Origin of the sequence: Massilia aurea (genome assembly GCF_014200505.1) — a bacterium.
Lineage (GTDB): Bacteria > Pseudomonadota > Gammaproteobacteria > Burkholderiales > Burkholderiaceae_D > Telluria > Telluria aurea_B.
The window spans coordinates 287137-343984 of the sequence record NZ_JACHBX010000006.1; the positions used below are offsets into that span (position 1 = coordinate 287137).

Here is a 56848-nt window from a genome sequence, read left to right on the forward strand (position 1 = left end):
TTCTTCGGGTGATAGAGAATCTTCCATGGCAGTCAGGCTTAGCACAGGCGATCTTTTAGGTGAAAGAGTCTTATTCTGATTCACGAGCCCAGCTGTGCCAATGTGACGTTAATTTATTTTTTCGAAAGAAAGAAAATTTCCGCGAATCGGATTAATGATCAAAACTCGATATTGGTGGTTTTGGATTCATATATTCTTTATCAATTTTTATACCGTTTTTTTCTAGCCGCTCTTCCAAGGAACGTCGGCGCTCGGCAGAATTCTTTAATTCGTCGATAAGAAGTGATTCCCACGACTCAGTCGCGTTGGAGTCGACATATTCCTTAAAATATGCGACGTCTGATTTGACTGTGTATCGTACGACGTAACTGGCGAATGCTTGAGCCTCAATTTCTTCTGAAGTTCTAGAAAAACTTACTTCAAGAAATATTTTTCCCTTGTTAAATTCCCAAGAGGTAAGGTTATCGATGTTCATCCATTCGCTGATCGATAGGTCGTAACTCGAATCCAGTGATGTTGGATTCTTTGTTTCTAGAAGATAATTCAGCATATCTTTACCTCTCAATCGGGGTGCGGTAAAAGGAATTAACGTGGACCATCCTGAACTTTTAATTTTTTTAAGGATTGAGAGAAACTTTGTCCTCGCATCTTCGTGAGAAATCTGGTTAGAATCCGTAATTTTTGAAATAATGGTTAGTCGATAGATTCCTGGATTCTTTTCGCCATTATCCTCAGTGCCGACCATGCCTAGTACGTCATCGAACACGAGGCTACTGTCACTCATATCAAGCTTAATTTTCCCTTTTTCGGTAGCTCTCCAATTGACTTGATAAAAAGTGAGTCCGGCAGGTTGGCGCTCGACTTTGACAGCGCCGGGATATTGATTTTTCAAATCGATTCCTGGCTGGCCTATTCTGATCGTAAATGTATTGTTTCCATCAGCTATCCTTTCTTTTGAAATTCTTCTTTCGCAACTACACAGCGCAAAGAAAAATACAGCAGCAAGTATTATTCGTTTCATGTTGTTTAGACAAGAGGTTGGCAAAGTTCGAGGTTAACTTGACTTTTTCCTACGACCTTCGTAACGGGCTAACTATCTTGGAAATTCTTTCTGCCTGCGATGATATTAATCGTACATTCTCGAATCTGGTCTTGGCCTATATGAGGTGATCGGAATTTTCTGCGCATAGTAAAAGCCAGTTCATCCTGCTCGAAAAAAATCGAAAATTCTGGTTCATCTTTATGGATGAATTGCAGGCGTGCTACCACGCAATATCTGCGATCTATAAAACTGCCTGGTAAGTGACGCATGGCGGGACACTTTGACTGGCTAATCGTTGGCCTGTGGGACCCTGCCGGTATTCTTCAATAGGTTACCCGGTTGAGCGTGTCGATGACTGTCACGTTGACTATGCCGTGATCGTGTGTGAGGCATTTAGGGATCGCGATTTTTCTGAAATATGATCATCTTCTCACCTTGGCCGATGTGACATCACCCTTGCTAGTCCTTCCAGCTCTCTTCAAATGTCATCAGATCCGCGGTGCCGTGTTCGACAATAAATGGCGAAGATGTTTTGGGAGAATCGGTCGTGCCACCACCGCTATTATTGCATTCAAGGCGCGTTATCACATCTCCGTTGAGCGCTACAGACAGTCCGGGGGCACCGCGTGTGGGCGAATATACGGTGTATCTATAATGTCCCTTTTTGAACCAGAGAACATCTTCGGAATTGTTTGCATAAACAATTTCACCGCGATGAAACTTTTGTGTCGGTAGTTGAGTGTTGGCAGAATAACTCAACTCGACTTTGGACTTCTTGCCGAAGCGATAGTCCATATGGCCTTGCTTGTGACTGTTGGAAGAACAGACTGAAACAATTTTTTTGTTTTTCAATTCGCATGAAAAGATGATATTTTCATCCGATGCGCACAGAGTTGACTCTGCAGCTTGTGTTAAGGGTGCTATCGAAAAAAAACCAAGTAAAATTTTGATCGCTATGGCGCGCACGAAAAATTCATCACTTGGATGCCGGACAAGTAAGTTCATCATAGTTCAAAATGCTTATTGATTGCGGGCATTTCACTTTCCTCGATAATAAACGTAATGCTGTGTATTGCAGGATGCGTCGCAAGCGGATCACACTTGGCCCACAATTTTTATTCTGCACTTTGCAGCCAACGGCAGGCACTACGGAAGTCATAGAATTTAAATTGGTCGTGCCGTCGACCATCTTAAAATCTTGGCTTATCCGTACCCGAGTATGGATCATAATCAATTTCTACAAAGGCTGCTGAATTGCTACGGTGGGCTGCGTTTTTATCGCGACCCGAGCGATGACCTTATCGTTAAATTCTATGCAGTATGCATTGCTGTTATCAAAGTTGCTGTCGGCCTTGTCCATTTGATACCTCTCGGCGCTCCTATCAGTGCAACGGGCGCATCAAGTTCCTCATTGGCTCCGCAGCATCCTCATCGCGCGAGCGATTAGGCGTCTTGAACGTGTTCTGTCTACCCGCACCACCAAGCTTGCCTTTCGGCTAGGGCCCCATGTTCGTGATCAAATCAACCTGCGCCTGCAGCGCCTCTCTGCTCGCCAAGGTCTCTTGCGATGCTGCCGCTTGGAGTAGGGCGGCTTCCATCGCGTGCACCACGTAACAACCCGATTGACTCGCTACTGTGTAGTTCGGTAGACGTCACGTTACCCCCTTACTGCGCACGTGCCGTTGGGACATCAGCACAGTGCCACTACGAACGATATTCCCCACACCAGTTGGTAACCTGAACCCGTGCTGCGGTGAATGTCTCTCTGTACCGAGCTCTCTGACTACTGCACCACATATCCAAGGTCGGACTGCAGTCCTGCGCTGCTGGCCGCCAGGCGCGAGCGCCACCACCCCCGGTATCATCAAGGTCTCGGTGCTTAAATCCCCCGCAGTCACAGTTGCTTTTGTACATCACGGAAATCACGTTGGCATGGTCGATGGCGTTTTGGGTGCTAGCAGAGCAGGGCGGGTGCATCAGACGCCGTTCATAACTGCACCATGACCAGCGGACAATCCTTATCGCGTTCGATAAAATTGAGCTGGACTGAAGATGTATGACATGAACTTCGAACCCCAGTTCTGCTCCGCCAGCGCTTCGAACACCGCCACCCACGTTCCGTACACATCTTTGCCACGCGCTTTGCTTTCCTCATTGGTTCCGTGCATTAGTCCGCCCGATATGACGTCAGCCCCGCGCTGCCAGGCGAACCAAAAGCGCGTCATAGTGCTTGTAGCGTTGGCCGTCTACGCTAATCAGGCCGCAGTGGCCGATTGCGGTTCAAGCGAAGCCCAGGCAAAGCGTACAACAGGCTCGCGCGGCTTGATCGCAACTACTTAGCATGCTTTCCCCAACCGATTACGGTACGTCCTCGGCTCGAGCGTGTGTTCCCGACTTTCATCAAGCCGGAGTTTCGCCGGTCTGTCCGTGCTCGTGGCGCTAGTCGAGGTTAGCTTTCCACGGCACATACCAGCTTATTCGGTTGGAATACCAATTCCTCCATCCAACAAGCTGATATTCCACTTATTCATATTTTCGTATTCAAACTCAATCTTATAGTCAAAATTTTTATGGACCGTGATTAGCAAAAGGCCTGGCGACTTTTCCATTTCTTGCATCAGTTCCAAACAGATATCATTCATTGAAACAAAAAATTCATCTTGATCTAGTGCGCTTACAATAAAAACATCGCCAGGCACGGTGTATGAAGAACATGACTCGAGTTGATAGTCTTCAACAAAGAATCTATAAAAAGCGCTCTCGAACTGAGGCTCTAGTTTTCTTATTGCGTTAACTAGGTTACTCGCAAGTTGAATGATCAGGTCTGTTTCTCTATCCTTCATTCTTCAGCCTCTTTGATATATTAATAACCCTAATTAGCGAGATGCAAACTTCGTTAATTTTCCAAGCCAGACCAGGATTGACAATGCCCCCGTGTCCACATCCGCAGCAGCAAGCAGCCATTTTGAGTTTGAGGTCCTTGCTGGCCTCCGCTAGCATTCAGGTGGAAGCGATGAATTTTTTGCTGATGTTGGTCCGATTCATGATGCCTGCCAACTTTCTTGCGAGGCACACAAATCAAAAATAACGTCGGTACGCCCGCTATAAGGTTGCGCCGGAGCTGTACATCGGACACCGGCTATTCAATAAAAGCAGGGATCGGCGCATCCATATAGGTTTCGTCGATTTCTACGCCCTGCGCCCGCAGTTCGGATTCTTTTGCTTTACGCATAGCCGGCAAATACTCTAACTGCAACGGCAACGCACTTTTCCAATAATCTTTCTGCTTTGGTGTTACATAGTTGCGGAAGTGCTCATTCTCGCTTTGCAACGTATAAGTTATCAGGTAGGAGCCTGGCTTATGCGGGTCGAGCAATGTAGGTTCGCGAGTAAAAGAAATAGTAAGGTAGGCATGATTTACGTAAAACTGCCATTGCATATCGCTAGGAATCTTCATCCACTCGACAAACGTTGGTTCGCAATCTGCATCAAGACTGCTTGCTGGAGATTCGGATAGAGCAAAATCTAGCATCGCCTTCCCACGCAGGCGCGGATCTCCCTCATTAATGAAAATTTTCCAGCCAGCCTTGCGAATACGTTGCAAAGCGGAGATGAACAATTTGCGGGCGTCGTCATGACCTATCAGGTCCGTATCTCCAATGCTCGCGTACACGTTGAATTCGATTAGCCCTTCATCTGGCGATCGACGATTGTCTACCGCATTGGCACTTAATACGTGTTCTACTGAAAATGTGTTTTCCCCATGCTTAAAGGTAACCATACCAAGATTTTCATTCCCCCACTTCACTTTATAAAAATTGACACCTGGGGGGCGAGTGAGAACTTTAATAATATCCTTATTTGTATTGGTAAATTCCTTGGGAGATTCGTTGAGCGTCAAGTTGACATTTGATACCATAGGCTTTACTGCCTCAGTTGATGGCACGCAGCCTGATCATGAGGCTGCAAGCAGGAATAAGGTAATGACTATTTTCATGTTACGTCAAAATGGTTGGTGTTACTTGCATCGGTCCGGCTATAGTTGTGCATCAGCTTGACTGAAAGTGACCACGAATAGCGGCATTTATCCCTTTCGGTTGCCAGCGAGTCATCTGGTAAGCAGCAGATGAGATTGCAAGCGGCGAACGTGGATCAATCAAGCGTGCTATTTCAAAAAAATTAACCTATTGCGATGTCAATCTTCGCGCAGATGCTCTATTTCAAGCGGAACGGGTTCTATGTCTGCCATAATAATTTGGTGCAAAAGTCCTATGCGTTTTCGAATAGATAATGCGCGAATTGCGAAGATGGGAGAAAATTCGAGCCCTTCTATTTCTGTATGATTTACAATCACAGGCGTGTTGTAATAGACATCTTTCGGGCTATCAGATGACAAGTGCCATTGCCCATCAAATCGAATTCTGACTATTTCACCGATATACCTTGCAAACGCTGCAATCCAACCGTCAGTTTCTTCCTCAGTACAGTCTTCAATAATGCTCAAGAATACTTTCTCAATGTTTTCTAAGGAATTCATTGTCAGATCTATTGAAAAACCTCTCTTATTTGACTCGTTCTCCACGGCCTCGAGTTGGTCATCCATCAAGATTAAAAAATGTTCAAAGTTATCTCTGTCGTTGGTGGTTATCATAATTTAATTAGCTTAAGAGTCATGTTTTAGCACACAGTTAATGCCGACTTTCTCAATGCCATCTAGATAAAAAAGTTCAAACTCCGTTTTTCATAAGCGACAAGGCTGTGTGTCGCCCCCGGCTTTGGTGTCGTGGCACCGCGCCGCGTTGTCGTCGTAAATCGACAGCAAGGCGTCTCACCGATGTACAGGTCGGACATCTAGTCGGCCACGGGCAGCACGGCAGGCCGCCATCCGCGCGGAGCCAAGTGGCATCGCTCCTGTCGCGACTCTTCGCGTCATGATAGTGAATATTTGAGGTGAACATAAAATTTTAAACTTGTCATTTCATCCATTCGAACTAATTGAGTAAAATTGCTCGTGGTCCGATGTGAGACCTAATCCGGCGCTTCAGATACGCTGATTAGCGGTAGCTGGTATATTTTCGTTAGTTGAGGAAGATCTGCCACTAATATGAAGGCCAATGCAGTCGTTGTATTGATACTTTTGGGATTTTTCACCAATAAAAATTTCAACTAAAACGCTCACCTCTGCTGTAATATCGACAGGGTTTTGTTGAAAAATTAAAATTTCAGAACTGGGAATTGTAGCGTCAAAAATAACTGACTCGCCAGGATAAATCATTTTGAATTTTTTCAGTAAATCGTAGGGAGCAAGGTTTATTCTTTGATTTCGCGACTCGTTGTTGGTTTCGTTTATCAATTTTATTTTTGGGCCACGTCGAATAATATATTCCAAAGGGAACCCGACAACGTCTGGTCCAATATTTTTAATAGTAATATCGATTTTAATATTATCTCCAGTATATATGCAGTCGACATTGTTTCGGCACGTTGCTGAAATTTTTAGATTTCGATTATCCATAGCAGTCGCTGGGGTCTGGAACAGAAAAAATGTGGCTAGCATGAAACAGGTTTTTATAAGATATCGCATGTGATCGTCCTACGATTTTTCTTTCTTAATGTATTTTGCATCTTCATCGGCACTGGTTCCGTCCCATTGGCGAATGGGGGGCGATTGTGCAAACCGCGGTACTGGATGCAGCACAAGTTGGCAGGCTCAACTTCAAAGTGAGCATCTACTGAAATGCGTCTATCCGCTGAGCTAGCTGCACCCCGTGGAGATCATGGAAGAGCGTGGCGTGTCGGCCGATCATTCGTCGATCAATCGGTGGCCAATTCGTGTCCTGCCGCTCATGGAGACAATGGACCGGATACACAAGCACCGGGTGCACGTCGTATAGGTAGAACTCGTTGCTCATATAGACGCGGTTGCGGAGATACTCGAAAGGTTTACACACCTTGCGAAATACCACGTGGCCATTGGACGCCTCAAGCACACGTACGCTGTAGCTGGGACAAATGTTGCCCTTCGAGCCCGCGCTGTTGGCTAATTTAAAAACATGCCTGGTGCCAGGCACGGTGAAGATGATGTGGCCATCGTTTGGCTGAAGTTGCATATCGAACTTGATCGCTCTGACCAGCGACATGACCAAGGTATCCGCTTCTTCCGCAGCGGCATCCGACTGCATGACTACATGCGACCAGCGCTTCTTGTCCTCGCTGCTGGAGCGAGCCTGTTCAACGACCGCCCGACCCTCGCGTTCGGCGACGTCGCCTGGATACTGAGCCGCGGCCTCGATATTCTTGACTTGTTGCTTCGCGAATGCTGCGGAGGAGCTTGGTGCCAAGCCTTCAGCCTGCGAATAACCGGACACTAAGGTCAGGGAAAGAACTGGAAGGGCCAACAGGGCGATTCTGGTTGTTTTCATGCGTTGTGCAGTTCGAAATAAAAGGCAGCATCGCCGAGAGCAGATAATTGCAAAGAAATTTTGGTTCTGACCCAAGTATTGCGGGCGAATGAAACATTACCACGGTTGCGAGCCATTTCCACGTATAGGACCAGACTTTGTCCAAATTCTGAGGAAACCGCCGCTGAGGGATCGAGAAGTGTACCAATGTTTGTAACCCGATTCAGACAATTTTGAAATGGAGGTTGTCAATCGCAGGTTATACCAAGGCACCCGGTACGCAAACGTTGGTTCTGAAAAATCGATGTTTTCTTTTCCTGCCCGAAAGTTATCACCATTCGACGAGATTTCTTGTCTTGACGTTTTTGAACAGTCATTCGATTAAAAGGTTTCCCTGATTTGAAAGGATTTTCTTCCGGCGCCCTGAATGCCCCCAATACGTGAACCAAAATCCTCATCATGATGATATCTTTTGATTTCGTCTTAATGGTCAAAAGGGGAGAGTTCTGACATGGTCACATCAGAACATACTGAGATATCAATCTCATCATTCCCGATTATTTTTCGGCTCATTGAATCTATATGATTTTTCTTCTATTGGAATCTCTTCATCTAAATACCTTTCATCTGACCACAAAAGTCGCCACGTTGTATCAAAGTCGATGTTGTCAGTCTCTGTTTCCACGGTAATTCTCGGCGCCTGTGATCCGCCATGTAAATAATTCATAGCGCCAACTGGGTTGAACGGAGGGATGGGTGGGACTACTCTATTAAAGATCCTGGTCAGCGGTGTCTTTTTTTCATCAACTGGTTCCCAAATTCCGCTGGATGGAATTATGTCACCTGTTTTGATAAATATATTATCTGATGGGTCCGGGGGGGCAGGCAGATTTTCTGGAAAATGCAGCAGAGCCAGTTCGTTTCTCAGCCAGTCGCCGTATAGGGTGAGTCCAGGTTCATCCAGATAGCGTGGCTCTAGAACATGCTGAGCGCACTCTTGCCAAGCTTGACATGCTGAGGTCAAAGTCTCACAAAATTCTATCCAGAATGGTGTATGATTTTCGTCAATTATATTTTCGCCCTGTTCTATGCGAGTTGTCATTTCTGCCCAGTGGAAGAGAATGCGGCGTGCCATCGCAAATTTTCCGTTTGCATCGAATTTAAAAACGCGCTTATCACCCTTGCTCAACTTGATAACTCCGTCTTCGCAGTGACTTAATCCTTTCAATATCAGTAAATAATCCGAGGTCGGGATTGCTGTTTTACCGGCCCATCCATTTTCATCTGCCACACGCAAGCTTTTTTCTGCCGAAACAGTCCATACTCTATAGAACTCAAAAATTCGACGCCAAGCAGTTGCTGAACTCACTTTTTTCAGCCAGAAGAAGATCTGCGCTCGCTCTGTATCAGTTGGCAGCATAATCATACTTCTGTCTATCGTAGTTTTCATAGATTGATTGTAACTTTTCTATTGTTGATGGTCGTTATTCCCGACCCCTTACACTCGTTGTTTGTCAGTTGGTGAGTTTAAACTCGTTAGTCAAGACATTATTCTGAGCTGAGCCCAGGATTTTTCAAGTGCTTTTAAACGAATAGCTTTGCTCTTCTTGTGGTACTGTGCCATCGCCGTAACGATCGTCTCGCCAGATCAATCGCCACATTGTATTTAAGTCGATACTTTCGTCTTTTGTTGAGACTGTCATCTGTGGTGTTTTCGAGCCACCATGCAAATAGTTCATAGTCCCGATGATCGTGAACGGCGGTTGAGGGATTTTGTTTTTAACAAATAACGTCAGAAGAGAAATTTTCATTGGTTCCGCGTCTATAGGCTCCCAGATTCCTGAATACGGTGTAATCTCATTAGATCTCACGAAAACAGAATCAATAGGATCCGGCACAAATTCTAATTTATTTGTGACAGAAATGTCTGCTAATTCATCTTGAAGCCAGGAATTATACGTTGTTGGCGCTGGATCCTCGAGATATCGGGTTTCCAGAATTGGCATTGAACATTCTCTCCAGGCGGCAGAAAGACTCTCCATTCTTTGGCAGAATTCTCGCCAGAGTGGTGTGTATTCCTCATTAATGTTGTTATCTCCTGTTTCTACTCGATGTTTGATCTCTACCCAGTGTTTTAGAATACGTGAAGCCATTTCAAACTCACCATTGGCATCGAATTTGAAGACACGCTTATTGCCCTTGCCTAACTGAATAACTCCTTGTTCACAGTGCGCCAGACCCCGGATAATTAATCCAAGTTCGCTTTCCGGTAGAGAAGTCTTCTCTGCCAAACCGCGTCCATTAGCTGCACGGACACTTTGCTCCACGATTTCTGCCCATGATTTATAAAATTTAAAGATTCTTTGCCACGCGGTTAGAGAACTGGTTTTCTTCAACCAAAAATATATCTGGCGTCGCTCATCTTCCGATGGTAATAGAAGTTCGGACGTACTTGTTTGGTCTCTCATGGAAATATTCTTGTCTTTCAATTTTCTTTAATCGCCTGTTCTCGACTGCCAACAGCAGCGGTTTGCACAGTTGTCGTGCCAGCTGGGTTGGGGTATTCAGCGCATCTTGCCCATCTAATCACGGTGGAGATGAAAATCTTTGAAATCGGTGCTCAATCTTTTTTTTAACTATCATGAACGGAGATGACGCTCGACATCGTCGACCGTTTATCACTGCTAAAAACGTCGATCAGTTGATTAATTTTGCAGCGTGCCAGAGTCTATAACCTTTCGTAGTAGGTTGGTTGGAACATGCATTTTTTTCGTGTAATAAGGACGTGCCAGATAAACTGTTGTTCGGTAAAGGCAGGGAATAGTGTCCTGCTTTGAGATAATACCTGCAACTTCTTCATTGGTGAGCATAACATCGCTATCTAACTCATTTTTCGGTGATCGCCAGAACAGTAAAGCAGACTTGAAAATAAATTGATTTCCGCTTGAGATTTCGTTGTTCATTACTCGCCCATTCGAAAAAACTTCCAGCCGGTGTTCGAAATCGAAATTTTCGTCACCGTTCAGCGAGCAAATCAGCTCGCTCAAAACTTGACGCTGGGTACGATTTTCTGAGAATAATGTGTTTAAATTGACGTCAGAAGAAAACTCTATTTCTATACGATTTCCATTTCCTTCGATTGCAGTAAATTTTAAGTTGGCTTGACGCGGCTGACCGGTGCAACCCAAAAGAAGAGATATTGCAAGTAAAATAGTTAATTTATTCACTTTGTCAGGTCTAAGATATTTTTCTGTACCAATTCTAGTGCAGAATTTTTTCAGATATCGTAATTCTAAAAATTATCCGGCATCAGGATGATTAACGTCACCGGCGCAGTTTATTTGCCGGCCACTCCTGATTTGCCACTATTTACCGAAGTCTGCCATGAAGTCGACATCACGCTGCTACCATGCTGCGCGCGCGCTGTCGCCGCCATCAACACACCTTCGCCACCGCGAACAAGAGGCCACGCATCAGTGCGCAATTCAAAACCGGTACCGCTATACCCGCTGCGCCGCGTTGCGCCGCGTTGCGCCGAGCCGGCCGCCTGCTGCACTAGACACCCAAGATTGCGATGCATGCCTGCGCTGCTGGTCGCCAACTGCATGCGCTATTGCCTGACCGCATTATCGAGTACCCACCGGTTGGATCCAGCGCTGTCAAAGTTATTACTGTGCATGCCGAAGATCACCTCGGCATGATTGATCTCGGTGTCGACGGCAGCTGGGAAGGGCGGCGCGTGAGACCTCATAATAGCGTTAACGTCATACTTGGCGCTAATGAACAATGCAGACATTGATCAGTCCACTTCGAAATTTTTTATTTCCCGATTAAGTGCACCCTCAATCGACTTGATTTTTGAGAGTTGATATTTTTTTGTCGATTTTGGAATAAAGAGCTTGTCCGGCCCGTCTGGAAAGTCTTCTCCAGTGGAGGAAAATTGATAGCGCGAAACAGAAATTATCGCTTTCTTCACATCGAGTTCAGCAATGATGAGATAGATTTCGTTTCCTCGTGCAAAAACTGTTGCATCGCGCAGCGTCGTTTCTCCACGGCTGGCTGAGGTCCATGCTGTTGTAGAATCGACTGCACTTTCTATTATTGGAACCTGAAGCCAAGTAGGGTCATTCTCTTCCTTAAAATAAAAAGATATGCTGCGGCGATAACTTGTTGTGTCTTGATACGTTCCTGTAACCATAAACAATTTTCCGGATTTGGTATCCCAGGTATGCAGTCCCTGTTGCGTCGTAAATACTGGGGCGGTAGCTTTAGTTACGCTTGTTGATGTCGCTGTTGCCTTCGCCGATGTGATGCTTATCGCTGCCGCGAAAAAAAAATTAAATAGGAATAAAAGGGAAGGTTGGTTGAAGCAGGGATGAAAAAACATCGATGTTCCTTTCCATCAGACATGGTAATGAATTTTGCTCGGAAAGCACGAGACAGGTGGGTCATCGAAACGGAGTTAGCGCAATGGATCTCTTACATATATTGAGGCCAAGCAACGCGATGTTCATCTTTTTATAGGGATATGTGTATCTAAAAGGCACGTTATTTTTCTTCCAGATGATCTATATCCACTGCTTTCGGTTCGACTTGTGACATGACTGCGCCTCGTAAAAGGCCTGTTTTTTTTCGAAGCGAGAAAGCGTGTATAACACCAAGTGCTGGAAATTCCAATTCCTCTATATTCGTGTGCCCGACTACTACAGGAGTATTGAAATTAATATTTTTTTTGTCGTCTAGAGGTAGGTGCCATTTCCCTCCAAAAGTCTCTATTACAATTTCCCCCAAGTACCTTCCAAAGGTTACGCTCAATCCGTTTTTTTCCTCTCTACTTGAATTAGTTGTGAGCATTTCAAAGAACTCTTCAAGCTTTTCGAGGGAGCTCATATCGCGCGTGAGAGTGAAGCCTAGGGACTCTGCCTTTTCCTCCAGCGCCTCTAGTTGATTTTCCATGACGAAAATAAAGCGGTCGAATTGTTCTCGTTCGGCTGCGAAATCCATATAAGCTCCTGTTAGTTCCTGAATGGGATTTGTGGCCCTGATTTGAATCTAATTCATGCTTTTACTAGCGCTTCCGAATGTGGCTTAGATGCGCCTTTTTCAAGGAGGTGTTCTACAAGCCATCCAAGTTTCGTTAGCGCACCATCTTTTTTGATAGCGATAAATTTTCTTTTGTTAGACTAAATGCCGCAGTTTTTAGTTGACCTGCATACTTATCTTATTTTTTTATGCCGATTTGTCGATTGCTAAATGGGGGTTTTAAGGTTCCTTCCGATGCCTCCATAGATACTCGGTAGTCCATCTTTGGTTGCGTCCCATGTTGATAGTTTCGCATAGTTGTATCATATTGTCTGCTCCAGCTATCGTGGTCTTTTTTCACCTCGGCGCTGATATTTTTCCCATCGATCTAATTTTTGCTCGGGTGTTCCCGGTGTTAAATTTTTGGGCTTTAGAGGCAGACCACAGTTCTCGTAATCTCGATCTTTCTTCGCTGACTGTTTTCCCAGCTTTATAGCCGAATTTCTTGGTAGACCTGTCTCCAACACCGCACCTGCGGATCGTCGGCCAGCAGTTCGCCGATCAGGTCGCGCGTATCCTTGTCCTGGAAGATATAGCTGTCGCGCCGCAGCCCGAGCAGAGCCAGCGCCGGTTGCAGATGCAGGCGATAGCGCGCCAGGCCGCCATTGGCACCGAGCCAGACGGCGTCGGTGCGCAGGCCGTGCCAGGCCCGGCGGCTGCCGTCGGGTTGCAGCAAGGCAATCGTCAGCTCTTCACCGATAAAGTCGGCCAGATTCAGATCGGTCGACGTCGATAATGCATCGACGTCAAAACTGAACAGTTCGTGGACCGCCTCGCGCCCCGTGAATCGCTCGGCCACCGTGCTAAGCGCCGCACCCCAATAGTCACCCCGTGCAATCGGGATGCCGGCGCCAACAATGTCCGAGGCCGTGCTCGGATCGATGATGCCAGCGACATCCGCAGCAGCACCTACCATTTCCAGTTTGAGGTCCTTGTCGGCCGTTGCGAGCGCCGTCGTGGCGTCGGTCAGTTTTTTGCCAATACTTGTCAGATCCGTTATGCCAGCCTGCTTTTTTGCGCAGCGGGTAACTCAAAGAGCGCGTCCATGCGCTTGTTTGTGGGCGTCAGCCCCGGCTTTGTTGTCATGACGCCGCTTGGCGCTGCCGGCATAAATCGAACGCGACGGCATCTCGCCGATATCCAGGCTGGTCAACTGCTCGGCTGCGGGCGCCATCAGCTGCGCCGGATCCCAGCTGCTGATGGAAACGGCATTTGCCGCTACGCGCCGCAGGGCAGCCAACCGGTCGATCGCGTCATCGGTATCGCTGGTGCGCACGGCATGAAAGCGCAGGTATGGTACGGTGACCTCTCTAGTCCCGTCTTTGTTCAGGTCGGTGAATGTGACATTGGGCATGAAGAAATCGCCATCGACGTCCAAACCTGGGCAGTCGCTTACGTCGCGAATTACCCATTCTTCTTTCCATTGAGCCTTTGTTACACGCAGGTAGTATGCGGCAACCAAATCAATACGCTCGATCCGACCGGACTGCGGGGCAACTAGTGAAGAGCTCGCCTTGCGAGTAAGCACCAAGATATGCTCGCCATTGCGGTCGGAAATTTGGTGGGCACCGGCCAGGACTCCATTTGTCCGGATATTCTCAGCGGCTAACCGTTTCGCATGGACGGTCGAGGGCTTGCTCACAACATGCTCGGCCTTACATGCTTGGATGGCGGGAGCAAGCAGGATGCAAATTCCCAATCCAGTACTGATGCTCTGCTTCCAGACGAGCGCCTGCAGGTGCGCGCTGCCGCGTTCGCGCAGGTCTTTGAGACAGATGAAGAAATTTTCGCCGGCCAGTTGGTCGCTTTCCGTGGCTATTCGGTAAGGTTAGGAATCGGAGGATCTTGATAGGTTTCATCGATTTTTATGCCTCGTGCACGCAACTCTGATTCTTTTTTTGTACGCATTGCAGGCAAATATTCCAAATGTGATAGCAATGCGCTTTTCCACTGCGCTTTCTGCTTCGGTGTTATATAACTACGGTAGTGTTCATTTTCGCTCTCAATCGTGTACGAGATAAGATATGAGCCTGGTCTTTGCGGATCGAGTAATGTCGGTTCGCGAGTGAATGAGATAGTTAGGTATACGTGATTTGCGTAGAAATGCCATGGCCTATTGCTAGGTATATTCATCCACTCGGCAAACGTCGGTTCATAGTCTGCGTCCATACTGCTTACGGGAGATTCGGACAAGACGAAATCCAACATCGCCTTCCCGCGCAATCGTGGATCTCCCTCATTAATGAAAATATTCCAGCCGGTTTTTCGAACATTCTTCAGGATTAATATAAATTCCTTTCGAGCTTGGTCGTGGTCTATTAGGTCTGTTGGTGTGAGGCCAGAATTTATATGAAATTTTGTCAATCCTTCTTCAGACGGGGATGAATTATTCATAGCTGTTATACTAATTACATTGCCTACAGACAGCGTATTATCCTTGTGCTCAAAGATGGCAGTGCCTGATTTTTTTTGGTCCCAACGCGCCGTATAATATTTTACTCCGGGAGGTCAATTCACAATTTTGATTAGATCTTTGTTTCTTTCAACGTATTCGGTCGCAGCTTCGTTAATTTTTAAAATAACTTTTGAATCCATAGTTACCGCTTCCTCATTTGATTCTCGGCAGCCTGATAACAATACTAGTGCCGCTGTTATTAATAGGATATTTTTCATGCTGCGTTAAATCGGTTGATAATATCGGTAAGGATATGGTTCATACGAGGAATCGACCCATCCTGAAATAGTTTTGAGTTGATTTTCCATATAGTACTTTTTATTTTGCATAAGATCGTGAAACTGAATGGCCGCAGTATTGATCCAGTCCATCCGGCTTGTATAACTTTCAAGAATTGTCGTATTTTTTGCTATAGATTTGAGTTCCGCCTCCTTTGTATCACAAGCGCTATTAAACACCAATTCCAAATCTGGACTTGCCCAATTCGCATACCAAGCACGTTGGCGACCAACCCATGCAGAAAAATCTGGATCGTCGTAAATCAGCGGCTGGAGAATTACACCTTGCTTATGTTGTGCGATATCAAGCAGATGTAGCAACTGTTGCGCTGCACCGGCATGATTGATCCCGGTGTCGACGCCAGCCGAGAAGGGCGGTGTATCCGATCCGGTATACAACTGCGCGACAATCAGCGGCCGGTCCATGTCGCCTTCAATGAAATCGACCAGCACTTCGGTACCGATGCGCGGCGTGAACTGCGATCCCCAGTTCGGTCCGGCCAGCGCCTCGGCCACGCGCACACAGGTACCGGATACATCGTTGCCCGGCGCATTGCCGTTCTCGTCCGTGTCATGCGTCAACCCGCCCGAGATGGCACCGACCCCGCGCTGCCAGGCAAACTGAATGCGCACCTGGTGCTCGCGCGTGGTCGTATTGATCGTCTCAGGCAACCCGACCACGATGGCCGTCTGCGGCCCGAGCGACGCCCCCGCAAAGCGCGCAGCCGCCGCGCGCGGCACGATCGCAACCGCTTCGCGCACGCAGCCAAAGCGATTACGGTAGGTGCCGGGTTCGAGCGCCTCATCGGAAAACTGCAGCAGGGTTGCCGCGCCGGCTTCGGCCAGCCCGGTCAGGCGCGACAGGGCCTCACCCAGTGCCGGCTCGAGATTATTGCGCGCCTCGTGCTTGACCCACAGTGTCTTGAAGCTGTTGTCGCCGTCCGCATAGCCGTCGTGCTGGGTCAATGTAAAACCGTGTCCGGCCGCCATGCGGCGTACGGCGCCGGCGCCTTCGAACTGTTTGTTGTCCAGCTCCAGCGCCTGCAGCATGACGCGGCTGTGGGCGTCGGCGAAGGCCTTGTTGTCATGACGGCGCTCGGCGCTGCCGTCATAAATGGACAGCGACGGCATCTCGCCGATATCCAGGCTGGTCAGCAGATCGGCCGCGGGTGCCATCAGCTGCGCCGGATCCCAGCTGCTGATGGAGACGGCGTTGGCCGCCACGCGTCGCTGCGCGGCGGACCGGTCGATCGCGTCATCGGTGTCGCTGGCGCGCACGCCATGAAAGCGCAACGTGTCGCCGCCCGGCGTAGCGGGCAGGGCGGCTTGGCTGTCGAAGAACACGATGCGGTGCCGCGCTTGCGCCGCGCCGCCCTCGGCCGGTTCGTCACCTTCCTGATCATGCTCGAAACGCCAGCTGAGACCCTCGGCCGCCAGTACGCGCTGCAGAAATTCCAGGTCGCTTTCGCGGTATTGGGTCCAGATCGCTGCACGGCCAATACGTTTAACTCATCAAATAAGTCAGTTACACCGGCCTCCAGAGTATGAGAAGTCGAGATTCTCAGCTGTTTCCATGATCGTGACCACTTCTGAAATAGCAAGCTAATCTGCAAAAACAGGCTCTGATATCACAATTTTTTGCTTTCCCTGCTGGAATGTAAATATCATACGGTCCGATTTTTCATCATATCGCGTATGCAGGGTTGTTTGATTGGGAGGATTGCCTATTGTCGCTGGAATTTGTTCGGTAGAAAATGCTTCAGCAACAACTGGCGCACTAAATGGCGACCCGTCTGCCGGGTTAGCGGTTTTTCGGGACATGGCTAGCATTAGCGACGTCCATTTCGACTTATCGCTTAGCGGTTGGGCTGCGTATAGATAAGCATATCCTCTGATATTTCCCATATGGGATCCAAATTCTTCATCTTGACCGTATTTTTTTATTTCTTGCTTAAGATCTAGAGGTGATATGTCTTTCACTTGGTAACAACATACCGAGACGTACGGCTTATCAGTTCCCACCATTCCAGTAAATACGGTCGGTTCATTAAGTTTTTTATTAGAAAAGATATAGATTGGACGTGCTATCACTTTGTATTCTTTTCCCATTACTGGAATTTGTTCCAACAAGCCCACAGCCGGGACGTCCGATGCAGAGCAGCTAACCGAAAGTATTGAAAAAAAAGCGATAGTGAAAATATTCTTCATATATTGTTACCTACCATTAATTGACCAGTGCATATTTTCTTTAGGAAAGTAAATAACTCCGTATGTTCTGCCTATAGCGGCAAGGTCTGAGAACGCACCGATTTTTATAATTTCCCCTTGCGCATTTTTCACCGATTTTCCGATATAGTTAGTCAAAGTCATGTCGATTGCATCTCCCTGCGTATGGTTCGACCTTCCAGGCCGTGCAACTTTCTGTTTCGCAGAGTTCCATCTAATACCATAGCCTGCACACATCTGCTGCGCGGCGGTTTTCGCTTTTGCGTAGTCAGGATTGCCATTTTTATCACGATGCAGCCAGTCGATATCTACACCGGGGAATGGATCCGCTTGTTCAGGTGGCGTGCCTTTTGCGATCTTAAATGCCCAATACATGAGATATGCCCGTTTGACTGGACGCAGTATCGAACTGATTCTGATGCCAATATTGGCTTCCTTCAAGGCGGCGACGAACTGCACTACTTTGGGTTTAAAGTCGGTACTGAGAGCATTTAAAGTATTGTCCCCCATAAAGCGCTTGCACCAATGTGACCCGCTTGCTTCCTTATTGGAGGTGCTTACTACTGTGATGGGATGATTTTTGTCTGTGCGCTGTTGATCTATGCTAACCGCTGCTGGTTTTGGGTGCTGAGTCGTTAATGCTGGGGGAACCCTTCCTGATGATTTTTGCGCATGGCGTGGTGGCAGAGGAGGAGGGGTTGGCGATTTCGTGACGAGAGCAGGCGGTTTAGTTGCACCATGCAGTGATGCGATGGCTTGCTTTGCTGGCACTCGCAAATGTTGGCGTTCGAAAATCTTGTTAGCGTCTTTGATCCGATTAGCTGCGACCAATGCTTCGATAGTGATGCCGTGATGACTAGCGATTGTTCCAAGCGTTTCCCCGCTTTTGACAATGTGGATTTTCTGCGCCGGTTTGTTTTCGCTTTGATGCACGTCAGCATTGCCACTGGCAGCAAAATACGGTGCAATAAATGTGAAGATACTACCTTTAGCCGAATCAGATATGTCACCAATTTTTTCATGTAAATCGCTAAAAATAAGTGAGATCCTATCGGCGAATAGGTTGGGATAAATCGGCGGCAAGATGCCACTAGCATCACTCTGCATCGTTACTGGCTTGGATGCGCCTTCGATTTTAACCGCTTGTGAGGCCATTGGTTGCTTGAGCTTATCCTGGATCGTTACAGACTTCGGTTTGCCTAAGGGAATGATTTTTCCAGGTATCCACCCCTCATGCTTAGCCATAGCATTGGACAATCTTTTAAATTGCGCTTCATCGAGATCATTCAAAACAGTATTACTTTCAACACCAGTAGAAGTGGCAACTGTGTCGATATAGCCATCGGTGTCATTTTCGTTCCGAGGGGCATAACGTTCGATCATCTGTGCAATCGTTCTATCGCCATATACTTCCTTGAGAAGTCTAATGCGCTCGGCGTCACCAGTAGCACGGTCCGGAAAGATAAGGAAGAGGCTTTTTACATTCGACGTGCGTTGCGCTAGGCCGATACTTGTGCTGATGATTCGTTTGCCTGGCCGTGCCAGGTTGCCAGGATTGTTGGTGCGCCATGCAAATGATCCGCCAATATATAGCGTCTCTTCACCATTCTCTTCAAAATAATGAACTGTTTTTTCAGGTCGGTAATACGTCGCTCTTACGAACATAGGTCACTCGTCAAGGCTTGAAAAACTCATGTTCTAGCGCTTCTTGCGCATTGACATATTGTTTTTTGGTCTTCATCGCGCCGTCGTTGGCGAACATTGGTACTTCGTCATTTCCATTAAATACGAAAACTTTGAAATCGAACGCCGTTTTTGCCGATCCTGCCGTGTCGGCAACCGGACCGATTTTCGTTGCTTGGACAGCATACAGTCGATTTCCGTTGCGATAGAAGGCAATAGCCTGGGTGTTTGCATCGGCGGTTTCGTAATTGCGAAGGTAATAGGCTTCGCCCTTAGCCGCTGGTAAAGTCACATGCAACCACGGCTCGTCATTCTTTTCTGGCTGTAGGTATACGGTGAAGGTGTCAAAATCGCTGGCACTCAGTGTTGCAACTTGGGCACGAATTATCTGAAAGACAGAGGCTCCAACCTTCACCTCGTTCGGTCCGTAGGCAAGTTTCACTTCAGCTCGCTGCGGTGGCTGTTTGAAGGTAGTTGCACCAAGTGGCACACTGTAGCCCGCGCATGCCAAGATCACAATTAAAATAATACGACAAATCTGCATTAAACCTCTCCTTCCTTGATGGCTTGTAATATGTCTTTGTCAGTGAATACGAGCTGGTCGAGCAGGTATCTGGCGAACGATTCGTCGTTCGCTATCGGAGTCACGATGTCGCCGGGTGTTTCGTCAAATTCGTCGTACTGCGCTGTATCATAGCTGGATTCCTGCTGCTCATGCACCTGTAACCGGTCCTCGATTTCATGATCATTTTTCTCGTCCTGCCCGTGCTCATCGGTATGGCCGCAGCCACAAACGCCATCGTCCGTATCGTCATGTTCTATCTTTTGCCATTCGCCTGTTTCACCGAGAAGCAATTTATAATCGGTTAAAGCGTTTGGAAAAATCCGCTCCGTGGCGCCATGTGAATCCAGTGTTCCTTGCGCGATAAGAGCCCCGGAGTTGTCCAGGAATTTGTAAGGTAACGACATGCCTCCCGCGCCCGCAATTGCATCTTGCAATTGGCGATCAATAATGACGCGCGCGCTGATTGGTTCTTTTGGCAACTCAGTGGGTAATGGCAGCGGCTGTAATGATAGGGGGCTATTGCTACCACCCTCAAAAATATGTTGTCCCCCTTTGACCGTGAAGTTGCCAGGACAAGCGAACGTAATGTTTCCACCTTCTAGCGTGACTGAGGATTGCCCAGCTTGTACGACGATTTTTTCGTGGGCTTCGATTTTGATAGCATCGTTAACGGACACAACCGTAATTGAATTGTCTGCCAAAATCTCGAGCTGGTCGTTATGCGCCTGCAGCGACACCGGCCCATTTGCCGCAACGGCTTGAATCCCGCCATCATGCGTAAACAACCCGGTCGCATTCGCCGACACTGACGCTACCGTGTACGCCGCCGCCATATGCAAATCCGCCTGCGTCGTCCACTGCAACTGCCCACCCGCAAACACCACGGTCGATGCCGGTGTCGCCCAATTGATGCTGCTTGGTGCCTCCATCAAAACAAGAGGCGCACCAAATTTTTCGACCGGCGCATCCGCATCTGCATCACGCGAACCAGCCGTCGCCTTCAGCGCATCCTGCCCACCGACGCCGCTGCCGAACTTGCCTTTCTGCTTCGGATCGACCTGCTCGATCATCTCAACCTGCGCCTGCAGCGCTTCTTTGCTCGACAACGCCTTTTGCCCGGTCGCCGCATTGAGCAGGGTGGTTCCCAGTTCGCCTGCACTGCGCAGCAAGCCGATCGCTTCACTACTATCCAGCTGCGTCGACGTCACACTGCTGCCTTGCTGCGCGCGCGCTGTCGCCGACATCAGCACACCTTCGCCGCCACGAACAACCGCCCACGCATCAGTGCGCAATTCAAACCCGGTCCCGCGATACGCGCCGCGCTGCGCCGAGCCGGCCGCCTGCTGCACCAGATACCCGAGATTGAGCTGCGTCCCCGCGCTGCTGGTCGCCAACCGCGTGCGCAACTGCCCGCTCGTATCGTCGAGCACCCACTGGTTGAATCCGCCGCCGTCGAAGTTATTGCTGTGCATGCCGGAAATCACACCGGCATGATTGATCCCGGTGTCGACGCCAGCCGAGAAGGGCGGTGTATCCGATCCGGTATATAACTGCGCGACAACCAGGGGGCGGTCCATGTCGCCTTCAATGAAATCGACCAGTACTTCGGTACCGATGCGCGGCGTGAACTGCGATCCCCAGTTCGGTCCGGCCAGCGCCTCGGCCACGCGCACCCAGGTACCGGATGCATCGTTGCCCGGCGCATTGCCTTTCTCGTCCGTGTCATGCGTCAACCCGCCTGAAATCGCGCCAACCCCGCGCTGCCAGGCAAACTGAATGCGCACCTGGTGCTCGCGCGTGGTCGTATTGATCGTTTCCGGCAACCCGACCACGATGGCCGTCTGCGGTCCGAGCGAGGCCCCGGCGAAGCGTGCAGCCGCCGCGCGCGGCACGATCGCAACCGCTTCGCGCACGCAGCCAAAGCGATTACGGTAGGTGCCGGGTTCGAGCGCCTCATCGGAAAACTGCAGTAGGGTTGCCGCGCCGGCTTCGGCCAGCCCGGTCAGGCGCGACAGGGCTTCACCCAGTGCCGGCTTCAGATTGTTGCGCGCCTCGTGCTTGACCCACAGTGTCTTGAAGCTGTTGTCGCCGTCCGCATAGCCGTCGTGCTGGGTCAATGTAAAACCGTGTCCGGCCGCCATGCGGCGTACGGCGCCTGCGCCTTCGAATTGTTTGTTGTCCAGCTCCAGCGCCTGCAGCATGACGCGGCTGTGGGCGTCGGCGAAGGCCTTGTTGTCATGACGGCGCTCGGCGCTGCCGTCATAAATGGACAGCGACGGCATCTCGCCGATATCCAGGCTGGTCAGCTGCTCGGCCGCGGGTGCCATCAGCTGCGCCGGATCCCAGCTGCTGATCGAAACGGCGTTGGCCGCCACGCGTCGCTGCGCGGCGAAACGGTCGATCGCGTCGTCGGTATCGCTGGCGCGCACGCCGTGAAAGCGCAACGTGTCGCCGCCCGGCGTAGCGGGCAGGGCGGCTTGGCTGTCGAAGAACACGATGCGGTGCCGCGCGTGCGCCGCGCCGCCCTCGGCCGGTTCGTCGCCTTCCTGATCATGCTCGAAACGCCAGCTGAGGCCCTCGGCCGCCAGTACGCGCTGCAGAAATCCCAGATCGCTTTCGCGGTACTGGGTCCAGATCGGCCGCACGGCCAGGGCCTGCGCCACATCGAACGAATGGCGCACCTGCGGATAGTCGGCCAGCAGTTCGCCGATCAGGTCGCGTGCATCCTTGTCCTGGAAGATATAGCTGTCGCGCCGCAGCCCGAGCAGGGCCAGCGCCGGTTGCAGATGCAGCCGATAGCGCGCCAGGCCGCCATCGGCGCCGAGCCAGGAGGCGTCGGTGCACAGGCCGTGCCAGGCGCGGCGGCTGCCATCCGGTTGCAGCAAGGTGATCGTCAGTTCTTCACCGATGAAGCTCGTCAGGTCGAGATCGGTCGACTTCGATAACGCATCGACATCAAAGCTGAACAGTTCATTGACCGCTTCGCGTCCCGTGAACCGCTCGGCCACCAGCGCCTGCGGCAACGCGGAATCCTGTGACGACGCGATCGTGATCAGGCGTGCATGCTGGCTCAGCTTGACGCCAAACAGCGCATCGATCAGCGATGCGCCTGCCAGGTCGGACGGGGAGTTCACGGCAGCGTGATGGTCAGGTTAGCCTGCTTGGGCGCCAGTTTGACAACGTCGTTGTAGGCGCTCAAGGTCGTTTCGGTCGTGCTGCCCAGCGTGCCGCGCAGGGCCATGTAGCCCAGCGCGCAGATCAGTGCGAACACCGAGCACAGCACCCACAGCGGCACGTCATTGCGCAGCTTGTGGATGATCTGGTCGGGGCGCTCGGCACGCGGCGCGAAGCCTCCCGTGCGGCCTTTCATATGGGCGATCTCGTCGCCCAGGCGCGAGGTCAGGTAATTGAGCTTTTCTTCGCCCTCGATCATGTAGCGGCCCTGGAATCCCAGCAGCAGGCACATGTGAAATACCTCGAGCGCCTGCAGGTGCGCGCTGCCACGGGCGCGCAGACCTTCCAGGCGGATGAAGAAATTCTCGCCGGCCAGTTGGTCACCGAACAGCACCAGTTGCAATGGGCGGCGGGCCCAGTCGTCCCGGATGGCAAATGGCGAGCGCAGGATGATTTCATCGACCGCGGCGCAGAAAGCGTACTTGGCGTTGTCGATGTCGTCCGGCGTCGCGTTTTGTTTCTTGGCACCGCGCGTGAAGTCGTCGAGGAACTGGGTGAGCTTGTTGCGGAAGTCGGCGTCCGACTGCGGGCCATGGCCATTCTTGAGCATGAACAACGCGTAGAACCCGTCGTACATCAGGTCCATCAGCGTGTGTTCGGTACCGGGGCCGGCGGCGACGTTGGGTGAGAACGATGGCTGGCCGCCGGGGATAAGGGATGGTGCGCTGGTTGTCATAACAAGGTCTTCATGAGGTAACGGCGACGAGGTCGAGCTTCAGGTCGCGCAGGCCGGATGGGACATAGATCGAAATCGATTGCGCCTGCAGCATGCGGTCATACATCTGACCTTTGGCATCCAGGGCAAAGTAATAGGTGTCCGGGCGCACCGGTACGGCCGCCGGTACTTGCGGCGCATGCGCCAGGCGCACGCCAGGCATGGCCGAGAGGACGAATTTTTCCACGTCGTCGGGCGCGCCGACCTTGAAGCGCAGCGGCACGATGTCCACCAGTTCCAGGCCGGGCAGGTCGGCCGAGACGCCCAGGTAGAAGCTGGTCTGGGCATCGATCTTGCCCGAGTCGAGCATCCCGTGGTGGTACGACGGCTTGACCTCGTTCAGGGCGATCGCGAAGTACTTCGACGAGATCACGGTATCGAGCAGCTCTCGGATGATCGCGTGCAGGCGCGCAAAGCCCGGGCCCGGGTTGACGTGCTCGTACGGCGGCAGGTCGCTCAGCGACAGGCCTTTCGAGAACGTCATCAGGGCGCCGGCAAGGCTCAGCAGCGCCTCGTACAGGCGCTCGGGATGCAGCGTCGGATGATGGAAATAATGGCTCAGTGACGCGTGCGCCGAGCTGGCCGTGTGCAGCAGCCAGAACGACGACATGTCGCCGGAGCGGAATTCAATGACGTTCTTGCTAGGCTCGCGGTGGTGCCCATACAGCGCGTCGACCTTCGCCTGCAGCGCATCGAGCAGGCGGCGCAGCTGCAGGAACATCAGCGGCGCGCTGCGAATCGACAGGCTCGGCGGGATGAAAGTCGGGTCCTGCTCGAAGCCGCCCGTGGACAGGCGGCGCAGGCGCAGGAGCGGAATGCTCACGTATGAATCGCGCGGCTCGGCTTCCGAGATCAGGCGCAGCGATTTTTTCAGGTACGCCAGTTGCGCGCTCGCGGCCTGCGTGTACAGATCGGGCGTGTCGGCGTTGTGCTGCGCGAAGCGCGCTGCGTTGCTGGGCTGGCCGTCGGGCGCAAAATTGGCGCCAAAATGTTTGAAGGCGGGCAGGGCGGCGTAGAACGTCAGCTCCTGCTGGTTGCGCGGAATGGCCGCCAGATCGATCTCGGGCGGCAGGTCGTCGCTACCCGGCGCGGCGTAGATTTCGCCGTCCGGAAAGAACACCGTCAGTTCCAGCAAGCGCAGCGTGTCGTTCTGCAGCGCGTCGCGATCGACCTGCAAGCCGTTCACACCCCAGCAGTACGGATGCAGCGCCCGGACGCTGTCATGCAGGCGCGCTTCGTGGTAGCGATCCTGCTGCTGAAAGTGCTGGGGACGCAGAAAAAGCCCTTCGCCCCAAAGAAGTTTTCCAGAATTACTCATCGCACATCCTATAGACACAAAACCAATGCTCGGTTACAACTGACAAGACAATAACATTGAATATCAGGAATTTGCTATTCCGCTTCGTACCGTGCTGCACCTCCTTTACCTACGGTGCATAAGTGCTGTTCCATTTCCTGTTGTGAGCGCCATTTCCATAATTTATGGTATTTTTTTGGAAATGACAGTAGAGCAATTGTTCGATACAACTTGCATTAACCCTTTTTTTTGAGGACCGCATGACATCATCCGTACGCCTTCGCCGCCTGTTGGGCAGCGCCCTTTGTGTCATGGCACTGGGTGCCTGCAGCACCGCGCCAGTCAAGCCAGTCAAGCCATCACTGGCCGACGTGATGGGCAAGGCCGCCGCCGCTGATTCGGCCGGCCAGAAGGAAGCCGCCATCGCCTTGTGGCGCGAAGCCGCCACTGCTTACCCCACTGACAAGACGCCATGGACCCGCATGGCGCAAACGCGTTATGAAGCCGGCCGTTATGGCGAAGCCATCGTCAACGCCGAGGAAGTCCTGGTGCGCGATCCCAACGACCAGGTTGCCAACAGCATCATCGCGGTCAGCGGACTGCGCCTCTCGACGCGCGCGCTGGCTGACCTGAGCCGTCAGAACAATCTGTCCGGTTCGCTGCGCACCGAGTCGCAGGATCTGGCCAAGCTGCTGCGCGAAAGCCTGGGCGAGCAAATCATCGTTCCGCCAGTCCAGCGTGCCCGCGCTGCCGCGCCTGCCACCCGCACGCCGACGCGCAAAGGCGCCAAGCCTGCCTCGGATGCGAGTGCCAATCCCTTCGATGGATTGAAATAATTCAGCTCTGGTCTGAATCCATCGGCGCCGCCAACGCGCCGCCGTTTATGTGAAATGGGGAACGTCATGTCAAAAAAAGAAAGTGTTCAGAAGCGCCTGCAAAAAGTGCGTCCACCGCGGGTCCAGATGACGTACGAAGTCGACATCGGTGATGCGACCGAGAACAAGGAACTGCCGTTCGTGATGGGTGTCGTGGGTGACTTCGGCGGCCAGTCCGAGATCGAGCAGAAGCGCCTCAAGGAACGCAAGTTCGTCAATATCGACCGCGACAATTTCGATGAAGTCATGAAGGGTGTCGAGCCGCGCGCGGCGTACCGCGTGTCCGATGAACTGGGTGACGGCACGGGCCAGTTCTCGGTCGACCTCAAGTTCAAGTCGATGGCCGACTTCCGCCCGGAAGCCGTGGTCGAGCAGGTCGAGCCGCTGCGTAAACTGCTCGAGGCGCGCACCAAGCTGGCCGACCTCCGCAACAAGATGGCCGGCAACGACAAGCTGGAAGACATCCTCAGCGACGTGCTGAGCAGTACCGAAAAGCTGGCCGAACTGGGCCAGCAAACCCCTGCCAAGAAAGACTGAACCATGTCTCTCCAAACCTCGTCCCAGGCCGCCGGCGCGGCCACCACCGAACTCGCGCTGCTCGACCAGATCGTCGAGCAGAGCAAGGTGGCCAAGTCCAGCACCGAGCATGCGCGCGCCAAGGACATCATTTCCGAGCTGGTGTCCCAGGTCATGGAAGGCACCGTCGTGGTGTCGAACAACCTGGCGGCCACGATTGATGCCCGTGTGGCCGAACTCGACGCGATGATTTCGCGCCAACTGAGCGCCATCATGCACGCGCCCGAATTCCAGAAGCTGGAGGGCAGCTGGACCGGCCTGAACTACCTGGTCAAGAACACGTCCACGGGCCAGAACCTCAAGATCAAGATGCTCAACGCGACCAAGAAAGAACTGGTCAAGGATTTCCAGAGCGCGCTCGAATTCGATCAGTCGACGATGTTCAAGAAGGTCTACGAAGAAGAATTCGGCACCTTCGGTGGCGCGCCGTTCGGTGCACTGCTGGGCGATTATGAAATTACCCGCCAGCCCGAAGACATGTACTTCATCGAGCAGATGTCGCACGTGGCTGCCGCCTCGCATGCGCCGTTCATCTCGTCCGCCTCGCCCGAGCTGTTTGGCCTGGAAACCTACAACGACCTGGGCAAGCCGCGCGACCTGTCGAAGGTATTCGACACCGTCGAATATGCCAAATGGAAGTCGTTCCGCGAGTCGGAAGACGCCCGCTACGTCGGCCTGACGCTGCCGCGCTTCCTGGGCCGCCTGCCGTTTCATCCGGCCGATGGCGCCACCGTGGAAGGCTTCAATTTTGTCGAAGATGTCGACGGCACCGACCACGAAAAATACCTGTGGTGCAATGCCTCGTACGCATTCGGCGCGCGCCTGACGACGGCCTTTGACGACTTCGGCTGGTGCGCGGCGATCCGCGGCGTCGAAGGCGGCGGCCTGGTCGAACACCTGCCGACCCACACCTTCAAGACCGATGAAGGCGAAGTCGCCCTGAAGTGCCCGACCGAAATCGCCATCACCGACCGCCGCGAAAAAGAGCTCAGCGACCTGGGCTTCATCTCGCTCGTGCACTGCAAGAACACTGATTATGCGGCGTTCTTCGGTGCCCAGTCGGCGCAGAAGGCCAAGAAGTACAACAGCGACGCGGCCAATGCCAATGCCGTGCTGTCGGCCCAGCTGCAATACATTTTCGCCGTCTCGCGCATTGCCCACTATATGAAGGCGATGATGCGCGACAAAATCGGCAGCTTTGCATCGGCTGCCAATGTTGAAGATTTTCTGAATCGCTGGCTGACCCAGTACGTCCTCCTGGACGACAACGCCAGCCAGGAACAGAAAGCGCAGTTTCCACTGCGTGAAGCATCGGTGCAGGTATCCGAGGTACCCGGCCGTCCCGGCGTGTACCGCGCGGTGTCGTTCCTGCGCCCGCATTTCCAGCTCGATGAGCTGTCCGTGTCACTCCGCCTGGTTGCGGAGCTGCCGCAATCGACCAAATCTTAATCACGAACATTCTGCGAAGGAACTAGCATGGCTATTGACGTATACCTGCAAATTGACGGCATCAAAGGCGAATCCACCGACACCTCCCACAAGGACTGGATCGAATGCCGCTCCGTCCAGTGGGAAGTGCTGCAGCCGAAATCGGCGACGGCATCGACCGGCGGCGGCCACACGGCCGAGCGTACCGAGCACAAGGACATCGTGATCGCCAAACTGGCCGATCTGGCGACCCCGCTGCTGCTGCAAAATTGCTCGTCGGGTAAAACGATCCCGAAAGCCAAGATCGAATTCCTGCGCGCTGACGGCCAGGGCGAGCGCATCAAGTATTTCGAGATCGAACTCGAAAACGTCTTGATCAGCAATGTGTCGCCACGCGTCGAAGCCGGCGACATCCTGTCGGAAAACCTGTCGCTGAAATACTCGAAGGTGAAGTGGAAGTACACCCAGCAAAAAGTGGGCGGCGGTTCGGGCGGCAATACCTCGGGCGGTTGGGATCTGTCGGCCAACAAAACGGCTTGATGATCCGGTAGTGCACTTTCGGCGCACCCGCGCGGCAAGCTTGCCGTTCGGGTGCGCCGTGCAGTTGATGTATTTGCCATACCCACGCTATCCAGGAGCCACATGAAGGGTTTTTCGCCGGGACTGTTTGACCGTTTGATGGAGGGCAGCACGCGCAGCGCACCGCAGGGCGCGCCGGCAGCCGTCACCCGCCTGTCGATCGAGGAACTGAAGGACAGTGTCGCCCGCGACCTGGAAGCATTATTGAATACCCGCGCCGCCATCGGCGACGACCGCATCCGTGCATTTCCGGAATGCGCGCGCTCGATCATGACCTATGGGCTCAAGGATTTTGCCGGCCTGAGCCTGTCGAGCAGCGACGACCGCGCCTACATCTGCGCCTGCATCGAAAAGACGATCGGCCGCCACGAACCACGGCTGCGCAATGTGCGCGCTGCGCTGGTGGTGCAGGAGGGCGCGATCAATCGCCTCAATTTCGCCATCACGGCGCTGCTCGTGCTGCATGCCGAGCAGGAACCGGTCAATTTCGACGCCGTATTGCAGCCATCGAGCCTGCATTACACGATCAGCAAGGCGCGCCGCCTGGCGCAAGGAACCTGAAGTGGAAGAACTGTTACCGTATTACGAACGTGAGCTGGGATTCCTGCGCCGCTATTCGCGTGAATTTTCCGAGCGCTATCCGAAGATCGCCGGGAACCTGCTGATGGGCGGCGAGGTCTGCGAAGACCCGCACATCGAGCGCATGATCCAGTCGTTCGCGCTGCTCAATTCGCGCGTGGCCAAACGCCTCGACGACGATTATCCCGAACTGACCGAAGCACTGTTCGAAGTGCTTTATCCGCACTACCTGCGGCCGTTTCCGTCGTGCTCGATCGCGCGCATGGATTTCAGCGCGAGCGCCGCGCAGCTCACCACTGCCAGCACGATGGCGCGCGGCACCGAGCTCGATACCCGCGCCGTCAAGGGCGTGGCCTGCACCTTCCGCACGGCCTATCCCGTTACCATCGCGCCGCTGGCGCTGAGCCACGCAGCATTCCACCCGATTCTCGACGCACCGGAAGCCGTGATGCTGCCGCCCGGCGTGAGCGCGAGCATCGCCATCGGCATCGAGACCACCGCGGCCCAGGTCACGCTCGGGCAACTGGGCGTGGGCGCGCTGCGCGTGTTCATCGATGGCGAGCCATCGTTCTGCGCCGCGCTGCGTGACACGCTGTTCATGCGCACCGTGAAAGCCTGGGTCGAGCCGGATGGCAGCGGGCGCTGGACGCCGCTGGGCGCGATTCCGCTGGCGCCTGCCGGCTTTCGCGAAGACGAATCGCTGATTCCGTTCTCGGCGCGCTCGCATCCGGCCTATCGGCTGCTGACCGAATACTTCTGCTTCCCCGAGAAATTCAACTTTTTCGACATCGATCTGGCCGCCATCGTGGCGGCGCTGCCGGCCGGCTGCAAGCGCTTCACGCTGCATCTGGGCCTGTCGGGCCTGCGCACCGATTCCAATACGGCGCGCATGCTGGGCACGATGTCGACCAATAACCTGCTGCTCGGCTGCACGCCGGTGGTGAACCTGTTCCGCCAGCGCGGCGAGCCGATTCGCCTGACACACGCGAGCGCCAGTTACCCGGTGCTGCCCGAAGCACGCCGCGCGTATGCGTACGAGGTGCAATCGATCGATTCGGTCAAGCTCGTGCGCCAGACGCCGCAGGGCGAGTCGGTGACCGAGTTCCGCCCGTTCTACTCGCTGCGCCACGGCGAATCACCGAGCAAGCATGGCCACTACTGGGTCATGCGGCGCGACGAACTGGTGGCGCTGAAAAGCCCTGGGTACGAAACCGAGATTTCCATTGTCGACATCGACTTTGACCCCGCCGCCATCGAGACCGACACGCTGAGCCTGGAGCTGACCTGCACCAACCGCGACATCCCGGCGTCACTGAGCTACGGCCTGCCGGGCGGGGACCTGTTTTTGGAAGGCGGATCGAGCGTGCGCAGCATCGCATTCCTGCGGCGGCCGACGCCGGCGCAGCGCTTCGAGCGCGGGCGCGGCGCGCACTGGCGCCTGGTGTCGCACCTGGCGCTGAACCACCTGTCGCTGGCCGGCGCCGGCGTTGACGCGTTCCGCGAAATGCTGACGCTGTACGATTTGCCGCGCTCGGCGATCTCGCAGCGCCAGATCCGCGGCATCGCCGCCATCGATTCAAAAGCCGCCAACGCCTGGTTGCCGGGTAATCCGTTCGCCAGCCTGGTGCGCGGCATCGAAGTACGCCTGACGATCGACGAAGAAGCCTTCATTGGCAGCGGCATTCACGCGTTTGCCCACGTCATCGAATGCTTCTTCGGCCTGTATGTGCACGCCAACAGCTTCGTGCAGCTGGCGATCGTTTCCAAGAAAACCGGAGAAGACATTTGGCGATGCGCACCCCGCAGCGGCGATTTGAACCTAGTGTAATCGAGCGCCTGTTCGAGCAACCGTACCGCTTCCAGTTCTTTCAGGCGGTGCGGATGCTCGAGCTGTGGCTCAAGAAGAATGGCCTGCCGCGTGAAGGCGCGGTGGCCAGCTTTTTACGCTTTCAGAATTCACTGTCGCTCAACTTCCCGGCCAGCCAGCTCGAAGCGATGGACACCGAGCCGCGCGCGCTGGCCAAGGACAGCGCTGCGCTGGGCGAGGCGCTCCGGCGCGGCGAGCTGAAATACATCCGCATCACGCCCGCATTCATGGGCTTTCTTGGCACCGCCGGTGCGTTGCCCGCCCATTACACCGAACGCGTGGCGGCGCATGCGCTGTACGAACGCGATGACGGCCCACGGGCATTTCTCGATACCTTCTCGAACCGTACGCTGGCGCTGTTCTACGAAGCCTGGCGCAAATACCGGCTCGAGCTGCAGTACGAAATTGACGGCAAGGACCGCTTCCTGCCGCTGCTGCTGTCAATGGCCGGCCTGGGCAACCACGCGCTGCGCCACCGCCTGTCCGATGGCGGCGAGGGCGTGCTGGACGAATCGGTTGGCTACTTCGCCGCCGCGATGCGTCACCGGCCTGCTTCGGCTGCCATGATCGGCAAGGTCTTGAGCGACTATTTCGGCGAGCCAATCAACGTCACGCAATTCATCGGCGCCTGGTATGACGTCCCGCCGACACAGCAAACGACGCTGGGCGGCACCAACGCGCAGCTGGGCATGAGCGCATTGGTCGGCGGGCGCGTCTGGCAGCGCGACCTGCGCATGCGCCTGACCGTCGGGCCGCTCGACCGCGCCGGCTTCGATGCCTTCTTGCCCGGCGGCCTGGCCGCGCGGGCGCTGGCGAAGATGCTCACCATGTTCACCGGCCTGACCCTGGAGTACGAAGTGCACATCGTGCTGCGCGCGCCGGACGTCGATGGCGTCACGCTCAGCGAAGAACGCCATGGCGGGCGCCTGGGCTGGGACAGTTTTCTCTGCACTGCGCCGGAAACGCGCGACCGCGACGACCTGCGCTACGAAATGGCAACCGTCTAGACACACACCGATTCATTCACCCTCAACCACACCATCACATTACAGAAGGACTCGCGCGCAATGAGCATCAACCTGAAGACGCTGATCGGCAAGCTCAATGACACCAGCCGCACTGCCGCCACACGCGCCGCCAGCATCTGCGTGGGCCTAGGCCAGTTCGAGGTGGACCTCGAACACGTGTTCCTGGCGCTGCTCGAGCAGCCGCGCAGCGATCTGGCTGTCATCGCGCGCAAGAGCGGCATCAGCCTGCCGATGCTCGAGGCCGACCTGCACGCCGAAGTCGCGCGCCTGAAAAGCGGTAACACGCGCACGCCGGTCTTCTCGGCGCGCCTGCCGAAATTGTTCGAAAACGCCTGGCTGATTGCCTCGCTCGACGTGCGCGCTGGCCGCGAGAGCAGCATCCGCAGCGGCCACCTGCTGCAGGCGCTGCTGACCGACAGCGAACTGGCGCAGCTGGCCTACCGCAGCTCGGCGCTGTTCAACAAATTCAACGTCGATGAACTCAAGCACAAATTCGACGCGATGACCGAGGGCTCGCAGGAAGCGGTGGGCCCGGCGGCGGACGGCGAAGAGGATGCTGCTGCTGGCACCGACCCGGTCGGCGAACTCGAAGGCCAGGGCGCCGGCAAGACCCCGGCGCTGGACCAGTTCACGACCAACCTGACCGCGCGGGCACGCGATGGCAAGGTCGATCCGGTGATCGGCCGCGACATGGAAATCCGCCAGGCAGTCGACATCCTGATGCGCCGGCGCCAGAACAACCCGATCCTCACGGGCGAAGCGGGCGTTGGTAAAACCGCCGTCGTCGAAGGCCTGGCACTGCGCATCGTCGAAGGTGACGTGCCCGATGTGCTCAAGGGCGTCGAGATCCACACGCTCGACATGGGCCTGCTGCAGGCCGGTGCCAGCGTGAAGGGCGAGTTCGAAAATCGTTTGAAGAACGTGATCGACGAAGTCAAAAAGAGTCCGCACGCGATCATCCTGTTCATCGACGAAGCGCACACGATGATCGGCGCCGGTGGTACGGCCGGCCAGAACGACGCCGCCAATCTGCTCAAACCCGCGCTGGCGCGGGGCGAACTGCGCACGATCGCCGCGACCACCTGGGGTGAATACAAGAAGTATTTTGAAAAAGACCCGGCACTGGCAAGGCGCTTCCAGGTGATCAAGGTGGAAGAGCCGAGCGAGGAACTGGCCTGCGCCATGCTGCGCGCGATGGCGCCGCTGATGGAAAAGCACTTCAATGTGCGCGTCTATGATGAGGCGATCACGGAAGCGGTGCGCCTGTCGCACCGTTATATCAGCGGTCGCCAGCTGCCCGACAAGGCAATCAGCGTGCTCGATACCGCCTGCGCCAAGGTGGCGCTGGGCCAGAACGCGACGCCCGCGCTGCTCGACAACCTGGCCAAGCGCCTGGACCGGATCGATGCCGAGATCGCGTCGCTGGCACGCGAAGAAAGCGGCGGCGCGAGTCATACCGCGCGCCTGGCCGAATTGCGCGCAGCGCGCGGCGCGGCCAGCGACGAACACGGCACGCTCGCAGCGCGCTGGGAAATCGAAAAAGGACTGACCGAGAAAATCCAGGCTGCCCGCGGGGAGCTGGAAGCGGGCGCAAAAGAGGGCGGCAACCCGGGCGGCAAACCGGGCGACGCCGCCGGCGTGCAAGCCCTGATGACCGAGCTGCGCGCACTGCAGGGCGAGACACCGATGGTACCGGTGCAGGTCGACGGCCACGTGGTGGCCGAGATTGTCGCCGGCTGGACCGGTATCCCGCTTGGCAAGATGGTCAAGGATGAAATCAAGACCGTCCTCAAATTGAAAGACCTGCTGGAAGAGCGGGTGCTGGGCCAGTCGCATGCAATCGAAGCCGTGGCGCAGCGCGTGCGTACGTCGCGCGCCAACCTGGACGATCCGGACAAGCCGAAGGGCGTGTTCCTGTTCGTTGGCCCGTCCGGTATCGGCAAGACCGAGACGGCGCTGGCGTTGGCTGACGTGCTGTACGGCGGCGAGCGCAAGCTGGTCACGATCAATATGAGCGAGTACCAGGAAGCGCACAGCGTGTCGGGCCTGAAAGGCTCGCCGCCAGGTTACGTGGGGTATGGCGAAGGGGGCGTGCTGACCGAAGCGGTGCGGCGCAACCCGTACAGCGTCGTGCTGCTCGACGAAGTCGAGAAGGCCCACCCGGACGTACTCGAACTGTTCTTCCAGGTGTTCGACAAGGGGGTGATGGACGACGCCGAGGGCCGCGAAATCGACTTCCGTAACACGATCATCATCCTGACTTCGAACGTTGCCTCGGGCACGATGATGGCGGCGTGCCTGAACAAGACCGTCGAAGAACTGCCAAGTCCTGAAGAATTGGAACAGCAGATCCGAGGGCAACTGATGAAGGCCTTCAAGCCGGCCTTCCTGGGCCGCCTGAAGGTGGTGCCGTACTACCCGATCCCGGACGATGTCTTGGTGCGCATCATCGAGCTGAAACTGGCAAAGATCGCGCGCCGCATCGCCGTCAATCACAAGGCCGAGCTGACCTGGGATGCGGCGCTCGTCGAAGCGGTGCTGGCACGCTGCACCGAAGTCGATTCGGGCGCGCGCAATGTCGACAATATCCTGAACGGCAGCCTGCTGCCGGAGGTTGCCGAATCGGTCCTGGCGAATATGGCCGAGGGAAAGACGATCTCGAAGATCAAGGTGGGCGCGGATAAGAAGGGGCAGTTCAAGTACAGCGTGAAGTAAGCACGCAAGCAAATAAGTAAGTAAGTAAGTAAGCAAGCAAGCAAGCGGGCCGGCGGTCAAGCCGGTCCAACTCGACCGGTCGGAATTTCCATGACGTTGAGTTTATGAAGAATGCATTCAACTCCTCGACGGCGGTGCTGGCAAGCGCCGTCCAGACGGCCCTTGGCGGCATGTTCGGCCAGCAAGGGCGGATCATGACGCTATCGACAGTGGCGGGTCCGGAAGCGCTGCTGGCCGAAAGCCTGCGCGCAACCGAGGGACTGAGCGAAGGCTTTGGGCTCGACGTATCGGCGCTGTCGCTCGATGCGGCAATTCCGCTTAAAACACTGATCGGGCAGCCGGCGCTGGTCGAACTGGGCGCCGCCCGTTTCGGCGCCCCGCGCGCCTTTCACGGCCACGTCACGGTCGCCGAGCAGGTGGGCTATATGGAATTTTATAAAAAACGACGACAGCAATTTCTTACCGAGTCCGCCTATGCAAGCACTATAAATTTCTACATGAAAACTGCTTGCCCTGGATATCTTGAGGAAATAGCGTCCAGCACTTTGGACCCAAGTGACCGGTGGAGGAACTCATACGCCTACGCAGACACGCAGTTTATGATCTTCATGTTGAAGTATACGGCTGGTCAATCGCTTGAGGAATTGCGGAAAGAACTTAATCTTGTTGTTGAGGCATATGAGTTGACTAGTAAGTATGTGCAGGAACACGCCGAAAATTCAGATTTTCCTCCGTTAAGATTTGTCGAAATAGATGAGTATGAGCGGGTTCTGCAAATGATATCATTTTGTTTTTTACTGCATAGACAGGATTTGCTGCCGAGGCTCGCAGCCATATTTGATCCATCATCGGCAGGCATCGATACATTATATGAGGATCTTCTTGCGTTTGGAATGGAAGATAGATTTGAAATAAATAGGTGGTGCCACAATATTCCATATCGAGACCTTGTCAACTGTCTTTATCGCGATAAAGAAAAATATTGTATTGAAGATCTAAAAAAATATTTAAAAGTTTGGTACACAAGTTTCTCAGTGGCGCCTTGGTACGATAGCCATCTTGATATTTCGAATGACTTCTGCGGTGGTTACTTCGGCTACTGGTCAATAGAGGCCGCTGCCATAGCATATTTACTTGGTGTCGATGACAGCAGTCTGCGAGAATGCATAGTGTACCCGAGCGATCTTGTTGATTTCGCTAGACAATTTGATCTTGAAAAATTGCAGACGGAATCGAACTCGACGATATAATAAGCAAACGGTCGCGAGTCCTTGATACCAATTGATGGATGCGAAACGATCAGCGAAAACAGGGGGAATGCATGGAATTTTCGTTGACAGTGGTTCGATTGATCCAATCTGGCGTGCAGAAATACAAAGACACTACCAGATGTGAAGTCGCCATCACCTTGGTTGCTAATCCCGGCGCGCCTTTCACGGCCACGAGGCGCCGGCAGGCGGGTTCGGACAGCAACTTCGCGCGTTATCGCCTGATCATCGAGCCATGGTTCCGCTTTCTGGGATCGGTCCACGATAGACAGCTTTTACAGAAAGTGACGGTTTGCGACATCCTTGACGCCGGCACTGGCTTGCATTGAGCACACCTGTAGGAAGTACGATCGAACACGATTAAGAGGGGTAGGGGAGTGAACGAAAATAACAACTTCGACGAGACACGACGACAACCCTATCTTACCTACACGGCATACCAGAACACGATTAACCACTTCGAACAAGATCATGCCATTCTGGCTCAAAAACTCATTGAGTGCGGCAGCGACACGTTAGCCCGAACACAGGTTTTAGGAGGCATTGCTTTTGCTAATTTTTTTACCTTTCAACTTCGTTACACCGCTGGCGTCGATCTCGATACTTTAAAGACCGGCTTGTCAAAAGTCATCGCAGGATTTAAAAATTACGTAGATGAGTGCAATTCGTTAGATGATGAAAATTATTATAGCCCCTTCGTGCTGGATGATTCGATTGATACCTACGTCGAATACCTGAATTTGATTTGTTTCTGTATTCTTCTGCACCGTGAGGATTTACTGCCAGAAGTTCATGGATTGATCTCCGGCACTCAATATGACGGTGATGATGCCGTCATTGAAGAGTTGTTCACATTCTTTCTGGAAAGTCGACCTGAACTAGACCGTTGGATTTGGGAGAAGCCTTATAGACTTCTCCTCGATGCCATAGATGGCGAAGCCTCTGAGGACCGCGCCAATGGCATGAGGAAATATGTAGAACAGTGGTATGGAAGTATGAGGGATAAAGCATTTTTTTGGGGAAAGCACGAAAAGATAAAAGATTCGTTCTCTCCTTATTTTGGTTATTGGGCGTTGTGCGCAGGCGCCTTTACATATCTTCTTGACATTGATGATTCATCGTATCGGAACGAGATGGTCTATCCAAGGGATTTGGTTGACTACGCCCGATCTGAAAAGTGAAATTTTAGCCGCGTAAGAAATGATAAAATCCGTCACGTACTCAGTAACCAACCTTGTCCAACTGATCGTGCTTGGACTCATTCGGAAAAGGAAAAATTAGTGACAAGTGCTGAAAAAAGCTTCAATGCTAGTCGACGACAACCTTGGATATCAGAGATTTCTTATAAAAGTACATTGGCTAGTTTCGACGAAGATTACAAGATTATGCAAGAAAAACTTCTGGAAAGCGTGGATGACCCGTTTGAGAGAAGTCTGGATCTGCGAGTAATTGCGAATCATCGCTGGTTTGCGTTTCTATTGAAATATACTGCAGGGGTAGAGCTGCAGACTTTAGCCGAAGAGTTGTCCAGCGTTGTGTTGGCTTATGAAGAATACTCCGATGAAGTGGAGAACATTCCACAAGCCAAATATTTTTCACCATTCCCACTGAACGATGTTATTGACGAATACGTCGATTTTTTGAACTTGCTCAGTGCATGTGTTCTCTTGCATCGGGAAGATCTGGTGCCTAGAGTTCATAATCTGATTGTGGGCACGGAATTTGATGAAAACGATGCTGTGATTGAAGAAGCGCTCAAATTCTTTTTATCAAATCGGCCAGTGTTGGATCACTGGACGTGGGAAAAGCCTTACAGACTTCTGCTCGATGCAATAGATCAAGAACATCAAGAGATGCAGTCATTCTGCATGAAGAGGTATGTTGAAAACTGGTACTCTGAAATGAAGAAAAAAGCGCATTTTTGGGGTAAGCACGAGATGATCAGCGATGATTTCTCACCATATTCGGGCTATTGGGCAATGTGCTCGGCAGCCTTTACTTATCTCTACAAAATTGACGACAGTTCTTACAGGGACGACATTATCTATCCAAAAGACATGGTTGATTTTGCCCGAAGTATGCCGCCAAATTCCACTTTCACTGGAGATGGCATTGCAACTTCGTAAGGTTTGGTTGGACATGCAATCTTCCAGAGGTGGAGTTTGGTTTGGCCAGGCTAAGTCTAGTTCAAGGGCGAAAGGATAAACCAGGTGATTTTCACTAAGAGCTTCATTGGTCAGCCGCGTCAGCAGTATGTTAATCAAACTTCCTGTGAAAATACGCTGAAAAGGTTGGGCGACGATAACCATCTGCTGTCGCAAAAAATGAAACATCACGCAAATGATGCAGCTGCGGTTAGCGCGTTTTCAGGCGCTGTGGCGTCGAATATTTGGTTTGCTTTCCAATTAAAATTTACTGCCGGTGCAGAGCTTATATCCCTGGCCGCAGAATTGTCAGAAGTAGTTTACGCTTACGAACGATATGTTGAAGAAATTGAAAAGCTATCTGATGAAGCATATTTCGCACCGTTTCCAATGGAGGAAATAGTTGATGAATATGTTGATTACTTAAACTTGATCTGCTTCTCGATCTTGCTTCATAGACAAGATCTTCTGCCTAGAATATATGGACTGATCAAAGATACAGATTATGATGGAGACGACAGGGTTGTCGAAGAACTGCTGAAATTCTTTCTTCGCGATCGACCTGAAGCGGATCGCTGTCGTTGGGAGGTTCCTTACAGACTGCTTCTGGATTGTCTTGATCATCCAGATGCGAATGGGCGCGCAGTAGGTATGAGAAAATATGTTAAAAGTTGGTATCATGGCATGACGCGAAAAGCATACTTTTGCGGCAAGCACGAGCAAATTAACGACACGTTTTCTCCGTACTCTGGATATTGGGCCACGTGCGCGGCAGCCTTCACCTATCTCTACAATATTGACGATGCGTTATACAGAGAAGAACTTGTATATCCAAAAGATCTGGTAGACTTTGCGCGAAGCATGCCGGGTGGTCTTGTTATTGCCCAAGATTGATCATTATCTAAAAAATAAAAAATGCTCTTTGGATAAAAAAGATTGTTCAATGATCGTGGCGCTGCGTTATAAAAGCAATCTCTGGAGCGATTTTGAAACAGACTGCATATGAAGTAGTCGAGGGAATCGTGGAGGATCTGGAGGTCTTCGACGCTGATGTGAACTATTTACGGGTGAAACAAGAATCGCATACCGAAAGCATGGTTTCAGCTCTGCAAGTCGTCATGGCATCTTCTGAAGATGAAGATAGTGCGAAGGCCGCGAGTAACGCAGGCGATCCGGTAGAGGCATTTTCGATGCGCATAGGGGGGCTTGCAGTCCAAGGCAGTTTTTTTTGGAAGACAACATTTAAAAATGGTGATTCCATCAAAGTGATTGGCTTGAAAGGCAATGGTGTTTTCAATGCGATTGCAGTGGCACTTCCGGAAAAACGAATTGTTTGGATGCAGCCTCACTGCGAGAGAGGTGTTTCAGCGCAGAGACGCTATATTCTGAGAAATTCAATCATCTTCGTTATCGTAATATTTTTAATTTCAACCTTTCTGTTTACGGAACCGACGATGCAACTCTGGTTCTATATGCTGGGGGCTTCCTTGTCGAGCGCGATAATATTAATCGCGACGGTTGGAATGAGTTGGGGGGATTTCATGACCTTTGCACATCGCATGACTAGAGTAGCATCTGCGCTTGAAATCGATTTTCCGGAAAATGTTGACCTTTCAAAATCGACGAAAGCCAGAATCAACGACGGATTGCCTGAGTTGCCCATGGGCGTTTATTACTATTGAAGATCGGGTAGTATTTGGCAGCCCCTGGCTTCCCGCAGCGCAGTAATGTTGGGTAACGACGTGCAACGTTACGGCGCTCGATAAATGCTGGCTAGTCCCGCAACAAATAAGGCTTTAAGCGATGATGAAAACCAAGCAATATACTCAGTCGATCCTGTGTGGACTGGCCTTAACGGGCGTGAGCGTTTGCCAAGCTGCCGGCACCTACAAAACCTTCACAGATGAAATCAACTGCGGCAAGGCCAAACTGTCCATACAGTCAACATGCGCCAGAGGCGACGACGATATGTCGCTGAATGTCTGCAAGCCGCAGAAAATGACAATGTCTAGTGCTGGCGCCGTACGCAGCGCGGCCTTGCCTGAGTTGAACCAAGGTGACATCAAGTCGATAAAAGAAGAAGAAGGTTCAGTTAGCGAATTGTACGTCATCAGAATGGGTTGCGCGCAGGTAGCGAATGCCAACTACGCGATTCTGTATTACTCCGTCGGCGGTGGCACTGCGCCGTATTCCGAATTTTGGACTGCATACGATGAGAGCGGAAAGTTATTGGATTCTAAAAACTTTCCACTGCATGGAAATGCATTGGAAAAAATGTATAAGAAAATGAAAAAAGTAAATTCGATCATGCCGGAGTAAAACGCAACACTGCTGTCTGTTGGATAATGCTCTTAAATGGTGATGCAACCTTTTTGAAAGAACGCCATCATGAAGGGGCTAGGAGGATTTAATTCAAACCAGAAATCACGGCTTGCTGCGCCGTGCTGATCTGGCCGATCAACGCCGACGGTTCATAAATGTAACCTTTTTTAAAAATGAATAAAATATTCTGTCTTTTGGCAAGTTTAGTATGCGCAAGTTGCTACGCTCAAGCTGACAAGAAAGCCGAGCAGTTTCAAAAGGTTTTTGACGTTATCAGTTCTGAGACAGTGTTTTCCACGCCATCCTCGGGCGTCTTGCGGCAGTTGCAGGGCATGTGCATGCCGAGTACCGACACCGGTAATGACCTGCTGAAAAAGGGCAATGTCGCATGTAATAAAAGTGTTGGCGTGGTCAAATTTTCAATGGCAAACACAGGCGCCGATCCAGTCACCATGATACAGAGCAGTTTTATGGGCGTCGATAAATGTCAGTACATGATTAGCATCCTGACTAGGCACTATGGCAAGCCCGAATTCAAACAAGGCATCTGCGAAATGCAATGGAAGGTAAAAGCGAAACGCGGCGGCCCGCTGCGTTATGCCGATATTGAAGCTGATCACAAGACCAACATGGTTTATTTCGACCTGTACGAAGAGCAGGGTGCTCCCTGATCGCATTCAAATTGCGACTGAAGTGATTTGTTGTGATCGGGGCGTTGAGTATCGAAGCACGCGTAGTCATGGATTAGGTCGTGAAAGCAGGGTTAACGTTCAGAAAATATAGTAAATCACCTAATCAGTAGATGCCCTAACGATTACCGATGGATCGCATTTTGATAGATATCGATAAAGTGAACCCGAAGTTTGCCAGGCCGAATACCTTTTGCGCGAACACTGCGTTTCTTCCTTTTGCATTGTCGACGTGCAGCATGTTCTTGGCGGTTGGTGCAGCACCTCATGTTGAAGTGTTCAGAAATCCGCTTTTCCTCGTATGTTTTGTTATATGCATACTATCTGTATTTCTGTTCATCATTCCTCGAATTTTTAAATGGGACTGGAAAGCGGAGTATTTCGGTGTTTCTGTGATTTATCTGGGAAGCGTTGCATTGCTTGGTGCAATTCCTTGGGGAAGTATTCTTCTCTACAGTAAACTGCCCATAGTTTTAAGAGTAGTTGGATTTCTGTTGTATCTTTTCATTCTAATCGGCTGGGCCTGGCGATTCGTAGTGGTTTACAGGTCAATTTCTGGCAATGCTATAAACAGGCAGCGTATCTACGTGGAATCTAATGCGCTGATCTACTACCGACAGAAGACAGATGTAAGAATTTTAGAAAAGGAAATCCGCTTTCGTCAATTTCCTAATGCGCTTTTTGTCATCATCTTTATGTTTGGCGCCGTTTTGATGATTCCCTACGCGACATATCTGAAGTCGACAGTTGGTCTGCCTTTTACCCATCTATTCCTTGCTATTGCTGCTATACCTACCGATATGATGGCCATAGGGTTGGTAACACGCGGTTTCATAGTGTATTACGTTTATCCTTGGATGATATTTAAAGCGTCAGGCAAGAGAGTTTTCGTGGATTTAGTTTCCAGGTAACTTCTCGCATTCTCGTGATTACATTATTGGGATGACATGACTTTGGAGCGGTGTTCAAATGTCAGACCTGACTGTTGAACCCGCTCCGGTCCTCAATAAAGAAAATATGAAGATATTCTTTAATTCACTGTTTTGGATTGCTGTTTGGTTGATGATCGGTCCAACGGTGTCAGCAAGTGACCTGTTCATTTCCGGGAGGAATGAAATCTTCGACAATCCGTTTGTCGCAACGGGATTCAATACGACCAGCAATGTTTTGACTGGATCGATTTCAGTTTCCAGAACTGCTTCAGGTGAAACGAATGAGTGCCGCATCTTGTTTTCCAGCAACACGAAAGACCAAAAAACACTGCAAGTACGCTATTTTGTTGTCGGTGCTGAGGACGGTGTCAGTAAATTCTCGGACATTGACAAGGCATCAGTCGTGCACGATGAAAAAAACATAAAAATAAAGTTAGACAGAAAGAAGCTGGAGGGTGGATGTGAGTGGATATTGTCGTTTGTTGGTGAGCCATCCGTCACGCAGCAAGGTGATAATGTTTTCTTCGTAATTCCCGAACGTACACCTGGCGCTTGGCGTAGTGTCCATACTATCAAATCAAAACGTGCTGCTTTTTACAAAGCTCCGGGTGGAAGTCCTGTTGAAGGGACATATCTGGTGCCCGGCGATACGATCTACGCCTACGAAGAACAATCTGACTGGTTGTACGTAAAATATCAGGGCAGGAAAAAACTGACTGTTGGATGGATGAAAAAAGCGGACACAGTCCCGTTCTAACGCCATGCCACAAATCCCGTACGATCAACAATTCAGCGTTCTTCGCTCGTTCTGACAGAGCGGAACATTCGCCAATTCAGCCTCCATTACATAAAGACTTATGGTTCGTATTTTCCATCACTCCACAGTGAGCGACTTCATCGAAATCGATGTTGCCAGCGGCAGTTGGCAGCCGTTGCCAGATGATCCCGACGACGCTTCCGTTGTCGGATGCGCCTCGATCATGCAGCGTGCGAATGCCTCGGTGCGTGGCAGCTATACCGTTGAGAATGGTCGCAGATACTGCCTGTTCTGGACCGACAAACATGAACTGGTGTTCATGACACCTGACAGCCACTATATTCGTCTGTTCAGGCGCGAAGCCAACGGCGCGCTGACCAATCTGGCGCCGCAACTGCACGTGCAGTTGGAACCCGCCACCGACGGTGACGGCCGCGACATGCCGGGCATGAGCAGGTTCACTCTGCACGATCCGGAAGGCGGCAGCACGCATGAGGTGATATATGACGCGGCCGCGTATGTCCGGCAGTTCGGCATGGCCAGCATGATGAGCTTCATCCCGGACGAGGATCTGGGGGACTGGGATTTCTTTGTCGGGGCCAGGCAGGGCTTGGACGAACTGAAGGCACTTGCCCACGCAGATAGGGTCGCAGGTGAACATCGATGAATCGATACAGGTTCGCGTTCGCGTTGCTGACGATATTGTGGTGGCAGCACCATGCGCTGGCACGCGACAGTGTCAGCGTCGATCAATTCCTCAGGCAGCAAGGTTGGCAACGCCACGACACCCATTCGCTGCCCAGGTCGCCGGTGGCCGACGTCATCCCCCTCATGTTCTACAACAAAGGCAATACCGTCCCGAGCTGTGGCCTGCTCACGTTGACCCAAAGCGGCAAGGCACCGGTATTCATCGAACTGGTTGGTTCTGAGCCAGGCGTCGGCTTTCCACAATGCCTCAACATCGCCGCGATGAACGTCTTCAGGCTTCAGAACAAGGACTATGTCGCGATCGACTACCTGTCGCGCGAAACGCGTGAGGATGTCGATCGGCGCTTCCATTACCTCGTGCGTCGGGCCACAGGAGAATTCGTCACGGACAAGGTGCTCACTGATGCAGCGCCGGTCATACCGGTTCGTGAAAAAGGGACAGCGCCACGACCAGCGCACGCGATGGACGGGCGCCGGTTTGCACGCATCACGCAGCTGGGCATGTCGCAACCGGCATGGCGGCTTCTTGAGCGCGATTTCATCTCGGATGACAGCTCATCGTTTGCCACGTTCCAGGACAGGAAGGGACAACGGTGCCAATTCCTGACGGAAGCGGGTGGGGCGCCTCTGATCACACCGTCGACTGTATTCGCGCCAGGCGCAAGGTGCGACAGCATACTGGCGTCGAGCCGTTATGCGACAAGCGGAAAAGTGTACTACCTGGCGATGTTCGAAATAAAGGACCGTCGACAGCGCGTCGCGGTGACGTCGGTCTCGCCCGATGGCGTCATCGCAGCAGAGACGCGACTGGCCGATTTTATCAACGGCAACGGTGCGACGAGCAGCATCAACACTGCGAAGGCGTCACTGGTGAACGCCTTGCAACAAGCGCGATAACAGGGATGGCAGTGGCCGCGCTGCCGATTCAATCGTTACGCGGCTGCACCCCCAGCAATTCCTCGATATGCGCCATGGTCGCGCTATCCTTGACCACCGACTTGAGCCAGTCATGCAGATTCTGCTCGCCCGCATCGGCAGCCTTGTCCGCGTAGTACGACACGGGGCTGTGTGGCTCCGTGTGCCGGAAGAACTGCGCCACCGCGCGTAGTTGCGCCAGCGCCTGCGCGCGGGTCTGGACCGGCCCGGGCGGACCAGCCGGCGCCACTGGCGTGGCCATGCCACCCGCTTGGGCCACAGCGCCAACGGGCGCATCCGCCAACGCCGCAGCATCGGCGTCGCCCGGCACCGATGCAGCAGCACCGCCAGCTGCAGGCATCATCCGCTGCAGATCGACCACCGCATTGCGCGCCGCCGAGAAACCCGGGCTATCCGGACCCAGCCGCTCGTCGGCGACGGCTTCCAGCTCCGTCAACGCATCCAGGCACAACTGACTATCCGCGGCAAACGCCGCGACGAACGCCGCCGAGTTGTTGCGCCGCGCCGCTTCCAGGTCGGCCAGCTTGGGTCCGGTCACCGCGCCGCCATTGCTGGCCGCCGCTGCCGCCTTGCGCGCGGTTTCGAAGTCGATCGTCGAATAACTGCCTTGCCGGCCATCGGTCACCGGTACCTCGCGCAGGAGTGTTGGCATACGTGCGAGGATCCAGCTCAGGTTGCCGATGCGCTGGTCATGGTCATCGCCATCCGACTCTGGATACAGGCCCACGTCCCAGTAGTCCTGGCACAGGCCGGCCAGCGTGCGCAGTGCTTCACCCAGGCCACGCAAGCCGTCGGTCTTGACGGCCGCCTCGGCCAGCCACACCGCCAGGCGCAAGTCCTTGCTCGTGTCCTTCAGCAGGGTGGCGCAGCGGCGCACGACGAATGGCCAGTCGGCTTCTTTCAGGTCGGTGATCCATTCGCCCTGGGCGAGCGACGGGTCGTCGAAGCGGCGCGCCTGCGAGATGGCGTCGAGCTCCGGCGAAAACGACAGGTCTTCGCCACTGGGCGATTCGGGGCTGATCGGTTCGAGTAGTTGTTCTGCTGTAAACGTCATGGATGACCCTGTAAATTATTGCGCGATACGGAATTCGATGCGGCGGTTGCGTGCGCGTCCATCGGGCGTCGCGTTGTTGGCCACTGGCCGGTCCGAGCCCTGGCCCAGCGTCGTGAACATATCGGCGGCCATCCCCTTGCCGGTGAAGTAAGTCTTGACCGCGTCGGCGCGCGCCTGGCTCAGGCTCTGGTTCGCCGCTTTCAGGCCCTGGTTGTCGGTGTGGCCGATGATCTCGATCTTGCGGCCCTGCAGCTTCTGGATGGCGACGGCCATCTGGTCCAGGATCGCCTGGCCGGCCGGCGTCAAGGTGGCCTTGCCGCTGTCAAATTCGACGATGCGGTTGGCGAGCGCGCCGTCGAGGATATTCTGTTCGGCTGCGGCCACGCGCAGCCCGTTGTTGACGACGTAGGTCGGGTTCAGGCTGGTGGCGAAGTCGCTCGCGATGCGCTGGCGCTGCGCCTCGTTGGCCACTTCGCCGCGCACGCTCACCGTGCTGCCGTCGATCTTGAGCTGGCCGCGCGTGATCTGCTTGAGCTGCGGCGTGATCAGCTTCTGCACGTAGTTGTTCCAGTTGGCCGGCTGCGCCACCTGGCCCACGGCGATCTGGTCGACGACCTTGTCGGCGCCATACACTTCATACAGGCGCGCCAGCACGGCGGCCTTGGTCGATTCGTCCGGCACGGTGCCGCTGGCCAGCACCTGGCCGGGCTGCGGTGTGACGCCGGCGGGCACCGCCGTCTGGGCCGAAGCCGGGTTCAGGAGGGCGGCGCCAAGGATTAACAGGAGGGTCGGTACAACACGCATGATCAGGTTCCGATAAAGGCGGCGTGCAGCGATTCGCCGGCCGATTTGAGTGAGAGGGCGCCTTGCGCCAGGTAAGTCGAGACTTTCTTGATCGCGTAGTCGGCGCTGACCTGGTCTTCGACCCAGTCGAGCTGGTCGAAGCCGATGTGGTGTTCCAGCCCGACCTGCGGATCCATGATCGCCTGCAGCGTCTGCGCCGAGGCGCCGGAAAACCCCAGCACCAGCACCGGGCGCTCGTCCTGGTGCGTGACGAAGACTGACAGTTCAAAGTCGGCGCGCAGCAGGAACGGCGTGATCAGGTGCATCCAGAACGCCGCGACCTGCTGGCGCTGCAGGGCTTCCGCAGGCAGTGGCAATACCAGACTTTTCTCGAGGCGGCTCGAGCTGGTCGCCATCACCGGCTGCAGCAGCAGGCCGAGCGCCAGCAGGATCTGGCGCGTCGAGACGTGAAATCCGGCGCGCCCCAGCATCGCGTCGAGCGAGCCGACCGTCTGCTGCGCCATGAACCCATTCAGTTCAGCCGTACTGGCCGTGCTGTCGGGATCGAAGTCGACCGTGGCCGTCGCGGCCGTTTGCAGGACCGGCGCTGGTTCCTGGGCCCGCATCACGTCGGCGCTGATCGTCTCGAGCCGGTTCCACAGCCGCGCCAGCATCAGCGGGCTGTTGGCAACGAAGGTGGCCGGCGTGGTGATCGCCATGGTGCTCATCAACAGGAACGGAAAGCGCCGGCCCGACTGGTCGGTGCTGGCCACCAGGTGGCCGGCCACCGCGCGCCCGCGCCGGGGCCCGATGAAGGCGAAGTTGATGGGCGCCAGCGCATCGTAGTTGCGCTTCCAGCGCGCGTCGGCGCTGAGCAGGTCGATCGCCTGCGCCAGCCAGGCGTCGAGCATGCTGCTCAGCGCCGCATTCTCGCTCGCCTTGACGAAGTCGGCCCGGGTCGGGATCTTCCCGAAGTACCCGACCGGAATCGCGACCGGACGACTCATGGCTTGCTCCCGCCCGCTGCCGTTCCCGCTGCTGCGCCGGTCACCGGCGCGCCAACCGGGGCGGCGGCGCTCGTCGGCGCGAGCGGCGCCGAGACCGCGATCGTGTCCGGCAGGCGCATGCGACGGAAGCCCGCTGCCGCGCCGGGCGCCGGTGCTGCAGCCTGGGTAGTCGCCACGATTTTCAGATTGGCACGCACGATGACGCCGCTGTTTTCCCAGCTTAGCTCGAACACACCGTTGTCACGGCGCTGGCGCTTGGCGGCATCGATCATTTTCTTCAGGCCGAAGTGACCCGGCTCGTTGAGCAGCACGACGGTGCGTCCCTCGGGCGTCATGGCGCTGATGCGCGAGCCCGGTACGCCGCGCGGGTTTGGCCACACCATCTGCACGAACGGCTGCGGCTGGCCGCGCCAGCGCAGCGACTGGCCGTCGATTTCGACCGTGAACTCGGTTGCGCCTGTTGCGCCCAGTGCCTGGACTTCAAAGCGCGTCTGGGCTTCGCTAGCGCCGGCACTGGCAGCCACGCCGCCGGCCGACAGCGGGGCGATCCAGCTCGGGAAGCTGCTCACCACGCCGGGCGCGAGGTTGATGCCCATGTTCGCCCAGGTCTTGGCGCTGATCACGTCACCACGGCGCACGACGAGCGGGCCGATGGTGGTGTTGAAGTACTTGGCAATCGACCCCTCAGGACCGAATACCTGGCCGATTTCAGCGTCGCTGGCTTCCACGGCCGAATTCGGCGCGAACGGGTATTTCACGGCCAGCGTGCGGTTGAACGGCTCCAGCACCTGCGCGGCCCACACCTTGTTGATCTCGGCCTCGGTCGGGCGCACGATCACGGCAAAGGTCTGCATCAGCGGACGCACCAGCAGGGGCCGGATGGCGCTTTTCTGCGCGTCCGTCATCCCGATCAGCATCTGCTCGTCGACATACTTCAATGCTTCAGCCAGTTCGGAGCCGGAACCGTCAAGCGTCTGCTGCATGAACTGCTTGGCGCCGGGGCCGGTGTCGCCCTGGTTCTTGATCTGGTTGAAACGCGCACGCAGCTTGGACAGCATGTCCATATAGCCCTTCATCAGCGTCGCGCCGTTGTCCTTGCTGACCACCAGGCGGGCCACGCCCGAGAACTCGCGGCCGACCGGGCCCATCGGGATCGGGGCGGCGCCCGGCTTGCTGGTCGTGTCCAGATTCACGTTGATCGCCGACGGCTTCTGGCGCAGGATCGTTTCCTTGAACCAGCCCATGGCGCCGCGCTGGGCGCGCTGCAGGCCGGCGTCGATCAGCGACGGGTTGTCCCACGAGGTTTCGGCGTACACCGTCTTGATCAGTTTATCGATCGGCGAGGATTCCGGATCGCCCAGGCGGTTCATGGCGGTCGCCGCCTGGTCGAAGCCATTGAGTTCGCGAATGCTCACGCCCTGGATAAACTTTTGCCACTGCTGCGCGTACTCGTTCTTGTACAGCGCGAGCAGGGCCTTCTGGATCTGCTCGGGGCTGCCTTCGAGCGTCAGGTCATCCTTGGCGGCCGTCTTGAGCACCCAGTCGGTGCTTTGCAGTTCGCGGTTGGCGGCGTCGCGGAACGCACCCTGGATGTAGTTGTCCCAGGCGTCGCGGGTGAAGGTGCCGGGAATCGCATAGCTGCCGACGACCAGTTCCTTGTCGCCGTCGCCGACCACGCGCGCCACCGTCATCGACGGGAAGCGGGTGGCAGCGCGGGCCTTGACGTCGGCATACACGCGCTCGCGCGCCGGCATGCCGCGCACCACGCGGCGCAGGTTGTCGCGGGTCTGGTCGACCAGCGCGAGCTTGCTTTCGATCGTCGGCCAGGCCGGATCGTTCAGCTGGCTCAGGTAGAACGAAATCATGCGTTCGGCGCTGCGGATCATCTGTTCGCGCGTCATCGTGCCACGGTTGCTGTCGAGCCAGACGCGCCAGAAGCGGGTCAGCTGGTCGTTCAGGTGACTGGCTTCGGCGCGCGATTTGTCGCTCAGCATCAGGTAAGTTTTCAATGCGTTGTAGGCATCTTCGACGTTGGCCGGATTGGCATCCTTGAACTGCAGCGCGCCGAAATTGACAGCGGCGGCAGGCGCCAGTGGCGTGGCCGGCAGCGTCCCGGGCGCGCCGGCAGGGGCCGCAGGTGCAGAACCCGTGCCGGGTGCAGCTGCAGCAGTAGCAGCAGCCGCAACCGGCACGACCCCGCCGACTGCACCCGACTGCGGCGGCGCCGACATAGGCTGCAACTGCGCCGCGCCGCTGTTGACTTCACCCAGGAAGGCTTCGAGCGACTGGCCCACCGGTTTGAGCATCACTTCCTTCATGCCCGCGAAGTATTCCTGGCGCAGCTTCTGCTCGAGGATTTCGCCCTGGTACAAGCCCAGGCTCAGCGCCAGCGGGCGCTTGTCGCGGTAGGCGTCAAGCTGTTCGATGCGGTCCTGCAGGATTTCCAGCGCCTCGAAGCGCGATGCCAGGTCGAGCCGCTTGTCCTGCACCTTGATGGCCTGGTCCAGATCGGCCTGCACATTGGCCACCAGCTGGCGGTTGGCCAGGTACGACCACGACCAGCCGCCGAGCGCTAGGCCGGACAGTGCCACGACGGCAAAGAACGTCACGTAGCGGGCACGGGTCTTGGCCGGACTGGCGTACTGCGCCACCAGGTCCTTGTCGGCAAAGATCACCTTGCGGAACAGGTTCAGCAGGAAGTAACCGTGCTGCTCCTGCACTTCGGAGCGCGAGGCCGGCATCATCTGCAGGTCGAAGCGGTGCGCGACGCGTTCGGACGAGGCCGACACGGTCTCGCCTTCCTGCACGGCGCTGGTGAAATAGAAGCCTCGGAACACGGGTTTGAACTGGAACGGGTTTTCTTCGAACAGCGTGGCGATGAAGGTGCGCAGCGGGCCCTTGATCGAGCTGAATTCGAGCGGGAACGTGAACACGCCCGGCGGCATCTGCTCGCGCCATTGCAGGGCCATATTGGCCATGCTCAGCTCTTTCAGGCCATCGTACAGTTCGTCGAAACGGGCATCGAACTGCTCGAGCACATCGGCTTTCGAGCTCGTCTGGCTGTAGGGCAGGGTGGCGCCCCAGACCTTGTCGCGGTCGCCCCGTTCGGCATCCTGGAAGAATTCGTTGAAGCCCGTGATCAGGTCGGCCTTGGTGAACATCACGTAGACCGGCGCATGCACTTCGAGGCGCTCGGTCAGTTCCTGCACACGCTGGCGCAGGTTCTTGGCCAGGTTGATCGCGAACTCGGGCCGGTTGCCGGTCAGCTCAGCGATGCTGACCGCGATGATGATGCCGTTGATTGGCGCGCGCTTGCGGTATTTCTTCAGCAGGTCGAGAAAGCCCATCCACTCGCCGCGGTCTTCTTCATTGACCGAGTAGCGTCCCGCCGTGTCGAGCAGGATGCCGTCGGTGGTGAAGAACCAGTCGCAGTTGCGGGTACCGCCCACGCCCTGGACGATCTTGCTGTCGGCGAACGGGAACTGCAGGCCCGAGCTGGCAATCGCCGTGCTCTTGCCGGCCGCCGGGTTGCCGATCACCATATACCAGGGCAGTTCGTACAAGGCGGCGTCGCCCGAGAGCTGGCCCAGCTTCGAGGTCTTGATCGTGCCGATCGCTTCGACCATGCGCTGGCGGATCGCTTCGTTCTCTTCGCGCTGCGCCGCGTTGGCCACTGGCGCGGCCGCCTGCTGTTCGAGCATGCCACCGAAGGCCGCGCCCGAGCGCAGGCGCATCTGGCGCTTGTAGAGCCAGACGGCGCCGTACAACAGCAGCGCCGCGAGCAGCGCGGCGCCGACCCAGACGTACGAAACGTCGAACACGGCGGCGGCGATCAACAGCGCCAGGGCAAAGGCTGCGAAGCCGATGGCGGCCAGGCTGAAGCGAGCGGTAAGGGTATGCCAGAATCGTTGCATCATAGAATGGGCGCGACGGACGTCAGTTGAAGGGAAAGGAGAAATTGGCTCATGCGGCGAGTGAAACAGGTTGCGGCGACAGTTGCGGTGCCGGTTGCGGTCCCAGCAGTGCAACGCTGCGCTGGACCGGGTCGAGGTTGCTGACGCACAGCGCGGCGCCGGCGCCGCTACGCACGTGATGCTGGGCCAGCACCAGCGCCGCGAGCAGCGTGGCGTCGCCGGCATCGCCGCACGAACCTGCCACGGTCACGACCTGGTCGACCGGATCGAGGTCGGGCAGCAGGTTGGTTGCCATGCCGAGCGTTTCGCCGACGCGGCTGGCGCGGGCGTCGCTGTCGGCGCTCACCAGCGTGACGGTACTGGCGGCAATGCCGGCGCTGGCCAGCAGGTCGGTCGCCTGCTGCGTGATCAGGGCGCTGTCGATGCGGCCACGGCCGTCGGCCGAGCTGGCGCGCGCGCCACTGGCGGCCGGGTATAGCAGCGCTGCGTCGGGCGCGTCGAACAGGGTGCCCTGGGCGCGGTCAGCCAGCAGCACGCCGGCTGCGCCTTCACCGGGTACGCGGCCGTTCGGGTTGCGGCTGTCGAGCAGGATGAATTGCTCGGCCCAGGCCTCGACGCTCCCTTCGCCGATTCGCGAACCGCACGCCATCAGCATGCACAGGAACGGTTGACCAGCGCGCTGCGCGCGGCCGGCCAGCGTGTCCACCAGCGCGAGTGGCCCTGCTGCGACGTCCGCGCCGGCATCGGCCAGCACGGTGGCAACGTGGGCTTGCGGCCAGCCATGCAGCTCGACGATGGTGCGCAGCCAATCGGCGGCGACGGCGCGTTGCGCTGCATTCCATTCGGTGGGCAGGAGCAGTACCAGTTGCAGCGTGGGCAGGGGCGGGGTTGCCTTGCCAGCCTGAAGCGCATCGAGATAAGCCGGCAGCGCCGGGTGCGGGCCGAGCTCGAACGCCAGTTCGCTAGCGACGACGCTGCCCAGGGCCAGCGCACGCCACTGTTCGTCATCCAGCACATGGTCGGGATGGTGCAGTTGCAGCCATTCATCCATTGTTTCTTGCTGCGCCAGGATGTCGACGCTGTCCGCACGGCCACTGAGGATCGGGTAGCCGCGCCCGTCCAGCAGCGTCGGGTCGAGCTGCAGATTGGCCTGGCGCGACCGTAACGATTCGCTCAGCGTGTGGACGTTGTCGCCGTGCGGCATGTTCAGCGCACCAGCTAGGACCACCAGCGCGGCCGGCTGCGCGGCATTGGGTACAGGCGCTGCCGCGGCCTGCGACGCCGTCGCGGCGGCCACGGCAGCGGCTGCAGCCGAACGCGCACTGACAGCAGCGATGATCTTGCGGCCTGCCCACAGCACGAGCAGCAGAAACAGCGGCATCAGCAACAGCCAGATGACGATATCCCCGGTGTCCGGCATGCGGGTGGTGGAGCGCCAGTACCACAGGGCGCCCAGCCAGCAGGCGCTGAACGCGGCGGCAACGATCAGGGTTCGGCTCAGCCAGGGACGCATCGGTTCTGCCTTTGCAGGTAATAAGGTGGCATGGTCAGACCTGGTCCACGGTGCTTTGCTGGCTGGCGATCAGCGTTGCGCCGCAGCTGGTCAGGTCGCCGTGGCGGGCCACCGGCTTGCCATCGACGATCATGGTGGGGTCGCCGCTGACGATCACGCACTGCGAATCGCCGTGCAGCGGACAGACGACGGTATCGCCGACGCGCGCAATGGGCACGCCACCGCTGTCGCTGACCATCGATGCGCTCGCCACGACCCCGCCATGCGAGGTCTTGTCGCCCAAACGAATTACGGGACCTGCCATCACGTCTCCCTAAGACTTTCGTTTCATCACGCCGGGCACCCGCAACTCGGTATGCCCGAAATCCATCATCTTCCAGCGGCCGCCCCAGGTGAGGCCTACCGACTCGGCCACCTGGCCGTACAACTCGTAGCCGCGCATGGCCCACGGATCCTTTTCCGTGATCACCAGCTTGCCGTCGCGCAGAAAGGCGCAGTCGGCGGCCAGGCCATGCTGGTGCCAGCTTTGCCAGGCGCCGGCATTGGTGACGCTGCTGCCCATCGAGGCCAGCGCATTCTGGCGCTCGGGGCTGCGATAGCCTTCGAGGATCGCCATGTCGTAACCGTGCTGCTCTTTCATGATCTTGAACACCAGCAGCAAGCGCTGCGTGAATTCGGGGTCCAGCAATGCCCAGTTGCGGCTGGCCGTGCGCAGCAGCGGCCGCTCCACGGCAACGTCAGCGGTCGCAAACACGGCTGGTGGCAGCGTCGCCGGCGGCGCCAGTTGTTCGCCCTGCAGCAGCGACGCCACTTGCGTATTGACTTCGCGGGTCGATACCTCGTAGCCGTCCAGCATATGGCTGCCACCGGACAGGAACACCAGCGCCGGTGGCACTGCCAGCAGCGCCGCCGCCAGCAGCCATGGCCAGTAACGAACGGCTGACTGGACTGGGCGGCGCGGGGTGGCGGGCACTGCAGGCACTGCACCCGCAGTGGACCGCGCAGCAGGCGCGCGCATGCGCTTGATGCCCGCCAGCCATGCGCCCAGCTGTGATTCCATACGCGCTGCGGCCTGCATTGCCATGCCTCGCCCTGCAGGGAAAAACACCAGCCAGCCAATCAGGCAGGCCAGAACAAAATACAGGGCAATTGCCATTAACAACACTTTGACTCCGTGTCCATCCAGTCGCCGACGCCTGGCGCCAGACGGCGTGCCAGATACCCGACGAGCGGTATTTCTTCCAAGTACAACTTACTAGTCTGATAAGAACGGCTCATTCTACCCAACTGTGGAGTCTTCTGCGCAACTGACTGTTGGCAATTGTGTGGGGTATCGCGTTAGTCAATTTATTAGCGTAAAGTATTGCAACAACGATCAGGAGCTTGAATTTTGCAACGAAAAGACAAGATTTCCAGCAATGGACCACCTAGTTTGCTGACCCCTGCACAGCAAGCCGAAGCCGAGCGCAACCGCATACTGTCGACGCTGGAGGCGTCCGGCGGCAAGCGCTCACCAACCTCGTCGCCCAACGCGAGGCACGGTTCGCGCGCGCCCTGGATATGGGCATTCTCGGGCTTGCTGGTGGCGGCCGTGGCTGGCGGCGCGGGGCTATGGTATGGCCAGCAGCGCGAACCATCGACGCCGCTGATCGTTGCTGCGGCGACACCAGAAGCCGTTGCGCAGACCGATGTGGCTGCCAATGGCGCCGTCACGCCAGCAGCGGCTGAACCAGCAACGGCGATCATCGAGGAAGACCACCAGGCACGCTCGGCACCACTGCCGGACGCGCAACCGAGCCTGAGCGAGATGCTTGCTGCCGAGCCGCCAGCGCCACCTGCCGCTGGCGCCACCGGCGACGTCCTGAGCCAGGCGCTGGAAGCACCGGCCGGTTCTGCGCTTGCCGCGGCAGCGGCCGCGCCGGTCGCCGCCAAGGTTGCCGCGAGGGGCGCCGAGCGCGCAAGCGCGCCGGCCAAGCCAAAGCCACCGGTCAAGCGCGTGGCCGCCGTGAAACCTGCGCCGAAGGCGGTACCGAAGCAGGCGCCGAAACCTGCGCCGGCGCCGGACCGCGACGTAATGCTGCTGTCGGCCCTGATCGCGCATGCCCAGGCATCCGAGCCAGCCCCCCAGGCCAGGACCCGTGCCAGCCTCGAACAGGAACTGGCGTACTGCAAGAAGCAGCCGAAGGCCGAGCTGGCCGCGTGCCGCAAGCGGGCCTGCGATGGCCGCGCCACGGCTGCCGCCTGCAAGGTGAAACGATGAGTGTGGCGCTGGTCGACGATGTACTTGCCGCGCTGGCCGGCTTTTCCAGCCGCACCAGGCTGTACGCCTTGCAGCTGGGCGATGACGAAGGCAGCAGCGGCCTGATGGTCGAAGCGTTCGCCGCCGATGACGGCGTACAGTCAATCGGCACGCGCGACGTGATCGTGCTCGCCACCGATGCCGCGCTCGACCTCGCGTCGCTGCTGGGCCAGTCGGCCGTGCTGGAGACCAGCCTGGCCGACGGCACGCGTGCCCGCTTCACGGGCCTGGTCAGCGAAGCGGCAATGCTGGGCAGCTTTGGCGGCCTGGCGCGCTACCGGCTGCGCTTGCAGCCGTGGCTGTGGCGCCTTGGCCAGGTGCGCAACAGCCGCGTATGGCAAGACAAGACGGTGATGGAAATCGTTGACATCGTGTTCCAGGAACACGCACCACACGCCGTCTGGCGCTGGAGTGACGAAACATCGGCCTTCATGGCCGATGCCGGCGCGCGCAGCTATTGCTGCCAGTACCGCGAATCCGACCTGGATTTCGTCACGCGGCTGCTGACCGAAGAAGGCCTGAGCTGGCGCATCGAAGAGACGGACGAGGGCCACGGCGTGGTGCTGTTCGGCGACAGCAGCCAGGCCAGCGCGACCCCCGAGGACGCCAGCAGCAGCGCCGGCGGCGGCATCCGTTTCCATGGCGCGCGCGCCGGCGAAGCGCACGACAGCGTGCAATCGCTGCGGGCACGGCGCAGCCTGCGTGTGGGCCTCTCCACCGTGCTCAGTTACGACTACAAGGCCAAGAAAGCCGTGGCCGCCAGCGTACCGACCGCGGGCGCCGTGGGCGGTCCCAACGCGCCGCTGCTGGAAAGCTTTGATACGCCCGGCCAATACTTCTACGCTGACGGTGCTCAGGCGCGCCGCTATGCGCTGTTGCAGATGCAGGCCAACGAAGCGCGCCGTCACCTGTGGCAGGCCCGCTCGACAGTGCGCACGCTGCGCGCTGGCACCCGTTTCAGCCTGACGCAGGGGCCGCTGCAAGCGGGCGCCGGCACGGGCGACGATGCCGATCCGGCGTATGTCGCACTGCGCGTCGTGAGCGTGGGCGTCAACAATCTGCCCAAGCCGGCCAGGGAGGGACTGGCCGAATTGTTCGGGCCAATCCCGAAGTTGCTCGAACAGACACTGCCCGAGCAGGATCCCGAACTGGCCGCCGTCATCGCCCAGGCCAGCACCAGCGGCTACGCCAACCTGATCGATGCCATCGCGGCCGCTACCCCCTGGCGTCCGGTGGTTGGCGAAAACGGCTTGCGCCACCATCCCAAGCCGACCGCCCACGGCAGCCAGAGCGCGATCGTGGTCGGGCCCGAAGGCGGCGCCAGCGCGAGCGGCGCCGATGAAATCCATTGCGACCGCCTGGGCCGCGTGCGCATCCGCTTCCACTGGCAGGAAGACGCCAACGCGACCTGCTGGGTACGCGTCGCGCAGCGCTCGACCGGCGGCGGCATGGGTAGCCAGTTCCTGCCGCGCATCGGCCAGGAAGTACTGGTGCAGTTCCTTGAAAACGATATCGACCGGCCGCTGATCGTCGGCGCGCTGTACAACGGCCAGGGTGAAGGCGGCACGCTACCGACCCCGGGCGGCAAGAGCGAACAGGAAAGCGACACGGCGATCTTCGGCGCGGCCAACGATCACGCCATCTCGGCGCAGGGCAACCTGGCGGGTGGCAACGGGCCGCTGTGGCACGGTGCGGCGGCGGCGAGCGCCGGTCACCGCAACAGCGCCGCGCAGTGGGGCATCCGCAGCAAGGAATTCGGCGGCAGCGGCTACAACCAGCTCGTGTTCGACGACACTGACAGTCAGGGCCGTATCCAGCTCAAGAGCAGCCACGCCGCTAGCGAACTGAATCTGGGCCACCTGATCCATACGGCCGACAATTACCGCGGCAGCCTGCG

The 56848-nt window shown here is 55.6% G+C and carries 52 protein-coding genes and 1 pseudogene; 23 read left to right on the forward strand and 30 right to left on the reverse strand.

Annotated features, from left to right (window positions below; translation table 11 throughout):
• Window positions 1–151: 151 nt before the first annotated feature.
• The 6 genes from HD842_RS23320 to HD842_RS23345 form a co-directional block, all read right to left on the reverse strand.
• Window positions 152–1021, reverse strand: a complete 870-nt coding sequence (locus tag HD842_RS23320; RefSeq protein ID WP_183558353.1) for a hypothetical protein — start codon at window positions 1019–1021, stop codon at window positions 152–154.
• Window positions 1022–1501: 480 nt separating this feature from the next.
• Window positions 1502–2047 carry a hypothetical protein gene (locus HD842_RS23325; protein WP_183558356.1) on the reverse strand — a complete coding sequence of 182 codons (546 nt, stop codon included), beginning with the start codon at window positions 2045–2047 and terminating at the stop codon, window positions 1502–1504.
• Window positions 2048–3516: 1469 nt separating this feature from the next.
• Window positions 3517–3885, reverse strand: a complete 369-nt coding sequence (locus HD842_RS23330; RefSeq protein ID WP_183558359.1) for a hypothetical protein — start codon at window positions 3883–3885, stop codon at window positions 3517–3519.
• Window positions 3886–4181: 296 nt separating this feature from the next.
• Window positions 4182–4943 (reverse strand): hypothetical protein, encoded by a 762-nt coding sequence (locus HD842_RS23335; RefSeq protein ID WP_183558362.1) that lies wholly within the window; start codon window positions 4941–4943, stop codon window positions 4182–4184.
• 294 nt (window positions 4944–5237) lie between these two features.
• Window positions 5238–5693, reverse strand: a complete 456-nt coding sequence (locus HD842_RS23340; protein ID WP_183558364.1) for a hypothetical protein — start codon at window positions 5691–5693, stop codon at window positions 5238–5240.
• A 390-nt stretch (window positions 5694–6083) separates the two neighbouring features.
• On the reverse strand, window positions 6084–6557 hold the full coding sequence (locus HD842_RS23345; RefSeq protein ID WP_183558367.1) for a hypothetical protein: 474 nt from the start codon (window positions 6555–6557) through the stop codon (window positions 6084–6086).
• 247 nt (window positions 6558–6804) lie between these two features.
• On the opposite strand from HD842_RS23345, the pseudogene HD842_RS24560 reads away from it, so the two are divergent.
• Window positions 6805–6924, forward strand: a pseudogene (locus tag HD842_RS24560) (IS6 family transposase); the annotation flags it as partial.
• Between the two features lie 1066 nt (window positions 6925–7990).
• Here HD842_RS24560 and HD842_RS23355 read toward each other — a convergent pair.
• The 17 genes from HD842_RS23355 to tssK form a co-directional block, all read right to left on the reverse strand.
• On the reverse strand, window positions 7991–8869 hold the full coding sequence (locus HD842_RS23355) for an Imm71 family immunity protein (RefSeq protein ID WP_229424897.1): 879 nt from the start codon (window positions 8867–8869) through the stop codon (window positions 7991–7993).
• A gap of 148 nt (window positions 8870–9017) precedes the next feature.
• Window positions 9018–9911, reverse strand: coding sequence for an Imm71 family immunity protein (locus tag HD842_RS23360; protein WP_183558373.1), 894 nt, complete (start codon window positions 9909–9911; stop codon window positions 9018–9020).
• A 237-nt stretch (window positions 9912–10148) separates the two neighbouring features.
• Entirely contained in the window at window positions 10149–10670 is a 522-nt protein-coding gene (locus HD842_RS23365; protein ID WP_183558376.1) for a hypothetical protein, read from the reverse strand.
• Window positions 10671–10780: 110 nt separating this feature from the next.
• Window positions 10781–11050, reverse strand: coding sequence for a type VI secretion system Vgr family protein (locus tag HD842_RS23370; RefSeq protein ID WP_183558379.1), 270 nt, complete (start codon window positions 11048–11050; stop codon window positions 10781–10783).
• A gap of 192 nt (window positions 11051–11242) precedes the next feature.
• Window positions 11243–11830 carry a hypothetical protein gene (locus tag HD842_RS23375; RefSeq protein ID WP_183558382.1) on the reverse strand — a complete coding sequence of 196 codons (588 nt, stop codon included), beginning with the start codon at window positions 11828–11830 and terminating at the stop codon, window positions 11243–11245.
• A 161-nt stretch (window positions 11831–11991) separates the two neighbouring features.
• Window positions 11992–12447: a hypothetical protein gene (locus HD842_RS23380; RefSeq protein WP_183558385.1), complete on the reverse strand. Its 456-nt coding sequence runs from the start codon at window positions 12445–12447 to the stop codon at window positions 11992–11994.
• A 508-nt stretch (window positions 12448–12955) separates the two neighbouring features.
• The gene (locus HD842_RS23385; protein WP_183558388.1) at window positions 12956–13441 is read right to left on the reverse strand and encodes a contractile injection system protein, VgrG/Pvc8 family; all 486 of its coding nucleotides are present in this window, start codon (window positions 13439–13441) and stop codon (window positions 12956–12958) included.
• 114 nt (window positions 13442–13555) lie between these two features.
• On the reverse strand, window positions 13556–14167 hold the full coding sequence (locus HD842_RS23390; protein WP_183558391.1) for a M949_RS01915 family surface polysaccharide biosynthesis protein: 612 nt from the start codon (window positions 14165–14167) through the stop codon (window positions 13556–13558).
• A 173-nt stretch (window positions 14168–14340) separates the two neighbouring features.
• Window positions 14341–14919 (reverse strand): hypothetical protein, encoded by a 579-nt coding sequence (locus tag HD842_RS23395; protein WP_183558394.1) that lies wholly within the window; start codon window positions 14917–14919, stop codon window positions 14341–14343.
• A 114-nt stretch (window positions 14920–15033) separates the two neighbouring features.
• Window positions 15034–15198 carry a hypothetical protein gene (locus tag HD842_RS23400; protein WP_183558397.1) on the reverse strand — a complete coding sequence of 55 codons (165 nt, stop codon included), beginning with the start codon at window positions 15196–15198 and terminating at the stop codon, window positions 15034–15036.
• A gap of 6 nt (window positions 15199–15204) precedes the next feature.
• Window positions 15205–16758 (reverse strand): type VI secretion system Vgr family protein, encoded by a 1554-nt coding sequence (locus tag HD842_RS23405; protein ID WP_183558636.1) that lies wholly within the window; start codon window positions 16756–16758, stop codon window positions 15205–15207.
• Between the two features lie 102 nt (window positions 16759–16860).
• A complete protein-coding gene (locus HD842_RS23410; RefSeq protein WP_183558400.1) occupies window positions 16861–17466 on the reverse strand; it encodes a hypothetical protein in 606 nt (201 codons plus the stop codon).
• 6 nt (window positions 17467–17472) lie between these two features.
• Window positions 17473–19149, reverse strand: a complete 1677-nt coding sequence (locus tag HD842_RS23415) for a LysM peptidoglycan-binding domain-containing protein (protein WP_183558403.1) — start codon at window positions 19147–19149, stop codon at window positions 17473–17475.
• A 10-nt stretch (window positions 19150–19159) separates the two neighbouring features.
• Complete coding sequence (locus tag HD842_RS23420) at window positions 19160–19711, reverse strand: hypothetical protein (protein ID WP_183558406.1); 552 nt, start codon at window positions 19709–19711, stop codon at window positions 19160–19162.
• Window positions 19711–22866 (reverse strand): type VI secretion system Vgr family protein, encoded by a 3156-nt coding sequence (locus HD842_RS23425; RefSeq protein WP_370660885.1) that lies wholly within the window; start codon window positions 22864–22866, stop codon window positions 19711–19713. The genes HD842_RS23420 and HD842_RS23425 overlap by 1 nt, the downstream gene beginning before the upstream one ends.
• Window positions 22863–23642, reverse strand: a complete 780-nt coding sequence (icmH, locus tag HD842_RS23430) for a type IVB secretion system protein IcmH/DotU (RefSeq protein WP_183558409.1) — start codon at window positions 23640–23642, stop codon at window positions 22863–22865. The genes HD842_RS23425 and icmH overlap by 4 nt, the downstream gene beginning before the upstream one ends.
• 10 nt (window positions 23643–23652) lie before the next feature.
• Complete coding sequence (tssK, locus tag HD842_RS23435; RefSeq protein WP_183558425.1) at window positions 23653–24999, reverse strand: type VI secretion system baseplate subunit TssK; 1347 nt, start codon at window positions 24997–24999, stop codon at window positions 23653–23655.
• 239 nt (window positions 25000–25238) lie between these two features.
• Here tssK and HD842_RS23440 point away from each other — a divergent pair, with 239 nt between their 5' ends.
• From HD842_RS23440 to HD842_RS23535, 20 genes are all read left to right on the forward strand, one after another.
• Window positions 25239–25814 (forward strand): tetratricopeptide repeat protein, encoded by a 576-nt coding sequence (locus HD842_RS23440; RefSeq protein WP_229424899.1) that lies wholly within the window; start codon window positions 25239–25241, stop codon window positions 25812–25814.
• A gap of 66 nt (window positions 25815–25880) precedes the next feature.
• Complete coding sequence (tssB, locus tag HD842_RS23445) at window positions 25881–26390, forward strand: type VI secretion system contractile sheath small subunit (RefSeq protein WP_183558440.1); 510 nt, start codon at window positions 25881–25883, stop codon at window positions 26388–26390.
• A 3-nt stretch (window positions 26391–26393) separates the two neighbouring features.
• Complete coding sequence (tssC, locus tag HD842_RS23450; protein ID WP_183558454.1) at window positions 26394–27878, forward strand: type VI secretion system contractile sheath large subunit; 1485 nt, start codon at window positions 26394–26396, stop codon at window positions 27876–27878.
• A gap of 27 nt (window positions 27879–27905) precedes the next feature.
• Window positions 27906–28397: an Hcp family type VI secretion system effector gene (locus tag HD842_RS23455; protein ID WP_183558457.1), complete on the forward strand. Its 492-nt coding sequence runs from the start codon at window positions 27906–27908 to the stop codon at window positions 28395–28397.
• 102 nt (window positions 28398–28499) lie between these two features.
• A complete protein-coding gene (gene tssE / locus HD842_RS23460) occupies window positions 28500–28997 on the forward strand; it encodes a type VI secretion system baseplate subunit TssE (RefSeq protein WP_183558460.1) in 498 nt (165 codons plus the stop codon).
• 1 nt (window position 28998) lies between these two features.
• Window positions 28999–30843 carry a type VI secretion system baseplate subunit TssF gene (gene tssF, locus HD842_RS23465; RefSeq protein ID WP_183558473.1) on the forward strand — a complete coding sequence of 615 codons (1845 nt, stop codon included), beginning with the start codon at window positions 28999–29001 and terminating at the stop codon, window positions 30841–30843.
• Window positions 30807–31889 (forward strand): type VI secretion system baseplate subunit TssG, encoded by a 1083-nt coding sequence (gene tssG / locus HD842_RS23470; protein WP_183558478.1) that lies wholly within the window; start codon window positions 30807–30809, stop codon window positions 31887–31889. Before tssF ends, tssG begins: the two co-directional genes overlap by 37 nt.
• A gap of 60 nt (window positions 31890–31949) precedes the next feature.
• On the forward strand, window positions 31950–34625 hold the full coding sequence (tssH, locus tag HD842_RS23475) for a type VI secretion system ATPase TssH (protein WP_183558480.1): 2676 nt from the start codon (window positions 31950–31952) through the stop codon (window positions 34623–34625).
• A gap of 104 nt (window positions 34626–34729) precedes the next feature.
• Complete coding sequence (locus tag HD842_RS23480) at window positions 34730–35875, forward strand: PoNe immunity protein domain-containing protein (RefSeq protein ID WP_183558483.1); 1146 nt, start codon at window positions 34730–34732, stop codon at window positions 35873–35875.
• A 71-nt stretch (window positions 35876–35946) separates the two neighbouring features.
• The gene (locus HD842_RS23485) at window positions 35947–36222 is read left to right on the forward strand and encodes a hypothetical protein (RefSeq protein WP_183558488.1); all 276 of its coding nucleotides are present in this window, start codon (window positions 35947–35949) and stop codon (window positions 36220–36222) included.
• A 48-nt stretch (window positions 36223–36270) separates the two neighbouring features.
• Window positions 36271–37074 (forward strand): PoNe immunity protein domain-containing protein, encoded by an 804-nt coding sequence (locus HD842_RS24515; RefSeq protein ID WP_183558491.1) that lies wholly within the window; start codon window positions 36271–36273, stop codon window positions 37072–37074.
• A gap of 99 nt (window positions 37075–37173) precedes the next feature.
• Entirely contained in the window at window positions 37174–38019 is an 846-nt protein-coding gene (locus tag HD842_RS23495; protein WP_183558495.1) for a PoNe immunity protein domain-containing protein, read from the forward strand.
• A gap of 84 nt (window positions 38020–38103) precedes the next feature.
• Window positions 38104–38931, forward strand: a complete 828-nt coding sequence (locus HD842_RS24520; RefSeq protein WP_183558498.1) for a PoNe immunity protein domain-containing protein — start codon at window positions 38104–38106, stop codon at window positions 38929–38931.
• Window positions 38932–39023: 92 nt separating this feature from the next.
• Window positions 39024–39719, forward strand: coding sequence for a putative type VI secretion system effector (locus HD842_RS23505; protein WP_183558501.1), 696 nt, complete (start codon window positions 39024–39026; stop codon window positions 39717–39719).
• A 121-nt stretch (window positions 39720–39840) separates the two neighbouring features.
• The gene (locus HD842_RS23510) at window positions 39841–40356 is read left to right on the forward strand and encodes a hypothetical protein (protein WP_183558504.1); all 516 of its coding nucleotides are present in this window, start codon (window positions 39841–39843) and stop codon (window positions 40354–40356) included.
• A 176-nt stretch (window positions 40357–40532) separates the two neighbouring features.
• Complete coding sequence (locus HD842_RS23515; RefSeq protein WP_183558507.1) at window positions 40533–41030, forward strand: hypothetical protein; 498 nt, start codon at window positions 40533–40535, stop codon at window positions 41028–41030.
• Window positions 41031–41179: 149 nt separating this feature from the next.
• Window positions 41180–41959, forward strand: coding sequence for a hypothetical protein (locus HD842_RS23520; protein WP_183558510.1), 780 nt, complete (start codon window positions 41180–41182; stop codon window positions 41957–41959).
• A 58-nt stretch (window positions 41960–42017) separates the two neighbouring features.
• On the forward strand, window positions 42018–42737 hold the full coding sequence (locus HD842_RS23525) for a hypothetical protein (RefSeq protein WP_183558513.1): 720 nt from the start codon (window positions 42018–42020) through the stop codon (window positions 42735–42737).
• Between the two features lie 127 nt (window positions 42738–42864).
• On the forward strand, window positions 42865–43404 hold the full coding sequence (locus HD842_RS23530) for a hypothetical protein (RefSeq protein ID WP_183558516.1): 540 nt from the start codon (window positions 42865–42867) through the stop codon (window positions 43402–43404).
• On the forward strand, window positions 43401–44342 hold the full coding sequence (locus HD842_RS23535; RefSeq protein ID WP_183558519.1) for a hypothetical protein: 942 nt from the start codon (window positions 43401–43403) through the stop codon (window positions 44340–44342). Before HD842_RS23530 ends, HD842_RS23535 begins: the two co-directional genes overlap by 4 nt.
• Before the next feature lie 28 nt (window positions 44343–44370).
• Here the strand turns inward: HD842_RS23535 and tssA are convergent, their stop codons facing one another.
• Genes tssA through HD842_RS23570 form a run of 7 tightly spaced genes read right to left on the reverse strand, consistent with a single transcriptional unit; the run spans window position 44371 to window position 53817 of the window.
• On the reverse strand, window positions 44371–45435 hold the full coding sequence (gene tssA, locus HD842_RS23540; RefSeq protein ID WP_183558534.1) for a type VI secretion system protein TssA: 1065 nt from the start codon (window positions 45433–45435) through the stop codon (window positions 44371–44373).
• A gap of 15 nt (window positions 45436–45450) precedes the next feature.
• Window positions 45451–46239: an OmpA family protein gene (locus HD842_RS23545; protein WP_183558537.1), complete on the reverse strand. Its 789-nt coding sequence runs from the start codon at window positions 46237–46239 to the stop codon at window positions 45451–45453.
• 2 nt (window positions 46240–46241) lie between these two features.
• Window positions 46242–47225: a type VI secretion system-associated protein TagF gene (tagF, locus tag HD842_RS23550; protein WP_183558540.1), complete on the reverse strand. Its 984-nt coding sequence runs from the start codon at window positions 47223–47225 to the stop codon at window positions 46242–46244.
• Window positions 47222–51139 (reverse strand): type VI secretion system membrane subunit TssM, encoded by a 3918-nt coding sequence (tssM, locus tag HD842_RS23555; protein ID WP_183558655.1) that lies wholly within the window; start codon window positions 51137–51139, stop codon window positions 47222–47224. The genes tagF and tssM overlap by 4 nt, the downstream gene beginning before the upstream one ends.
• A gap of 49 nt (window positions 51140–51188) precedes the next feature.
• Complete coding sequence (locus HD842_RS23560; RefSeq protein ID WP_183558544.1) at window positions 51189–52652, reverse strand: hypothetical protein; 1464 nt, start codon at window positions 52650–52652, stop codon at window positions 51189–51191.
• Window positions 52653–52686: 34 nt separating this feature from the next.
• Complete coding sequence (locus HD842_RS23565) at window positions 52687–52956, reverse strand: PAAR domain-containing protein (protein WP_183558547.1); 270 nt, start codon at window positions 52954–52956, stop codon at window positions 52687–52689.
• 9 nt (window positions 52957–52965) lie between these two features.
• Window positions 52966–53817 carry a M15 family metallopeptidase gene (locus HD842_RS23570; protein ID WP_183558550.1) on the reverse strand — a complete coding sequence of 284 codons (852 nt, stop codon included), beginning with the start codon at window positions 53815–53817 and terminating at the stop codon, window positions 52966–52968.
• A 267-nt stretch (window positions 53818–54084) separates the two neighbouring features.
• Between HD842_RS23570 and HD842_RS23575 the strand changes: the two genes are divergently transcribed.
• Both HD842_RS23575 and HD842_RS23580 read left to right on the forward strand, forming a co-directional pair.
• Window positions 54085–54912 carry a hypothetical protein gene (locus tag HD842_RS23575; RefSeq protein WP_183558553.1) on the forward strand — a complete coding sequence of 276 codons (828 nt, stop codon included), beginning with the start codon at window positions 54085–54087 and terminating at the stop codon, window positions 54910–54912.
• The coding region (locus HD842_RS23580) for a type VI secretion system Vgr family protein (RefSeq protein WP_183558557.1) at window positions 54909–56848 on the forward strand (1940 nt) is incomplete at its 3' end. The genes HD842_RS23575 and HD842_RS23580, both read left to right, overlap by 4 nt.

Coding starts and splice junctions, on each gene's coding strand:
- HD842_RS23525 (WP_183558513.1), top strand. CDS start 42,018: ATGTCAGACCTGACTGTTGAACCCGCTCCGGTCCTCAATAAAGAAAAT.
- HD842_RS23440 (WP_229424899.1), top strand. CDS start 25,239: ATGACATCATCCGTACGCCTTCGCCGCCTGTTGGGCAGCGCCCTTTGT.
- tssA (WP_183558534.1), bottom strand. CDS start 45,435: ATGACGTTTACAGCAGAACAACTACTCGAACCGATCAGCCCCGAATCG.
- HD842_RS23560 (WP_183558544.1), bottom strand. CDS start 52,652: ATGCGTCCCTGGCTGAGCCGAACCCTGATCGTTGCCGCCGCGTTCAGC.
- tssH (WP_183558480.1), top strand. CDS start 31,950: ATGAGCATCAACCTGAAGACGCTGATCGGCAAGCTCAATGACACCAGC.
- HD842_RS23345 (WP_183558367.1), bottom strand. CDS start 6,557: ATGGATAATCGAAATCTAAAAATTTCAGCAACGTGCCGAAACAATGTC.
- icmH (WP_183558409.1), bottom strand. CDS start 23,642: ATGACAACCAGCGCACCATCCCTTATCCCCGGCGGCCAGCCATCGTTC.
- tssG (WP_183558478.1), top strand. CDS start 30,807: ATGCGCACCCCGCAGCGGCGATTTGAACCTAGTGTAATCGAGCGCCTG.
- HD842_RS23395 (WP_183558394.1), bottom strand. CDS start 14,919: ATGAATAATTCATCCCCGTCTGAAGAAGGATTGACAAAATTTCATATA.
- tagF (WP_183558540.1), bottom strand. CDS start 47,225: ATGAGTCGTCCGGTCGCGATTCCGGTCGGGTACTTCGGGAAGATCCCG.
- HD842_RS23455 (WP_183558457.1), top strand. CDS start 27,906: ATGGCTATTGACGTATACCTGCAAATTGACGGCATCAAAGGCGAATCC.
- HD842_RS23340 (WP_183558364.1), bottom strand. CDS start 5,693: ATGATAACCACCAACGACAGAGATAACTTTGAACATTTTTTAATCTTG.
- HD842_RS23565 (WP_183558547.1), bottom strand. CDS start 52,956: ATGGCAGGTCCCGTAATTCGTTTGGGCGACAAGACCTCGCATGGCGGG.
- HD842_RS23330 (WP_183558359.1), bottom strand. CDS start 3,885: ATGAAGGATAGAGAAACAGACCTGATCATTCAACTTGCGAGTAACCTA.
- HD842_RS23380 (WP_183558385.1), bottom strand. CDS start 12,447: ATGGATTTCGCAGCCGAACGAGAACAATTCGACCGCTTTATTTTCGTC.
- HD842_RS23360 (WP_183558373.1), bottom strand. CDS start 9,911: ATGAGAGACCAAACAAGTACGTCCGAACTTCTATTACCATCGGAAGAT.
- tssB (WP_183558440.1), top strand. CDS start 25,881: ATGTCAAAAAAAGAAAGTGTTCAGAAGCGCCTGCAAAAAGTGCGTCCA.
- HD842_RS23385 (WP_183558388.1), bottom strand. CDS start 13,441: ATGGTAGGTGCTGCTGCGGATGTCGCTGGCATCATCGATCCGAGCACG.
- HD842_RS23420 (WP_183558406.1), bottom strand. CDS start 19,711: ATGCAGATTTGTCGTATTATTTTAATTGTGATCTTGGCATGCGCGGGC.
- HD842_RS23415 (WP_183558403.1), bottom strand. CDS start 19,149: ATGTTCGTAAGAGCGACGTATTACCGACCTGAAAAAACAGTTCATTAT.
- HD842_RS23485 (WP_183558488.1), top strand. CDS start 35,947: ATGGAATTTTCGTTGACAGTGGTTCGATTGATCCAATCTGGCGTGCAG.
- HD842_RS23515 (WP_183558507.1), top strand. CDS start 40,533: ATGAATAAAATATTCTGTCTTTTGGCAAGTTTAGTATGCGCAAGTTGC.
- HD842_RS23545 (WP_183558537.1), bottom strand. CDS start 46,239: ATGCGTGTTGTACCGACCCTCCTGTTAATCCTTGGCGCCGCCCTCCTG.
- HD842_RS23370 (WP_183558379.1), bottom strand. CDS start 11,050: ATGCAGTTGGCGACCAGCAGCGCAGGCATGCATCGCAATCTTGGGTGT.
- HD842_RS23510 (WP_183558504.1), top strand. CDS start 39,841: ATGATGAAAACCAAGCAATATACTCAGTCGATCCTGTGTGGACTGGCC.
- HD842_RS23325 (WP_183558356.1), bottom strand. CDS start 2,047: ATGAACTTACTTGTCCGGCATCCAAGTGATGAATTTTTCGTGCGCGCC.
- HD842_RS23355 (WP_229424897.1), bottom strand. CDS start 8,869: ATGATTATGCTGCCAACTGATACAGAGCGAGCGCAGATCTTCTTCTGG.
- tssK (WP_183558425.1), bottom strand. CDS start 24,999: ATGAGTAATTCTGGAAAACTTCTTTGGGGCGAAGGGCTTTTTCTGCGT.
- HD842_RS23320 (WP_183558353.1), bottom strand. CDS start 1,021: ATGAAACGAATAATACTTGCTGCTGTATTTTTCTTTGCGCTGTGTAGT.
- tssE (WP_183558460.1), top strand. CDS start 28,500: ATGAAGGGTTTTTCGCCGGGACTGTTTGACCGTTTGATGGAGGGCAGC.
- HD842_RS23480 (WP_183558483.1), top strand. CDS start 34,730: ATGAAGAATGCATTCAACTCCTCGACGGCGGTGCTGGCAAGCGCCGTC.
- HD842_RS23520 (WP_183558510.1), top strand. CDS start 41,180: ATGGATCGCATTTTGATAGATATCGATAAAGTGAACCCGAAGTTTGCC.
- HD842_RS23375 (WP_183558382.1), bottom strand. CDS start 11,830: ATGTTTTTTCATCCCTGCTTCAACCAACCTTCCCTTTTATTCCTATTT.
- tssC (WP_183558454.1), top strand. CDS start 26,394: ATGTCTCTCCAAACCTCGTCCCAGGCCGCCGGCGCGGCCACCACCGAA.
- HD842_RS23535 (WP_183558519.1), top strand. CDS start 43,401: ATGAATCGATACAGGTTCGCGTTCGCGTTGCTGACGATATTGTGGTGG.
- tssM (WP_183558655.1), bottom strand. CDS start 51,139: ATGCAACGATTCTGGCATACCCTTACCGCTCGCTTCAGCCTGGCCGCC.
- HD842_RS23410 (WP_183558400.1), bottom strand. CDS start 17,466: ATGAAGAATATTTTCACTATCGCTTTTTTTTCAATACTTTCGGTTAGC.
- HD842_RS23400 (WP_183558397.1), bottom strand. CDS start 15,198: ATGAAAAATATCCTATTAATAACAGCGGCACTAGTATTGTTATCAGGC.